Annotated in this window: 56 protein-coding genes, 1 tRNA gene and 1 riboswitch; of the genes, 34 read left to right on the forward strand and 23 right to left on the reverse strand. The window is 70.7% G+C overall.

The window, feature by feature from the left end; translation table 11 throughout:
* Positions 1-210: 210 nt before the first annotated feature.
* The 5 genes from ispD to ACFZCP_RS04260 all read left to right on the forward strand — a co-directional run bounded on the left by ispD (position 211) and on the right by ACFZCP_RS04260 (position 5,738).
* A complete protein-coding gene (gene ispD / locus ACFZCP_RS04240) occupies positions 211-963 on the forward strand; it encodes a 2-C-methyl-D-erythritol 4-phosphate cytidylyltransferase (RefSeq protein ID WP_391423897.1) in 753 nt (250 codons plus the stop codon).
* A complete protein-coding gene (gene ispF, locus ACFZCP_RS04245; RefSeq protein ID WP_362681607.1) occupies positions 953-1,477 on the forward strand; it encodes a 2-C-methyl-D-erythritol 2,4-cyclodiphosphate synthase in 525 nt (174 codons plus the stop codon). The genes ispD and ispF overlap by 11 nt, the downstream gene beginning before the upstream one ends.
* Positions 1,478-1,541: 64 nt before the next feature.
* Positions 1,542-2,945, forward strand: a complete 1,404-nt coding sequence (gene cysS / locus ACFZCP_RS04250; protein ID WP_391423899.1) for a cysteine--tRNA ligase — start codon at positions 1,542-1,544, stop codon at positions 2,943-2,945.
* An 87-nt stretch (positions 2,946-3,032) separates the two neighbouring features.
* Positions 3,033-3,974 carry a 23S rRNA (guanosine(2251)-2'-O)-methyltransferase RlmB gene (gene rlmB, locus ACFZCP_RS04255; protein ID WP_362681600.1) on the forward strand — a complete coding sequence of 314 codons (942 nt, stop codon included), beginning with the start codon at positions 3,033-3,035 and terminating at the stop codon, positions 3,972-3,974.
* A gap of 123 nt (positions 3,975-4,097) precedes the next feature.
* A complete protein-coding gene (locus tag ACFZCP_RS04260; RefSeq protein ID WP_391423902.1) occupies positions 4,098-5,738 on the forward strand; it encodes a DoxX family membrane protein in 1,641 nt (546 codons plus the stop codon).
* Between the two features lie 196 nt (positions 5,739-5,934).
* Here ACFZCP_RS04260 and ACFZCP_RS04265 read toward each other — a convergent pair whose 3' ends face one another.
* The 3 genes from ACFZCP_RS04265 to ACFZCP_RS04275 form a co-directional block, all read right to left on the reverse strand.
* Entirely contained in the window at positions 5,935-6,666 is a 732-nt protein-coding gene (locus ACFZCP_RS04265) for a nucleotidyltransferase family protein (RefSeq protein WP_362681594.1), read from the reverse strand.
* 84 nt (positions 6,667-6,750) lie between these two features.
* Positions 6,751-7,212 carry a hypothetical protein gene (locus ACFZCP_RS04270; protein ID WP_391423904.1) on the reverse strand — a complete coding sequence of 154 codons (462 nt, stop codon included), beginning with the start codon at positions 7,210-7,212 and terminating at the stop codon, positions 6,751-6,753.
* A gap of 207 nt (positions 7,213-7,419) precedes the next feature.
* Positions 7,420-8,556 carry a sn-glycerol-3-phosphate ABC transporter ATP-binding protein UgpC gene (locus ACFZCP_RS04275; protein ID WP_362681588.1) on the reverse strand — a complete coding sequence of 379 codons (1,137 nt, stop codon included), beginning with the start codon at positions 8,554-8,556 and terminating at the stop codon, positions 7,420-7,422.
* Between the two features lie 313 nt (positions 8,557-8,869).
* Between ACFZCP_RS04275 and ACFZCP_RS04280 the strand changes: the two genes are divergently transcribed.
* Positions 8,870-8,944, forward strand: a tRNA-Thr gene (locus ACFZCP_RS04280).
* Positions 8,945-9,004: 60 nt separating this feature from the next.
* Here the strand turns inward: ACFZCP_RS04280 and ACFZCP_RS04285 are convergent.
* Complete coding sequence (locus ACFZCP_RS04285; protein WP_391423906.1) at positions 9,005-10,645, reverse strand: FAD-dependent monooxygenase; 1,641 nt, start codon at positions 10,643-10,645, stop codon at positions 9,005-9,007.
* Between the two features lie 201 nt (positions 10,646-10,846).
* Between ACFZCP_RS04285 and ACFZCP_RS04290 the strand changes: the two genes are divergently transcribed.
* From ACFZCP_RS04290 to ACFZCP_RS04320, 7 genes are all read left to right on the forward strand, one after another.
* Positions 10,847-11,932, forward strand: a complete 1,086-nt coding sequence (locus ACFZCP_RS04290; protein WP_391423908.1) for a SchA/CurD-like domain-containing protein — start codon at positions 10,847-10,849, stop codon at positions 11,930-11,932.
* Between the two features lie 87 nt (positions 11,933-12,019).
* Positions 12,020-12,460, forward strand: a complete 441-nt coding sequence (locus tag ACFZCP_RS04295; RefSeq protein WP_362682021.1) for a cupin domain-containing protein — start codon at positions 12,020-12,022, stop codon at positions 12,458-12,460.
* Positions 12,457-13,725, forward strand: coding sequence for a beta-ketoacyl-ACP synthase II (locus ACFZCP_RS04300; protein ID WP_391423911.1), 1,269 nt, complete (start codon positions 12,457-12,459; stop codon positions 13,723-13,725). Before ACFZCP_RS04295 ends, ACFZCP_RS04300 begins: the two co-directional genes overlap by 4 nt.
* The gene (locus ACFZCP_RS04305) at positions 13,722-14,969 is read left to right on the forward strand and encodes a beta-ketoacyl synthase N-terminal-like domain-containing protein (RefSeq protein WP_391423912.1); all 1,248 of its coding nucleotides are present in this window, start codon (positions 13,722-13,724) and stop codon (positions 14,967-14,969) included. Before ACFZCP_RS04300 ends, ACFZCP_RS04305 begins: the two co-directional genes overlap by 4 nt.
* 19 nt (positions 14,970-14,988) lie before the next feature.
* Positions 14,989-15,246 (forward strand): phosphopantetheine-binding protein, encoded by a 258-nt coding sequence (locus tag ACFZCP_RS04310; protein ID WP_391423914.1) that lies wholly within the window; start codon positions 14,989-14,991, stop codon positions 15,244-15,246.
* 1 nt (position 15,247) lies between these two features.
* The gene (locus ACFZCP_RS04315; protein WP_362681570.1) at positions 15,248-15,727 is read left to right on the forward strand and encodes an SRPBCC family protein; all 480 of its coding nucleotides are present in this window, start codon (positions 15,248-15,250) and stop codon (positions 15,725-15,727) included.
* 22 nt (positions 15,728-15,749) lie between these two features.
* Positions 15,750-16,073 carry a TcmI family type II polyketide cyclase gene (locus ACFZCP_RS04320; RefSeq protein WP_362681567.1) on the forward strand — a complete coding sequence of 108 codons (324 nt, stop codon included), beginning with the start codon at positions 15,750-15,752 and terminating at the stop codon, positions 16,071-16,073.
* An 88-nt stretch (positions 16,074-16,161) separates the two neighbouring features.
* Here ACFZCP_RS04320 and ACFZCP_RS04325 read toward each other — a convergent pair whose 3' ends face one another.
* Both ACFZCP_RS04325 and ACFZCP_RS04330 read right to left on the reverse strand, forming a co-directional pair.
* The gene (locus ACFZCP_RS04325) at positions 16,162-17,190 is read right to left on the reverse strand and encodes a methyltransferase (protein WP_391423916.1); all 1,029 of its coding nucleotides are present in this window, start codon (positions 17,188-17,190) and stop codon (positions 16,162-16,164) included.
* Positions 17,191-17,249: 59 nt separating this feature from the next.
* Entirely contained in the window at positions 17,250-18,323 is a 1,074-nt protein-coding gene (locus ACFZCP_RS04330; RefSeq protein ID WP_391423918.1) for a right-handed parallel beta-helix repeat-containing protein, read from the reverse strand.
* Between the two features lie 168 nt (positions 18,324-18,491).
* Between ACFZCP_RS04330 and ACFZCP_RS04335 the strand changes: the two genes are divergently transcribed.
* Positions 18,492-19,169 carry a rhomboid-like protein gene (locus tag ACFZCP_RS04335; protein WP_391423920.1) on the forward strand — a complete coding sequence of 226 codons (678 nt, stop codon included), beginning with the start codon at positions 18,492-18,494 and terminating at the stop codon, positions 19,167-19,169.
* Positions 19,166-20,572 carry an FAD-dependent oxidoreductase gene (locus ACFZCP_RS04340; protein ID WP_391423921.1) on the forward strand — a complete coding sequence of 469 codons (1,407 nt, stop codon included), beginning with the start codon at positions 19,166-19,168 and terminating at the stop codon, positions 20,570-20,572. Before ACFZCP_RS04335 ends, ACFZCP_RS04340 begins: the two co-directional genes overlap by 4 nt.
* 139 nt (positions 20,573-20,711) lie before the next feature.
* Here ACFZCP_RS04340 and ACFZCP_RS04345 read toward each other — a convergent pair whose 3' ends face one another.
* Entirely contained in the window at positions 20,712-21,686 is a 975-nt protein-coding gene (locus ACFZCP_RS04345) for a zinc-binding dehydrogenase (protein WP_391423922.1), read from the reverse strand.
* 151 nt (positions 21,687-21,837) lie between these two features.
* On the opposite strand from ACFZCP_RS04345, the gene ACFZCP_RS04350 reads away from it, so the two are divergent.
* Complete coding sequence (locus ACFZCP_RS04350) at positions 21,838-22,536, forward strand: pentapeptide repeat-containing protein (protein WP_391423924.1); 699 nt, start codon at positions 21,838-21,840, stop codon at positions 22,534-22,536.
* A 36-nt stretch (positions 22,537-22,572) separates the two neighbouring features.
* Here ACFZCP_RS04350 and ACFZCP_RS04355 read toward each other — a convergent pair whose 3' ends face one another.
* Both ACFZCP_RS04355 and ACFZCP_RS04360 read right to left on the reverse strand, forming a co-directional pair.
* Complete coding sequence (locus ACFZCP_RS04355) at positions 22,573-23,505, reverse strand: hypothetical protein (RefSeq protein WP_391423926.1); 933 nt, start codon at positions 23,503-23,505, stop codon at positions 22,573-22,575.
* Positions 23,506-23,538: 33 nt separating this feature from the next.
* Positions 23,539-23,946, reverse strand: coding sequence for an ATP-binding protein (locus ACFZCP_RS04360; protein ID WP_391423929.1), 408 nt, complete (start codon positions 23,944-23,946; stop codon positions 23,539-23,541).
* Between the two features lie 200 nt (positions 23,947-24,146).
* Here ACFZCP_RS04360 and ACFZCP_RS04365 point away from each other — a divergent pair, with 200 nt between their 5' ends.
* The 4 genes from ACFZCP_RS04365 to ACFZCP_RS04380 all read left to right on the forward strand — a co-directional run bounded on the left by ACFZCP_RS04365 (position 24,147) and on the right by ACFZCP_RS04380 (position 27,597).
* Positions 24,147-24,992 carry a Scr1 family TA system antitoxin-like transcriptional regulator gene (locus ACFZCP_RS04365; RefSeq protein ID WP_391423931.1) on the forward strand — a complete coding sequence of 282 codons (846 nt, stop codon included), beginning with the start codon at positions 24,147-24,149 and terminating at the stop codon, positions 24,990-24,992.
* Between the two features lie 7 nt (positions 24,993-24,999).
* Positions 25,000-25,203: a DUF397 domain-containing protein gene (locus ACFZCP_RS04370; protein ID WP_391423933.1), complete on the forward strand. Its 204-nt coding sequence runs from the start codon at positions 25,000-25,002 to the stop codon at positions 25,201-25,203.
* Between the two features lie 60 nt (positions 25,204-25,263).
* Positions 25,264-25,734 (forward strand): hypothetical protein, encoded by a 471-nt coding sequence (locus tag ACFZCP_RS04375; RefSeq protein ID WP_391423934.1) that lies wholly within the window; start codon positions 25,264-25,266, stop codon positions 25,732-25,734.
* Positions 25,735-26,040: 306 nt separating this feature from the next.
* A complete protein-coding gene (locus ACFZCP_RS04380) occupies positions 26,041-27,597 on the forward strand; it encodes a M4 family metallopeptidase (RefSeq protein ID WP_391424688.1) in 1,557 nt (518 codons plus the stop codon).
* Between the two features lie 62 nt (positions 27,598-27,659).
* On the opposite strand, the gene ACFZCP_RS04385 is transcribed toward ACFZCP_RS04380, so the two are convergent.
* A complete protein-coding gene (locus ACFZCP_RS04385) occupies positions 27,660-28,160 on the reverse strand; it encodes a hypothetical protein (protein ID WP_391423936.1) in 501 nt (166 codons plus the stop codon).
* A 163-nt stretch (positions 28,161-28,323) separates the two neighbouring features.
* Between ACFZCP_RS04385 and ACFZCP_RS04390 the strand changes: the two genes are divergently transcribed.
* Both ACFZCP_RS04390 and ACFZCP_RS04395 read left to right on the forward strand, forming a co-directional pair.
* Positions 28,324-29,718: a M1 family aminopeptidase gene (locus ACFZCP_RS04390; RefSeq protein ID WP_391423938.1), complete on the forward strand. Its 1,395-nt coding sequence runs from the start codon at positions 28,324-28,326 to the stop codon at positions 29,716-29,718.
* A gap of 220 nt (positions 29,719-29,938) precedes the next feature.
* Entirely contained in the window at positions 29,939-30,394 is a 456-nt protein-coding gene (locus ACFZCP_RS04395; RefSeq protein WP_391423940.1) for a hypothetical protein, read from the forward strand.
* Positions 30,395-30,464: 70 nt separating this feature from the next.
* Here ACFZCP_RS04395 and ACFZCP_RS04400 read toward each other — a convergent pair whose 3' ends face one another.
* Positions 30,465-31,307 (reverse strand): hypothetical protein, encoded by an 843-nt coding sequence (locus ACFZCP_RS04400; RefSeq protein ID WP_391423942.1) that lies wholly within the window; start codon positions 31,305-31,307, stop codon positions 30,465-30,467.
* Between the two features lie 466 nt (positions 31,308-31,773).
* Positions 31,774-32,349, reverse strand: a complete 576-nt coding sequence (locus ACFZCP_RS04405; protein ID WP_391423944.1) for a TerD family protein — start codon at positions 32,347-32,349, stop codon at positions 31,774-31,776.
* Positions 32,350-32,561: 212 nt separating this feature from the next.
* Here ACFZCP_RS04405 and arfB point away from each other — a divergent pair, with 212 nt between their 5' ends.
* A complete protein-coding gene (gene arfB / locus ACFZCP_RS04410; protein WP_362681531.1) occupies positions 32,562-33,023 on the forward strand; it encodes an alternative ribosome rescue aminoacyl-tRNA hydrolase ArfB in 462 nt (153 codons plus the stop codon).
* Positions 33,024-33,254: 231 nt separating this feature from the next.
* Positions 33,255-34,154 (forward strand): sigma-70 family RNA polymerase sigma factor, encoded by a 900-nt coding sequence (locus ACFZCP_RS04415; protein ID WP_391424690.1) that lies wholly within the window; start codon positions 33,255-33,257, stop codon positions 34,152-34,154.
* Positions 34,155-34,235: 81 nt separating this feature from the next.
* Here the strand turns inward: ACFZCP_RS04415 and ACFZCP_RS04420 are convergent, their stop codons facing one another.
* Together ACFZCP_RS04420 and ACFZCP_RS04425 are read right to left on the reverse strand one after the other, a co-directional pair.
* Positions 34,236-34,694, reverse strand: a complete 459-nt coding sequence (locus ACFZCP_RS04420) for a GNAT family N-acetyltransferase (RefSeq protein WP_391423947.1) — start codon at positions 34,692-34,694, stop codon at positions 34,236-34,238.
* Positions 34,695-34,756: 62 nt separating this feature from the next.
* Positions 34,757-35,275, reverse strand: a complete 519-nt coding sequence (locus ACFZCP_RS04425) for a flavin reductase (protein WP_391423949.1) — start codon at positions 35,273-35,275, stop codon at positions 34,757-34,759.
* A gap of 466 nt (positions 35,276-35,741) precedes the next feature.
* Here ACFZCP_RS04425 and cdgB point away from each other — a divergent pair, with 466 nt between their 5' ends.
* Together cdgB and ACFZCP_RS04435 are read left to right on the forward strand one after the other, a co-directional pair.
* Positions 35,742-37,397, forward strand: a complete 1,656-nt coding sequence (gene cdgB, locus ACFZCP_RS04430) for a diguanylate cyclase CdgB (protein WP_362681522.1) — start codon at positions 35,742-35,744, stop codon at positions 37,395-37,397.
* A 118-nt stretch (positions 37,398-37,515) separates the two neighbouring features.
* The gene (locus ACFZCP_RS04435) at positions 37,516-38,481 is read left to right on the forward strand and encodes a carbohydrate-binding protein (RefSeq protein WP_391423951.1); all 966 of its coding nucleotides are present in this window, start codon (positions 37,516-37,518) and stop codon (positions 38,479-38,481) included.
* Between the two features lie 162 nt (positions 38,482-38,643).
* Here ACFZCP_RS04435 and ACFZCP_RS04440 read toward each other — a convergent pair whose 3' ends face one another.
* The 3 genes from ACFZCP_RS04440 to ACFZCP_RS04450 all read right to left on the reverse strand — a co-directional run bounded on the left by ACFZCP_RS04440 (position 38,644) and on the right by ACFZCP_RS04450 (position 41,908).
* Positions 38,644-39,615: a hexose kinase gene (locus ACFZCP_RS04440; protein WP_391423953.1), complete on the reverse strand. Its 972-nt coding sequence runs from the start codon at positions 39,613-39,615 to the stop codon at positions 38,644-38,646.
* 119 nt (positions 39,616-39,734) lie between these two features.
* Positions 39,735-40,898: an N-acetylglucosamine-6-phosphate deacetylase gene (gene nagA, locus ACFZCP_RS04445; RefSeq protein ID WP_391424692.1), complete on the reverse strand. Its 1,164-nt coding sequence runs from the start codon at positions 40,896-40,898 to the stop codon at positions 39,735-39,737.
* Positions 40,899-40,966: 68 nt separating this feature from the next.
* Positions 40,967-41,908 carry an ROK family protein gene (locus ACFZCP_RS04450; protein WP_391423954.1) on the reverse strand — a complete coding sequence of 314 codons (942 nt, stop codon included), beginning with the start codon at positions 41,906-41,908 and terminating at the stop codon, positions 40,967-40,969.
* A gap of 139 nt (positions 41,909-42,047) precedes the next feature.
* Here ACFZCP_RS04450 and ACFZCP_RS04455 point away from each other — a divergent pair, with 139 nt between their 5' ends.
* The 3 genes from ACFZCP_RS04455 (at position 42,048) to otsB (ending at position 44,634) form a co-directional block, all read left to right on the forward strand.
* Positions 42,048-43,298 carry an extracellular solute-binding protein gene (locus ACFZCP_RS04455; RefSeq protein ID WP_391423956.1) on the forward strand — a complete coding sequence of 417 codons (1,251 nt, stop codon included), beginning with the start codon at positions 42,048-42,050 and terminating at the stop codon, positions 43,296-43,298.
* A 105-nt stretch (positions 43,299-43,403) separates the two neighbouring features.
* Complete coding sequence (locus ACFZCP_RS04460) at positions 43,404-43,628, forward strand: DUF3263 domain-containing protein (protein WP_391423957.1); 225 nt, start codon at positions 43,404-43,406, stop codon at positions 43,626-43,628.
* Positions 43,629-43,800: 172 nt separating this feature from the next.
* On the forward strand, positions 43,801-44,634 hold the full coding sequence (gene otsB / locus ACFZCP_RS04465) for a trehalose-phosphatase (protein WP_391423959.1): 834 nt from the start codon (positions 43,801-43,803) through the stop codon (positions 44,632-44,634).
* An 88-nt stretch (positions 44,635-44,722) separates the two neighbouring features.
* On the opposite strand, the gene ACFZCP_RS04470 is transcribed toward otsB, so the two are convergent.
* Together ACFZCP_RS04470 and ACFZCP_RS04475 are read right to left on the reverse strand one after the other, a co-directional pair.
* Positions 44,723-46,156 carry a trehalose-6-phosphate synthase gene (locus ACFZCP_RS04470; protein WP_391423960.1) on the reverse strand — a complete coding sequence of 478 codons (1,434 nt, stop codon included), beginning with the start codon at positions 46,154-46,156 and terminating at the stop codon, positions 44,723-44,725.
* Between the two features lie 86 nt (positions 46,157-46,242).
* Entirely contained in the window at positions 46,243-47,214 is a 972-nt protein-coding gene (locus ACFZCP_RS04475; RefSeq protein ID WP_391423962.1) for a glucosyl-3-phosphoglycerate synthase, read from the reverse strand.
* A gap of 129 nt (positions 47,215-47,343) precedes the next feature.
* Positions 47,344-47,485: riboswitch (SAM riboswitch) on the forward strand.
* A gap of 17 nt (positions 47,486-47,502) precedes the next feature.
* Here ACFZCP_RS04475 and thrC point away from each other — a divergent pair.
* From thrC to groL, 4 genes are all read left to right on the forward strand, one after another.
* Positions 47,503-48,786: a threonine synthase gene (thrC, locus tag ACFZCP_RS04480; protein WP_391423964.1), complete on the forward strand. Its 1,284-nt coding sequence runs from the start codon at positions 47,503-47,505 to the stop codon at positions 48,784-48,786.
* On the forward strand, positions 48,783-49,058 hold the full coding sequence (locus ACFZCP_RS04485) for a MoaD/ThiS family protein (protein ID WP_391423966.1): 276 nt from the start codon (positions 48,783-48,785) through the stop codon (positions 49,056-49,058). The genes thrC and ACFZCP_RS04485 overlap by 4 nt, the downstream gene beginning before the upstream one ends.
* Positions 49,059-49,502: 444 nt before the next feature.
* Positions 49,503-49,706, forward strand: coding sequence for a cold-shock protein (locus ACFZCP_RS04490; RefSeq protein ID WP_004929928.1), 204 nt, complete (start codon positions 49,503-49,505; stop codon positions 49,704-49,706).
* Positions 49,707-50,056: 350 nt separating this feature from the next.
* On the forward strand, positions 50,057-51,679 hold the full coding sequence (groL, locus tag ACFZCP_RS04495) for a chaperonin GroEL (protein WP_362681489.1): 1,623 nt from the start codon (positions 50,057-50,059) through the stop codon (positions 51,677-51,679).
* 92 nt (positions 51,680-51,771) lie between these two features.
* On the opposite strand, the gene ACFZCP_RS04500 is transcribed toward groL, so the two are convergent.
* The 4 genes from ACFZCP_RS04500 to ACFZCP_RS04515 form a co-directional block, all read right to left on the reverse strand.
* A complete protein-coding gene (locus ACFZCP_RS04500) occupies positions 51,772-52,443 on the reverse strand; it encodes a Uma2 family endonuclease (RefSeq protein ID WP_391423970.1) in 672 nt (223 codons plus the stop codon).
* 59 nt (positions 52,444-52,502) lie between these two features.
* Complete coding sequence (locus ACFZCP_RS04505) at positions 52,503-53,387, reverse strand: hypothetical protein (protein WP_391423971.1); 885 nt, start codon at positions 53,385-53,387, stop codon at positions 52,503-52,505.
* 207 nt (positions 53,388-53,594) lie between these two features.
* Positions 53,595-53,804 carry a DUF397 domain-containing protein gene (locus tag ACFZCP_RS04510; RefSeq protein WP_391423974.1) on the reverse strand — a complete coding sequence of 70 codons (210 nt, stop codon included), beginning with the start codon at positions 53,802-53,804 and terminating at the stop codon, positions 53,595-53,597.
* Entirely contained in the window at positions 53,788-54,627 is an 840-nt protein-coding gene (locus tag ACFZCP_RS04515; RefSeq protein ID WP_362681474.1) for a helix-turn-helix transcriptional regulator, read from the reverse strand. The genes ACFZCP_RS04510 and ACFZCP_RS04515 overlap by 17 nt, the downstream gene beginning before the upstream one ends.
* Positions 54,628-54,743: 116 nt before the next feature.
* On the opposite strand from ACFZCP_RS04515, the gene ACFZCP_RS04520 reads away from it, so the two are divergent.
* On the forward strand, positions 54,744-54,974 hold the full coding sequence (locus ACFZCP_RS04520; RefSeq protein WP_391423976.1) for a hypothetical protein: 231 nt from the start codon (positions 54,744-54,746) through the stop codon (positions 54,972-54,974).
* Positions 54,975-55,074 lie beyond the last annotated feature (100 nt).

Below are 55,074 nucleotides of genomic sequence, written 5' to 3' on the forward strand. Positions count from 1 at the left end.
TCTGCCGGATGTCCGGTCGCCGTGCGGCCGGCCCGACGGGCCGCCGTACCGCTTGCCGTTCAGCTCGGAGGAAGTCCCCCGATACTTGGTGTGCCGGGCCCGGGCAGATGGCTCGACCATGGTCACGGAAGGGTCCGGTCAAGGCGTCGCGCCCGGCACTCCTCCAGGCCATACCCACGTAGGTCGAGCACACAAACCTGACAGGAACCGATGTCTGACGATTCGCGCCTCTCACCCGCGCAGATCCCCGTCGCCGCCGTGATTCCCGCCGCCGGCCGGGGCGTACGCCTCGGCCCGGGCGCCCCCAAGGCGCTCCGCGCGCTGAACGGCACGCCCATGCTGATCCACGCGGTCCGCGCCCTCGCTGCCTCCCGCCATGTCTCCTTGGTGATCGTCGTGGCCCCGCCGGACGGCGCCGCCGAGGTCAAGTCCCTGCTCGACGCGCACGCCCTGCCCGAGCGCACCGACTTCCTGGTCGTCCCCGGCGGGGACAGCCGCCAGGAGTCCGTCCGGCTGGGCCTGGACGCGCTGCCGCCCGAGTACGGCGTCGTCCTCGTCCACGACGCGGCCCGCCCGCTGGTCCCCGTCGACACGGTCGACGCGGTCATCGAGGCCGTCCGCGAGGGCGCCCCCGCCGTCGTCCCCGCGCTGCCGCTCGCCGACACCGTCAAGGAGGTCGAGCCCGCGGCCGCACCCGGCGAGCCCGAGCCGGTCGTGGCCACGCCCGAGCGGGCCCGGCTGCGCGCCGTGCAGACGCCCCAGGGCTTCGACCGCGAGACCCTGGTCCGCGCCCACGAGACCGTCACCGAGGACGTCACCGACGACGCGAGCATGGTCGAGCAGCTCGGCCTGGGCGTCGTCACCGTCCCCGGCCACGAGGAGGCCTTCAAGGTCACCCGCCCCCTCGACCTGGTCCTCGCCGAGGCGGTCCTCGCCCGCAGGAGGCTCAACGATGGCTTCTGAGGCATCCGGACCCGGGCAGCCGCAGGGCGGCGTCCCCCTGCTGCCCCAGGTCGGCATCGGCACTGACATCCACGCCTTCGAGGAGGGCCGCGAGCTGTGGTGCGCGGGCCTGAAGTGGGAGGGCGAGGGCCCCGGTCTGGCCGGGCACTCCGACGCCGACGTCGTCGCCCACGCGGCCTGCAACGCGCTCTTCTCCGCCGCCGGGCTCGGTGACCTCGGCCGGCACTTCGGCACCGGACGCCCCGAGTGGTCCGGTGCCTCCGGGGTCACCCTGCTCACCGAGGCGGCCCGGATCGTCCGCGAGGCCGGGTTCACCATCGGCAACATCGCCGTCCAGGTCGTCGGCCCCCGCCCGAAGATCGGCAGACGCCGGGACGAGGCCCAGAAGATCCTCACCGACGCGGCCGGCGCACCGGTGTCCGTCTCCGGCGCCACCACCGACGGACTCGGGTTCCCCGGCAGGGGTGAAGGGCTGATGGCCGTCGCCACCGCCCTGGTGGCCCGGACGGCCTGACGACGGGGCCGGGATGTGGCCGGACCGGTGCAACCCACTGCCCCCGGCCCACTACCCTGGAGTGGTGACCATTCGCCTGTACGACACCAGTGCCCGGCAGATCCGTGACTTCGCCCCGCTCAAGCCGGGTTGTGTCTCGATCTACCTGTGTGGCGCCACCGTGCAGGCAGCACCGCACATCGGGCACATCCGTTCCGGCCTCAACTTCGACATCATGCGCCGCTGGTTCGAGTACCGCGGCTACGAGGTGACGTTCGTCCGGAACGTCACCGACATCGACGACAAGATCATCGCCAAGGCCGCCGACCAGGGCCGCCCCTGGTGGGCGATCGGCTACGAGAACGAGCGCGCCTTCAACGACGGCTACACCGCGCTCGGCTGCCTGCCGCCCACGTACGAGCCGAGGGCGACCGGGCACGTCCCCGAGATGATCGAGATGATGCGCGCGCTCATCGAGCGCGGGCACGCCTACGCCGCCGACGGCAACGTCTACTTCGACGTGCGCTCCTACCCGGAGTACCTCCAGCTCTCCAACCAGGAGCTGGACAACCTCCGCCAGCCCGAAGGCGAGGGCGAGACCGGCAAGCGGGACCCGCGCGACTTCGCGCTGTGGAAGGCCGTGAAGCCGGGCGAGCCCAGCTGGGAGACGCCGTGGGGCCGCGGCCGTCCCGGCTGGCACCTGGAGTGCTCGGCCATGGCGCACAAGTACCTGGGCGCCGCCTTCGACATCCACGGCGGCGGCCTCGACCTGATCTTCCCGCACCACGAGAACGAGATCGCCCAGGCCAAGGCGTTCGGCGACCACTTCGCCGAGTACTGGGTGCACAACGCCTGGGTCACCATGAGCGGCGAGAAGATGTCGAAGTCGCTCGGCAACAGCGTCCTCGTGTCCGAGATGGTCAAGGTGTGGCGCCCCATCGTGCTGCGCTACTACCTCGGCACCCCGCACTACCGCTCGATGATCGAGTACAGCGAGGAGGCGTTGCGCGAGGCCGAGTCGGCGTTCGCCCGGATCGAGGGCTTCGTGCAGCGCGTGGTGGAGAAGGCCGGGGGAGCCGTCGAGCCGGCGGCCGAGGTGCCGCCCGCCTTCGCCGAGGCGATGGACGACGACCTGGGCGTCCCGCAGGCGCTCGCCGTCGTGCACACCACCGTCCGGCAGGGCAACAGCGCCCTGGCCGCCGACGACAAGGAGGCCGCCGTCGCCCGGCTCGCCGAGGTGCGGGCCATGCTCGGCGTTCTCGGTCTCGACCCGCTCGACGAGTTCTGGGCCGGCACCGGCGCCGACCGCGGCGAGGACCTGCACGGCGTGGTCGACAGCCTCGTACGCCTCGTCCTCGACCAGCGCGAGTCGGCCCGGAGCCGTAAGGACTGGGCCACCGCCGACGCCATCCGCGACCAGCTGGGCCAGGCCGGGCTGGTCATCGAGGACAGCCCGCAGGGACCGCGCTGGACCCTCGGTCCGCGCTAGCCCCGCTTGATCGATTGTGCCGCCCGGCCCTCCGGGCGGCACACTGCATAAGACGTACGTACGAAAGCTCACGAGGACAGGTAGGTCATGGCCGCGAACAACCGCCGCATGTCCGGCAAGAAGGGCGCGCAGGTCGGCAGTGGCGGCCAGCGACGCAAGGGCTTGGAGGGCAAGGGGCCGACCCCGCCCGCCGAGATGCGCAAGGGACACAAGAAGAACCGCGTCGCGAACGCCAAGGCCAAGCAGGCCGTGCGCCGCCCGGTGCCCAGGGGCCGGGCCGGCAAGTCGCCCTCCGAGCTGGTCGTGGGCCGCAACCCGGTGGTCGAGGCGCTGCGCGAGGGCGTGCCCGCGAGCACCCTCTACGTCCAGCAGTTCATCGACAACGACGAGCGTGTGCGCGAGGCCCTCCAGCTCGCCGCCGAGCGCGGCGGCATCAACCTCATGGAGGCACCGCGCCCCGAGCTGGACCGCATGACGAACGGCCTGAACCACCAGGGCCTGGTCCTGCAGGTCCCGCCGTACGAGTACGCGCACCCGGAGGACCTCACCGGCGCCGCCTACGACGAGGGCGCGGACCCGCTGATCGTCGCGCTCGACGGCGTCACCGACCCGCGCAACCTCGGCGCGGTCGTCCGCTCCGTCTCCGCCTTCGGCGGCCACGGCGTGGTCGTCCCCGAGCGCCGCTCGGCCGGCATGACCGCCGGCGCCTGGAAGACGTCCGCCGGCGCCGCCGCCCGCACCCCGGTCGCCCGCGCCACCAACCTGACCCGGGCCCTGGAGGCGTACAAGAAGGCCGGCCTCACGATCGTCGGCCTGGCCGCCGACGGCGAGGCCGAGCTCGGTGAGCTGGAGGCCCTGCAGGGCCCCGTCGTCATCGTGGTCGGCAGCGAGGGCAAGGGTCTGTCCCGACTGGTCGGCGAGACCTGCGACGTGCGGGTGCGCATCCCGATGCCGGGCGGCGCGGAATCGCTGAACGCAGGCGTGGCAGCCGGCATCGTCCTGTACGAGGCGGCGCGCCGACGGGCCTGAACACGCGTCCGTAACCTCACCCGTACGGGGTAATTCTGGCGCTCTGGGCTGCTTTGACGGGGTCCGGACACATCCGCCCGGTCAAAGCAGTGTCCAAACCCCACGTCGCTCGGTTAGGTACGTGTGGACACCAGAACACCCCGCACACCCACGGGGGACCGCTCGTCGGGATACGACGACGCTCCCGCGCTGAGCATGGTGAAGGTGCCGAGCGATCCGGCGCAGGTCATCGTCAATCACGCCAGCTTCCGCGTGCAGCTGGGCGCGACGGCGAAGCGCAGCCGGTCCCCGCGGATCGCCCGCCACCTGAGCGCCACCCAGGACACCGCCCGCTTCCCGGTCGTGGGCACGGCGGCCCGGTCCGGCGCCGCCGCGCCCGGCCGCCGCCGCCCCGTCGTGTGGAGCGGCAAGTCCGCCCCCGACGACACCGGCGCCCACCGCCTTCTGCAGGCCGTACGGGGCAGCAGCGTCCGTCACGCCGACGAGCCCGCCGAGGTCGGCGCCACCCAGGTCATCCCACGCGTCGAGCCCGGATACGGCGGCGGCTACGACAACCTCGACCAGACCGTCGAGACCCCCGTCGTCGGCCACCAGCGAACCCCCTGCGACGACGGCACCCGGCTCCTGCCGCACATGCGCTCGGACACCGACACCTACGGCGAACCGGCCTACGCGGGCGACGAGTTCGAACCGTACGACGACTACGAGGATCTCGACGACGACGATCTCGACGAGGAGCCCCGCGAGCGCCTGGCGACCCGGCACGGCGACGACCCGGCCCGGCACGCCTACTACCCGGGCCGCCGCCTCAACCTCGGCGTGGTGCTCCTCCCCCTCCGCGTCTTCCTCGGCTTCATCTCCATCTACGCCGGCATGGGCAAGCTGTGCGACCCCGTCTACTTCGACGGCGGCAAGCGTGGCTCCATGGTCAAGTGGCTCAACACCCTGCACCCCTGGGAAGTCGCCGAGCCGCTGCGCCAGTTCGCCCTGCACCACCCGGTCGGCTCCGGCCTGGTCATCGCCTTCCTCCAGGTCGTCGTCGGCGTCCTGACCGTCCTCGGCTGCTGGCAGCGCGTCGCCGCGGTCGTCGGTGCCCTGCTGTCCGCCGCCCTCATCGTCACGGTCAGCTGGCAGACGGTCCCCGCCTACGACGCCCCCGACATCATCTACCTGGCCGCCTGGTCCCCGCTGATCATCGCCGGCGCCCCCGTCTACTCCGTCGACGGCCGCCTCGCCGCCGGTGCCTGGCGCACCCTCGGCCCCCGCTCCGACATCTGGGAACTGCGCAGCTACGTGCTGCGTCGCGGCGCTCTCATCACGGCCATCACCGTCGGCCTCACGCTGCTCGTCGGCTCCCTGCTGGGCGGCGCCGTCCGCGACTCCAGCCGGGTGGTCGTCCCCGGCCCCGGCGAGGCCCCCCGCAACAACCAGCCGGGCTCGCCGCTGCCCCACCAGCCCGGCAGGCGCCACAGCAGCACCCCGTCGGCCTCCAGCTCGCCCACGGGCGGCGCCACCGCCGGTGCGAGCCCCTCCCGGGCGGCCACGACCCCGGGGGCGAGCCGCAGCGCCGGGACCGCCACCACCACGACGCCCAGCCAGACCCAGGGCACCGTGGGCCAGGTCCCGCCCCGCCAGTCCGCCCCGACGAGCGGTGGCGCCCCCAGTACGACGGCGGGGCCGACCAGCTCCGCCGGCGGCAGCACCTCGTCCGGTGGCTCCACCTCCACGGGCCAGCCGGGTCTGGTGGGCGGCTTGCTGGGCTGACCGAGCAGGACCACAAAGGGCCCCGTACCGGAAGGTACGGGGCCCTTTGACGCGCTCGCAGGGGGTGACCGGCTCGGGGGCGCGGGGATCGTATCGCCCACGCGGCTCCACCGCGTGGGCGCGACAGGCCGCCGCCCACGCGCGGTCACCGTACGACCCCCGCAGAGCTGTCCCGCAGAACCGTCCCGCAGAGCTGTCAGCGGCCCAGCGCCGCCAGCTCCTTGGCCGCCTCGGTCAGGTCCTTCGCCGTGTCGATGGCCCGCCAGTAGGCCCCCTGCGGAATGGGGAACCCGGCCAGCTGCCGTTCCCGCGCCAGCCGGGGGAACGTGGTCCGCTCGTGGTCCCCGCGCTCGGGCAGCAGGGAGGCGAACCCGGGCGAGAACACGTACACGCCGGCGTTGATCTCGAACGTGGACGGCGGCGCCTCGATGAAGTCGGTGATGTGCCCGAACCCGTCGGTCTTCACCGCGCCCCAGGGAATCCGGGGCCGGGCCAGCGCCAGGGTGGCGACGGCGTCCCGCTCGGTGTGGAAGTCGGCCATGTCCCGCAGGGAGAAGCGGGTCCAGATGTCGCCGTTGGTGGCGTACCAGGGCCGGTCGGGGTGGGGGAGATGGGTGGCGGCGTACCTGAGACCGCCACCGCGGCCGAGGGGCTCCGTCTCCACGACGGTGGTCACGGAGACGGGCAGGTCGGCCGAGTCCAGCCACTTCTGCAGGACCTCGGCGAGATGGCCACAGGAGACCACCACGTCCGTCACGCCCTCTTCGGCGAGCCATGCCAACTGGTGGCCGATGATCGGAGTGCCCGTGCCGGGGATCTCGACCATCGGCTTGGGCCGGTCGTCGGTGTAGGGACGCAGCCGTGAGCCCTGGCCACCGGCCAGGACAACGGCTTGAGTGGGGCGCAACGCGGCGCTCGGATGGGTCATGCTCCGAACTGTACGTGGCGCCCCGGCCGGGATTCCGACCGCAACCGGCTCCTTAAGGAGCCGTTACCCACTTCCCAACCGCGCTTAGCTGTGCGCGGCCAGTACGCCCGACGCGAAGGCCGTGTCGCAGACCGGACGGGCGTAGGACTGGGCGCGCGAGGCGCCGTAGATGCGCACCGCGGCCTGGCCCAGGGCACGGGCGATGGAGGAGCAGTGCTTCGCCAGCGACGGGCGCCCGTTGATCGCCTGCTGGAGGTGGGTGAGGACCACGCCCGGGTTCCGGTCCTGCAGCTCGCTCATCAACTGGTCGCGGAGCACGTCCTGCGGGGCGCGGGAGGCCGCCTTGGAGGACACCTCCGCGGAGGAGACGTCCGAGGCGGTGAGCACCGAGTTGGAGGGGCTCCCCGTCCAGTTGACCCGGGTGACCGCGAGGGTTCCGGAGAGCACCAGGACGACGGGCAGGACGAGGGCGAGAGTGCGGCCGATACGGCGGGCAGGGCCGCCCCGATGGCCGCGTCGTGTCTGAGGGTTGGTGGAGTGCTTCACGCGAGTGAGGGTAGCGCCCGGTGATGATTTGGCGACATTTAGTCACCCGTACGGGCGATGAAGGTCCGCATCTTTCTGGGTAGAGGGTTGACGCGCACCGCCCGAAATGATCGCTGTGCCGGGGTATGCGTAGACAGCGAAAGGGCCCCGCGGCGGTCCGCGGGGCCCATTTCGTCAACCTCGGCGCATGCGCGCAGGTCAGGTCGGTCAGTCGGAGAGCCGCTCGCCCGTGGAGGTCGAGAACACGTGGGTCTCGCCCGGCCGCGGGACGACGTGCAGGGTGGAGCCCTTCTCCGGCACCTGGCGGCCATTGACGCGGACGACCAGGTCCTTCGTCTCGCCGCCGACCTCGGCGCTGCCGTAGACGTAGCCGTCGGCGCCCAGCTCCTCGACCACGTTCACGGAGACGGCGAGACCGGCCGGGGCGTCCTCGCTGTCCTTGGACAGGGAGGCGGCGGCGCCCCCGCCCAGCTCGACCACGTCGAAGTGCTCGGGCCGGACACCGACGGTCACGGTGCGGTCACCCTTGTCGGCGGCGGCCGACAGGGCCTCCCGGTTGACCGGGACGACGCTGTTGCCGAACTTCACGCCGCCGTCGGTGATCGGGACCTCGACCAGGTTCATGGCCGGGGAGCCGATGAAGCCGGCGACGAAGAGGTTCGCGGGCTTGTCGTACATGTTCCGCGGCGAGTCGACCTGCTGGAGCAGGCCGTCCTTGAGCACGGCCACACGGTCGCCCATCGTCATGGCCTCGACCTGGTCGTGGGTGACGTAGACGGTGGTGATGCCGAGGCGGCGCTGCAGCGAGGCGATCTGGGTACGGGTGCTCACCCGGAGCTTGGCGTCCAGGTTGGACAGCGGCTCGTCCATGAGGAAGACCTGGGGCTCGCGCACGATGGCACGGCCCATCGCGACACGCTGGCGCTGACCGCCGGAGAGGGCCTTCGGCTTGCGGTCCAGGTACTCGGTGAGGTCGAGGATCTTCGCGGCCTCCTCGACCTTCTGCCGGATCTCCGCCTTGTTGACGCCGGCGATCTTGAGCGCGAAGCCCATGTTGTCGGCGACCGTCATGTGCGGGTAGAGCGCGTAGTTCTGGAACACCATGGCGATGTCCCGGTCCTTGGGCGGCAGGTGCGTGACGTCGCGGTCACCGATACGGATGGCGCCGGCGTTGACGTCCTCCAGGCCCGCGAGCATCCGCAGCGAGGTGGACTTTCCGCAGCCCGACGGGCCGACCAGGACGAGGAACTCGCCGTCCTCGATCGCGATCTCGAGCGCGTCGACGGCGGGCTTGGTGGAACCCGGGTAGATCCGGGTCGCCTTGTCGAACGTGACAGTGGCCATGGTGAATGGGCCCCCTTCTACCGGCAGGAACGTGCCGGACGATCCGTTGTAGGAAGGTGGTTGGTGTAGTCCACACCAGTGAACTGGGTCAGGACGGTACCTGGCGTTCACCTCGTATGTCAGTACCCGGAGCCCTGTGAAGTTCGCGGAAATTTTCGACCGGGGGCAGGACGCCGCCGGACCGCGGCGCCCGCGTGCTCGGATGGTCACGTACGGTTTTGGATCGGGTGGGCCGCGGAACTTCGTGGCTCGGGGAAACGAGCTCTGTGTACAGTGGAGCCGCCCTTCGCGCGCGGGTTCGTGGCGTGCGAATGCCTCCTTAGCTCAGTCCGGCCAGAGCAACGCACTTGTAATGCGTAGGTCGTCGGTTCGAATCCGACAGGGGGCTCCGAAAGGACGAAGGCCACCCGTGTCCCACAACCCGGGTGGCCTTCGTCGTCTGCACAGGTCAGGGTGTTCCGAGCAGGCTCTTGAGCACCTGTCGCAGCGTTCCCTCCGGGTCCGGGACCGCCCCGGTCGCCCGCCAGGCCACGTAGCCGTCCGGGCGTACCAGGACCGCCCCGTCGGCGGTGGTGCCGTGCAGCCGGGCCCAGTCGTCGCCCTCGGTGTCGTACGTCAGGTCCGCGTCGGCGCCGGGGCCGATGCGGTACGCGGCGAGCCGTACGCCGTCCGTGCCGGCGATGCGGCGGGCCGCCTCGTACCAGCCCGCGTCGTCCGGGGCGTCGGTGAGCAGGACGAAGGAGCGTTCGTACAGGTCGAGGGTGGAGATGCGCTGTCCGGCGCGGCGCAGCAGCAGGTGCGGGGCGCGGGTGCCGGGGCGGCCGGACAGTTCGAGGCTGTCGGGGACGACGGGCTCGTCGGGGCGGGCGCCGAGGACGGCGCCGTCGGGGTAGCGGTAGCCGAGGACGACGTTGAGGATGCCGCCGCGCCTGCCGGCGCCGACGCCGGGGGCGGGGGCGAAGCCGGGGTGGCTGTGTTCGACGGAGCGGGCGGAGGCGCGGGCACTGGTGGCGAGGGCGACCGGGCGGCGTTCGGCCTCGTAGCTCGACAGGAGGCCGGGGCCTGCCCAGCCGTCGAGGACGGCGGCGAGTTTCCAGGCCAGGTTGTGGGCGTCCTGGATGCCGGTGTTGGAGCCGAAGGCGCCGGTGGGGGACATCTCGTGGGCTGAGTCGCCGGCGAGGAAGACCCTGCCGAGGGCGTACCGGTCGGCGACCCGTTCGGCGGCACGCCAGGACGCCTTTCCGGTGATTTCCACGTCGAGGCCGGGGACGCCCACGGCCCGGCCGATGTGGCTCTGGAGGCGTTCGTCGGTGAATTCCTCCAGCGTCTCGCCGTCCTCGGGGTGCCAGGGGGCGTGGAAGACCCAGCGTTCCTTGTTGTCGACGGGGAGCAGGGCGCCGTCGGCGTCCGGGTGGGTGAGGTAGCAGCAGATGAAGTGGCGGTCGCCGACGACGTCGGCGAGGGCGGCGGAGCGGAAGGTGACGCTGACGTTGGCGAAGAGGTCGCCGGGGCCCGTCTGGCCGATGCCGAGGGCGTTCCGGACGGGGCTGCGGGGGCCGTCGGCCGCGACGAGGTAGTCCGCGCGGACGGTGAACCGCTGCTCGGTGGTGCGGTCCAGGACGGTTGCCGTCACGCCGTCGGGGTCCTGTTCGAAGGACTCCATCTGGTGGAAGTAGCGCAGGTCGCCACCGAGTTCCCGGGCGTTGTCGAGGAGGACGGGTTCGAGGTCGTTCTGGCTGCACAGGCACCAGCTGGTGGGGCTGAAGCGGGCGAGTCCGCCGCCCGGGTCGATGTGCTTGAACAGCCATTCGCCGGCGTCACCCACGAGGGTGGGTGTCTGCAGGATGCCGTGGTTGTCGGCGAGGAGTGAGGCCGCGGCCTTGATGTCCGGCTCGATGCCGGCCACCCGGAACAGTTCCATCGTCCGTACGTTGTTGCCGCGTCCTCGGGGGTGGATCGAGGTCCCGGAGTGCCGTTCGACGAGCATGTGCCGCACACCGAGACGGCCCAGGAACACGGACATGGAAAGGCCCACCAGGGAGCCGCCCACGATGAGGACGGGGACCCGGATGTCGGCTTTCTGATGCATCGAAGCCTCCAGAGGCAGGGGTGCGCGTGTGGGGCGCCTGTGAGTTCTCTTGCCCGGTGGCGCCCGCTCCGCGTGCCCAATCACCCACGTGGTTCATACGAGTCGCGGGCTTGTGGGGACAGGCACAGGATCAAGGAACGCTGCCGTCGCGTTGCCGGCGGCCGGCGTCGCCTCTGCCCCCGCGAAGGAGATGTGTCCAGGATGACCACGACGTCTGAACGTCACTCAGAAGCGTCGGCCCGTGAGGGTTCGAAGCGTGTCTCCCAGTCCGTGTTCGACGGCTCCCGGCTCCGGGTCGTCCTGCTCGTCGACGTGTACGACGGCGCGCAGCAGCAGTTCCTGGAGGCGTACGAGCAGCTGTGCAACCAGGTTGCATCCGTTCCCGGTCATGTCAGCGACCAGCTGTGCCAGTCCATCGAGAATCCGTCCCAATGGCTCATCACGAGTGAGTGGGAGAGTGCCCCGCCGTTCCTCACCTGGGTGAACAGCGAGGAGCACGTGCGGATGGTGCAGCCGCTGCACAGCTGTGTCCGTGACACCCGGTCGCTGCGCTTCCACATCGTGCGGGAGACCGGTGTCGCCACCGCGCAGATGCCACCGGAGGAGCGGCGGCTGCAGGCCCACCCGCGCATCGGCGACGGGGTGATCCGGCACGCGCTGACCTTCACGGTCCAGCCGGGCAGCGAGGAGAAGGTCCGGAAGATCCTCTCGGACTACGCCTCGCCCGAGGCCCGGGTGGACGACACGACGCGGCTGTGCCGGACCTCGCTGTTCATGCACGGCAACCGTGTGGTGCGGGCCATCGAGGTGCGCGGCGACCTGATGGCGGCGCTGCGGCACGTGGCCCGGCAGCCGGAGGTGCGGGCCGTCGAGGAGGCCATCAACCCGTATCTGGAGCAGGAGCGGGACCTCAACGACCAGGAGTCGGCGCGGGTCTTCTTCACCCGGGCGGCGCTGCCGGCCGTGCACCACGTGAGCGCGGGCGAGGAGCCGGAGGGCAGACGGCAGGCCCTGTGCTATCCGGCCCGGCCGGGCTGTGGGATGCGGCTGGCCGAGCTGCTGTCCGAGGCGGACACGGTGGCCGCGGACGACCCGGCGAGCCCGGTTCTGCGCAGCACGGTCTTCGAGCGCGACGACATCGTGATGCGGCTGGTCGACGTGCGTGGCGACCGGGACGTGGAGGCGCTGCCGGCGGGCTCGCGTGCGGCCGCGGAGGTGCGGGAGCTGCTCGACGAGGAGGCCGCCCGCATGGCCCTGATCACCGACCGACGTTCGCCGGGTGCCTGATCCGGCGGCCGGGTTTCCCAACCGCCGAGCGTCAGCGCGGCAGAGTCAACGGAGGAAACGTTGTCCATCAAACACCGTCCGAAAATCGTGGACCTCAGTGAGGTCGAGCCCAACGTCCGGCGAGGTGGCGACCTGCGCGCCATGCTCACCCCGGCCACGGTCGGCTCCACCAGCGGCTTCATGGGCGTGGCCATCGTGCAGCCCGGTGACCGCATCGGTGAGCACTACCACCCCTACTCCGAGGAGTTCGTCTACGTCGTCTGCGGGCAGCTGGAGGTGGACCTGGACGGCGAACCGCATGCCCTCAGTCCCGAGCAGGGTCTGATGATCCCGGCCCACATGCGGCACCGTTTCCGCAACGTGGGCAAGGTGGAGGCGCGGATCGTCTTCCACCTGGGTCCGCTGGCGCCGCGGCCTCAGCTGGGCCATGTGGACACCGAGGAGACCGAGGTGATCGGCGCGGCGGCGGTGGTCACCGAGCCGGCGCCCGCGGGTGCCGCCCACGACCGAGGTCAGGTTCTGTCATGACCCGGCGCGTGGCGGTCACTGGCATAGGCATCGTTGCTCCGGGCGGCATCGGCGTACCGGCATTCTGGGATCTGCTCGCCGATGGCCGGACCGCGACGCGGGGCATAACCTTCTTCGATCCCACGGGGCTCCGGTCGCGGATCGCCGCCGAGTGCGATTTCGACCCGGCGGCGCACGGCCTGGACGCGGACCAGGTCGCCCGGGCGGACCGGTACATCCAGTTCGCCCTGGTCGCCGGGGACGAGGCGGTCCGTGACTCGGGCCTGGACCTGGCCGGGGAGGATCCCTGGCGGGTCGGGGTCTCCTTGGGTACCGCGGTCGGCGGTACCACCCGCCTGGAGCACGACTACGTCCTGGTGAGCCAGCACGGGCAGCGCTGGGACGTCGACCACCGGGAGGCGCAGCCGCATCTGCACCGGGCGTTCTCGCCCAGTACGGTCGCCTCCGCGGTGGCGGAACGATTCGGCGCACAGGGTCCGGTGCAGACCGTCTCCACGGGCTGCACCTCGGGCCTGGACGCCGTCGGATACGCCTTCCACACGGTGGAGGAGGGCCGTGCCGACATCTGCATAGCCGGCGCGTCGGACTCGCCGATCTCCCCGATCACCATGGCGTGCTTCGACGCGATCAAGGCCACCTCCCCGAACAACGACGACCCCGCACACGCCTCCCGGCCCTTCGACAATCACCGTGACGGGTTCGTCATGGGCGAGGGCGGCGCGGTGCTCGTCCTGGAGGAGCTGGAACACGCGCGGGCCCGTGGCGCCCACGTGTACTGCGAACTGGGCGGCTATGCCACCTTCGGCAACGCCTACCACATGACCGGCCTGACCAGTGAGGGCCTGGAGATGGCCCGGGCGATCGACACGGCACTCGACCACGCCCGGATCGACCCGACGGCCATCGACTACGTCAACGCACACGGCTCCGGCACCCGGCAGAACGACCGCCACGAGACGGCGGCCGTGAAGCGGGCGCTCGGCCAGCACGCCTACGACACCCCCATGAGCTCCATCAAGTCGATGGTGGGGCACTCCCTCGGGGCGATCGGGGCGATCGAGGTGGTCGCGTGCGTGCTGGCCCTGGCCAAGCAGGTCGTACCGCCGACCGCGAACTACGACACCCCCGACCCCGAGTGCGACCTGGACTACGTCCCGCGCGTCGCCCGCGAACGGAAGCTGACCAGCGTCCTGTCCGTGGGCAGCGGGTTCGGGGGTTTCCAGTCCGCGGTGGTCCTGACCCGGACGAGGGAGAGGACACGATGAGCGAACCGCATGACCGGCGCGCGGCCGTCACCGGCATCGGGGTGGTCGCGCCCAACGGAACCAGCACCGACACCTTCTGGAAGGCCACCCAGGAAGGCCTCAGCGTCCTCGACCGGGTCACCCGCGAGGGCTGTGAGCACCTTCCGCTGAGGGTGGCCGGAGAGGTCCGCGCCTTCGAGCCGGCGGCAACCATCGAGGAACGGTTCCTGGTCCAGACCGACCGGTTCACCCACTTCGCGATGGCCGCGGCCGACTTCGCACTGGACGACGCCGGGCTCGGCCAGGCCGACGCCTCCGAGGCGCCGTACTCCATCGGTGTGGTCACCGCGGCCGGGTCCGGCGGCGGCGCGTTCGGCCAGCGCGAACTGCAGCAGCTGTGGGGCAAGGGCAGCCGGTTCGTCGGCCCGTACCAGTCCATCGCCTGGTTCTACGCGGCGAGCACCGGCCAGGTCTCCATCCGCCGCAAGTTCAAGGGCCCCTGTTCGGTCGTCGCCTCGGACGAGGCCGGGGGCCTGGACGCCCTCGCGCACGCGGCCCGGGCGGTGCGGCGCGGCACCGCTGTGATCGTGGCCGGCTCCACCGAGGCCCCGCTCGCGCCCTACTCGGTGGTCTGCCAGCTCGGCTACCAGGAGCTGAGCCGCGTGGAGGACCCGGCCCGCGCCTACCGTCCGTTCACCGAGGCCGCCTGCGGCTTCGTGCCCGCCGAGGGCGGCGCGATGCTCGTGGTGGAGGCGGAGCGGTCCGCCCGGGAGCGGGGCGCGGACATCCGTGCCTTCGTCGCCGGCCATGCGGCCACCTTCACCGGCGCCTCCCGCTGGACGGAGTCCCGGGACGGCCTGGCGCACGCCGTCCGGCTGGCGCTGGACGAGGCCGGCTGTGCGCCCGAGGAGGTCGACGTCGTCTTCGCCGACGCCCTCGGGGTGCCGGAGGCGGACCGGGCCGAGGCGCTGGCGATCGCCGACGCCCTGGGCGCGCACGCGGCCCGGGTGCCGGTCACGGCACCGAAGACCGGTATCGGGCGTGGTTACTGCGCGGCGCCCGTGCTGGACAGCGCGGCGGCCGTGCTCGCGATGGAGCACGGACTGATCCCGCCCACGCCGAACGTCTTCGACGTCTGCCACGACCTCGACCTCGTGACCGGGCGCGCCCGCGTCGCCGAGTTGCGTACGGCGCTGGTGCTCAGCCGCGGGCTCATGGGGTCGAACTCGGCGCTCGTGCTGCGGCACGGCGCTGTCAACGCCTAGCAGTACAGGAGGTAATCGCATGACCGCAAAGATCACTGTGGAAGAACTGGCCGCGCTGATGAAGAAGGCCGCCGGGATCACCGTCGCCCCGGAGGCGCTGCTGGAGCAGGGCGAGGCCGGCTTCGACGCCCTCGGCGTCGACTCGCTCGGCCTGCTCGGCATCGTGGGCGAGCTGGAGAACGCCCACGGCACCCCGATGCCCCCGGACGCGGAGCGCTGCAAGACGCCCCGGCAGTTCCTCGAGCTCGTCAACAGCACCCTGATGGCAGGAGCCTGACATGGCAGGACACACCCAGAACGAGATCACCATCGCCGCTCCGCTGGACCTGGTCTGGGACATGACCAACGACCTGGAGCGCTGGCCCGAGCTGTTCAGCGAGTACGCGTCCGTCGAGGTCCTCTCCCGGGAGGGGAGGAAGACGACGTTCCGGCTGACCATGCACCCGGACGAGAACGGCACCGTCTGGAGCTGGGTCTCCGAGCGCGAGCCCGACCGCGAGACCCTCACCGTCAAGGCGCGCCGTGTGGAGACCGGGCCCTTCGCCCACATGGACATCCACTGGCGGTACGAGGAGGTGCCCGCCGGCACCCGGATGGTCTGGACGCAGGACTTCGCGATGAAGCCGGACGCCCCGGTCGACGACGACTGGATGACCGACAACATCAACCGCAACTCCAAGGTCCAGATGGCTCTCATCCGGGACAAGATCGAGAAGGCCGCCACCGGGCACCGGCCCGCGCCGGCGCTGGCCGACTGAGCCGGACGAAGGAGCACCTCCCATGCACCAGGCCCTGATCGTCGCCCGGATGGCCCCGGGCTCCGCCCCCGACATCGCCAAGGTGTTCGCGGAGTCCGACCGCGGAGAGCTGCCCCACCTCGTCGGGGTCACCCGGCGCAGCCTCTTCCAGTTCGGCGATGTGTACATGCACCTCGTCGAGTCCGAGCGCGAGCCCGGACCCGCCATCGCCAAGGTGACGAACCACCCCGAGTTCCGGGACATCAGCGAGCGCCTGTCGGCGTACGTCAGCGCGTACGACCCGGAGACCTGGAGGTCCCCCAAGGACGCGATGGCACATCGCTTCTACGTCTGGGAGCGCGACTGAGCCGTACGGCGACCCCCGGACGGCCACCGGCCGCCGGGCCCGCAGTGTCGCGGGCCCGGCGGCCGGTGCGTCGTGTCCGGGTGCCCCGTCACCCGGGCACGTGGCAGTCGAACGCGTGCAGATACGGGTTGACCGGCCGGATGTCGTCCACCAGCAGGCCCGCCGAGGTCAGCCGGCTCACCATGGAGTCGGTGGTGTGCTTGGCCCCGCCGACGTTGAGGAGCAGCAGCAGGTCCATGGCGGTGCTGAAGCGCATCGAGGGGGTGTCGTCCACCAGGTTCTCGATGACGACGACCCGGGTGCCGGGGCCGCCCGCTTCCACGACGTTGCGCAGCGTGCGTGCCGTGCTCTCGTCGTCCCACTCCAGGATGTTCTTGATGATGTAGACGTCGGCCTGGACCGGGATCGCCTCCCGGACGTCGCCGGGCACGATCCGCGCGCGGTCGCCGAGGTCGCCGTCCTCGCGCAGCCGGGGCAGCGCGTTGTCGACCACCCGGGGCAGGTCGAGCAGACTGCCCCGCATCATCGGGTACTTGTCCAGCAGGCAGGCCACCACGTGGCCCTGGCCACCGCCGATGTCCGCGACCGACTTCGCCCCGGACAGGTCCAGCAGGGCCGCGACGTCCCGCGCCGACTGCTCGCTGGAGCGGGTCATCGCCTGGTTGAAGACGTCCGCGGACTGCGGGGCGTCCTCGTTGAGGTAGGTGAAGAACTCCTTGCCGTAGAGGTCCTCCACCACGTTCCTGCCGCTGCGCACCGCCTCGTCGAGCCGGGGCCAGGCGTCCCAGGTCCACGCTTCGGTGGTCCACAGGGTGATGGCGCGCAGGCTGTTCGGGTCGTCCTCGCGCAGCAGCCGGGACATGTCGGTGTGCGCGAACGTGCCGTCCTGCTGCTCGGCGAAGACGCCGTAGCAGGACAGGGCGCGCAGCAGCCTGCGCAGCGGCTTGGGTTCGGCCTTCACCGCGGCCGCGAGGTCCTCGACGGCCATCGGGGCGGTGCCGAGGGCGTCGGCGACGCCCAGCCGGGCGGCGGCCCGGACGGCGGCGGCACAGGCCGCCCCGAACGCGAGTTCGCGCAGCCGCATGGGTGGCGGTGGGGCTGTTTCAGCGGACGTCATCTGCCGCCCTCTCTTCTCTTTCGGCCTGCGTCGGTCCAGCAGGGGCAGTGGTCGGGCGGTCAGCACAGCCCTGCCGGCTGGGAGGCCCGGCAGGAGTTGCGTACGAAGGCGTTGTTCTTGCCGGTGTCCGTGTTCACGAGGTCGGCGGGGGAGTTGTTCTCCACCGCGTTCTCGTCGATACGGTTGGCGTCGCTGGTCACGCCCACGAAGCTCTTGAAGAGCACGATGCCGCCGGACAGCGGGGACGTGCCCGTGTTGCGGGCGACCAGGTTCCCGGTCACCCGGGTCTTCTCGGTCCCCGTCAGGACGATCCCGGAGCCCTGCAGCGCGGGCAGCCGCTCGGTCTTCGGGCAGGACTTGTTGTTCTCGGTGACCCGGTTCGCGGTCACCGTGATGTCGCCGGCCTTGGGCCGGTTCTCGTCGCCGACGACGAACACCCCGGCGCAGTTGCCGGTGACGTAGTTCGCCTGGACGGTGAGGTTGCGCAGCCTGCGCACGGTGATGCCGATCCGGTTGTTCTCCACGCGGTTGTGCTCGACCAGCGTCTGCCCGGAGTCGTAGGCGCCCGCCTCCTCCTTGATGGTGTTGGCGAGGAAGATGCCGGCGTCGCCGTTGTCGTGGGCGCGGTTGCCCTGGACGACCCCGCGCACGGAGCCCTCCAGGGCGATGCCCCACACGCCGTTCTTGTAGGCGTTCACCCTGCGTACGGTCATGGTGTCCGTCGCCGTGCCGAACACGCCGGTGCGGCTGAAGCCGGTCACGGTCAGGTCCTCGACGGTGACGTTCGCGATGTTCCTGGTCCTGGTGCCCACCACACAGATGCCGTTGCCGCCCTCGGAGCAGCTGTCGGTGGCCTTCGTCGCAGCCTTCGGCGCGGCCGGCTCGATCACCGTCCCGGCGCCCACGCCCCGCAGCGTCACACCGGGAGTGCTGATCTTGACGCTCTCGTGGTAGGTACCGGCGAGCACCACAACGGTGTCCCCGGTCCGTGCGGCGTCCACCGCCTTCTGGATCGATTCACCCGGGCTGACCACCAGGGGCCTGTGGGCGGCCGCCGCGGGGGCGGCCGCGCCCAGGCCCGCGCCGACGAGGGCGGTGGTGCACGCGAGGTATGCGATGTGACATCTGTTCATATCGCATACGCTATGACCGATTAATCCCTTCGTCGGTCGGATAGGCCGTCCGGCGGCGTGTCAGGGACCGCGCGGCACCCGGCCGGTCCCGCCGGGCCCTTGAATTTCTCGTGAGAAGCGGACGGCCCACCGGGCACCCCGATCACTTTGCCGACCATACTGACGTCTGTGGATCGGGTCATCGGTTGGCGGCGTGGGCCCGGGGCGGTGGCGGACTACGTCCGCAGCGCCCCGGGAACGTACGTCTGGCTGCTGATCCTGTTCGTCACCACCGTCGCCCTGCACCACATGACGCCGGACTTCGAGCAGGACTTCCTGCGCCAGCGCTCCACCAACATCCACGAACTGTCGCGGAACCCCCTCAGGGTGCTGATCACCAGCGCGATGTGGATCGACGGCGGGCACTGGGTGCCCTACGCGGTCCTGTACACGGTCTTCCACGCGCAGGCCGAACGCTGGCTGGGCACCCTGCGCTGGCTCGCGGTGTGCGTGGCCGCGCACGTGCTCGCCACACTGGTCAGCGAGCTGGCCCTGCTCATGGCGATCCGCAACGGGCACGCCCCGCACTCGGCGGTCAACACCCTGGACATCGGGGTGAGTTACGCGCTGGCGGGCGTGGTGGCGGTGCTCGTCTACCGGATCGCGCCGCCCTGGCGCTACCCGTACCTGGCGGCCCTGCTCGCGTTCTACACGGTCCCGATCGCCACCGGCCGCACCTTCACCGACTTCGGGCACTTCCTGTCCGTACTGATCGGGCTGGGGTGTTATCCGCTGGTCAGAGGCCGCGGAAAAGCATGGAATCCGAAGGAGACACTGACCGCGCTGTGGGTTAACGTCCGCGCATGAGCAGCTCGGCAAGCAGTGTCGTCAACGGCGGCATCTCCTTCTGGTACGCGGACGACGGCCTTCCGGTGGAACGGGAGCCGCTGCCCGGGGACGCGACCGCCGACGTGGTGATCGTCGGCGGCGGGTACACGGGGCTGTGGACCGCGTACTACCTGAAGAAGGCCGCTCCCTTCCTGCGCATCACGGTCCTGGAACAGAAGTTCTGCGGCTACGGAGCCTCCGGACGCAACGGCGGCTGGCTCTACAACGGCATCGCGGGCCGCGACCGGTACGCGCGGCTGCACGGCCACGAGGCCGCCGTGCGCCTGCAGAAGGCGATGAACGACACCGTCGCCGAGGTCGTCGCGGTCACCGAGGCGGAGGGCATCGACGCCGATGTGCACCGGGGCGGGGTCCTGGAGGTGGCGACCACACCCGCGCAGCTCGCCCGGCTCAGGGCGTTCCACGAGCACGAGCTGTCCTACGGCGAGACGGACCGCGAGCTGTACGGCGCCCGGCAGACCGCCGAGCGGATCAGGGTGGCCGGCGCGGTCGGCTCGACCTGGACCCCGCACGGCGCCCGCCTGCACCCGGTGAAGCTGGTCAAGGGCCTCGCGGCGGCCGTGGAGGCGCTCGGGGTGACCGTCCACGAGTCGACACCGGTCACCGAGATCCGCCCCAAGCACGCGGTGACGCCCTACGGCACGGTCCGCGCCCCGTACATCCTGCGCTGCACGGAGGGCTTCACCGCCTCCCTGAAGGGCCAGAAGCGGACCTGGCTGCCGATGAACTCCTCGATGATCGCCACCGAGCCGCTCACCGACGAGCAGTGGGCGGCCGTCGGCTGGGACGGCCGCGAGGCACTGGGCGACATGGCGCACGCCTACATGTACGCGCAGCGCACGGCCGACGGGCGGATCGCGCTCGGCGGGCGCGGGGTGCCGTACCGCTTCGGCTCGCGCACCGACAACGACGGCCGCACCCAGGACGAGACGATCGCGGCCCTGCGTGAGATCCTGACCCGCTTCTTCCCCGCCCTCGCGGGGCTGCGCGTCGAGCACGCCTGGTCCGGGGTCCTCGGCGTGCCGCGCGACTGGTGCGCCACGGTCACCCTCGACCGGGCCACGGGCCTCGGCTGGGCGGGCGGCTACGTCGGCTCGGGCGTCGCCACCGCCAACCTGGCCGCCCGCACCCTGCGCGACCTCGTCCGGCAGGACTCGGGCCAGGGCGGCCGCACCGAGCTGACCGGGCTGCCGTGGGTCGACCACAAGGTCCGCAAGTGGGAGCCGGAGCCTTTCCGCTGGCTGGGCGTGCAGGGCATGTACGCCACCTACCGCGCGGCGGACCAGCGCGAGCGGCTCCACCCCGGCATGCAGTCCTCACGCCTGGCCCGGGCCGCGGACCGGGTGGCGGGGCGCCACTGAGGCACGGCAGGGCGCACCTTCAGCCCCCTGGGTTCTCCCGAGTGCGATGCCGCACCCGTGTGCGACGAGCACCTCAACTTCCATGATTCCAGGGGGATCCCCCTCGCATCCGCGTCCCCGGGCTCGCCGCTCTTGTCCCTCATGGCTCCAGCACCACCTTCCCGGTCGTGGCGCGCGTCTGGAGTGCGTGGTGTGCGGCGTCCGCTTGCGAGAGGGGGAAGCGGGTGACGGCGGGGCGCAGACGGCCCTGCCCGGCCTCGGCGAGGGCGCGCAGTTCGAGCGCGCGCAGCCCTCCTGCCCGCTGGAGCATGGCCGGGCCGAGGACCGACTCGGAGACGCCCTCGACGTGATGGCCCTGCTGTTCCTCCCCGATGCCCTCGGCCGACCAGCCGAAGACGAGGTGCCGCCCGCCGGGCCCGAGCAGGGCGACGGCCTCCCGGGCCGCCCGGCCGCCGACGCCGTCGTAGACGAGGGTGGCGGGCCGTCCGCCGAGATGGGCGCGGACCCTGGCCGGCCAGGCGGTGTCGGTGTAGTCCACGGCGAGGTCGGCGCCGTTCGTGCGCACGCGGGCGGTCTTTCGTGGCCCGCCCGCCAGACCGATCACCAGGGCGCCGGCGTTCTTCGCGTACTGCACGAGCAGCGTGCCGATGCCGCCCGCGGCGGCGGGCACGACGACCACGTCGTCCGGCCCCGGCTCGGCGCACTGCACGATCCCCAGCGCCGTACGCCCCGTGCCGATCATGGCGACGGCCTCGGCGAAGTCCAGGCTCTCCGGTATCTCGTGCAGGCGTTCGGCGCCGGTGACGGCGAGCTCGGCGTAGCCTCCGGGCGCGAAGCCCAGGTGGGCGACGACCCGCCTGCCGAGCCAGGTCCCGTCCACGCCGTCGCCGAGGGTGTCCACCACCCCGGCGACCTCGCGGCCGGGGACGGTGGGCAGGGCGGGCAGCTCGGGCAGCGGGCCGCGCCGTCCTTCGCGCAGGGCCGTGTCGAGGAGGTGCACGCCGGCCGCGGCGACCGCGATCCGCACCTCGCCGGGGCCCGGGACCGGATCCCCGGTCTCCTCGTAGGTCAGGTTCTCGGCCGGCCCGAAGGCGTACAGGCGAACGGCATGCATGGGACCCCCAGTGATCACGTCTGCGTCCTCGGAGGCCCACTCTTCGACCTCAAGCGTGCTTGAGGTCAAGGGGGGACGGCCCCGGGGTCAGGGGGATTCCGGTTTCCGCAGCTCAGGGGGATTGTCGGTGGCGGGGTGCAGCATGGGAGGCATGGCGAGGAGAGCGACGGGCAAGAGCAGCGGGGCCGGCACGGGCGGGGCCGGGCCGAAGGGGGCACGGCGGCCGGAGCTGCGGCTTCCGCCCCTGGAGCCCTGGACGGACGGCGCGTTGCAGCCGGACGGCGACTACGACGGGCTGGAGTTCCGGGAGGCCGACCTGGCCGGGCAGGACGGCGTGGGTGCCCGCTTCATGGACTGCGCGCTGACGGGCTGCGCGGTGGACGGGACGGCACTGGGCCGGGCCCGGGTGCTGGACTCGGTCCTCACCGGTCTGCGGGGCGTCGGGACGAACCTCGCCGAGTCCACCTTCCGCGACGTCGAGGTGGTCGACCCCCGCCTGGGCGGCACCCAGTTGCACGGCGCCGTCCTGGAGCGGGTGGTGTTCCGGGGCGGCAAGATCGACTACCTCAATCTCCGCGAGGCTCACCTCAAGGACGTCGTCTTCGAGTCCTGCGTCCTGGTCGAACCGGACTTCGCCGGTGCCCGGCTGGAGCGGGTGGAGTTCGTCGACTGCGCCCTGAAAGAGGCCGACTTCGGCGGCGCGACCCTGAAGGACGTGGACCTGCGCGGGGCCACCCCGCTGGAGATCGTGCGCGGGCTGGACCGGCTCTCGGGCGCGGTGATCAGCACGGGGCAACTGCTGGACCTGGCGCCCGTGCTGGCGTCGGAACTGGGCATCAGGGTGATGTGACGTTCCCCGCCGTCGGCTCGGAGCGGCAGCTCCGCCTCACTCCCCGGCGAACAGGTCTTCCGCGTCCGCGGCGTGTACCGCGCGCTGGGCCCATACCTCCAGCCGACCGAGATCGGTGCACGCCTCGACCCGCTCACGGACGGCGTCCGTCACCGAGAGACCGCGCCATTCGAGGATGCGGAGGATCATCTCGCGCCGATCCTCGATGCGGCCTTCCTCGCGGCCCTGTTCCAGGCCCTGTTCCAGGCCCTGTTCCAGGCCTTGCTCCCGTCCTTCCTCGCGCACCTGTTCTGCCAGCGGGTGCCGCCAGAAGTACTGGATCGCCGTCATCAAATCCCTCCACATCTGCTTCGCCTGGGGGTCGGCCAGGCATGAGTCGACGAACTGGACGAAGACCGCGGCGCTGTCGGGGTCGATGGTCCGCAGGGCGGATGCCAGCGATTCCAGTATGGCGGCGGATCCCGGGCCACGCCCGTGTGTCATCGCCGAGAGCACCGCAAGGGGGACGTCCCGTTCCGCCTGCCGCTCGTCCGCGATAACCGGCACGTTGTCCGGACCGAGCACGAGCGGACGTACCGTCAGGGAGTACCAGCCGGGGAAGCCGAGCTGGATGGGTTGGGAGGCCCAGCGTGCCGTGGTGCTGCTCTGGGTGATGACGATGAGCACGGGCTCGCAGCGGTACTTCTCGTAGAGGTAGGAGAGGTAGTAGGGCCAGCTGCCCCGCTTGCGGTCGTCCGCCTTTCCCTGTGATTCGACCACGAGGAGGTACGTGCCCTCGTCCGTCTCCGCCCGCAGCAGCGTGTCCACCCGCCGCTCGACCGGTTCGATCTCGGTGAGGTCCACGTTCAGTGCGGCGATCTCCCGTGGTTCGGGGAACGGGACGTGCAGCACGCTCTGTAACGCTCGTGTCAGCAGCGCCGGGTCCTTCTGGAAGATCCGGTGCAGCGCCTCGTGCGACGAGCCGACCATCAGCTCTCCTTTCCGTACGACGTGATCAACGAGCTAGGCCGCAGCAAGTTCGCACCACACGTACTTGCCCCGGTTCCCGAACCTGGCGGAGGGCTGCCAGCCCCAGTACTCCGCGCAGGCCACGACCAGGCCCAGCCCTCGTCCCGCCTCCTCCGGCTCGCCCGCCTGTTCCAACGGCCTTGGTGGCTCCGGCGGCTCGGGGTCCGTGTCCCACGCTCCGATCCACACCACCCCCTCCGCCGTACGGCGAACCCTCAGTGCGGCGGGCCCCTTGGTGTGCCGTACGGCGTTGGAGACCAGCTCCGCCGCCAGCAGCTCCGCGGTGTCCGCGAGCCCGATCAGGTCGTGCAGGGTCAGGATCAGGCGCAGGGTGCGGCGGCAGACGGTGACTGCTCTGAGGTCGTTGGGGATGTAGAGGGTGTAGTCCCAGGTTTCGGGCATGCGTCAGCTCCGCTGAAGTAGTGGGGATTCTTGCGACCGGTGGCATTGCCGCAGCCGTCATGGCAGGACGGAACGGTGCGCTTCCGCTGCGTGCTCGTCGCATCACTGACGGTAGACCTAGATTTTTAAGTTTCACAAGCCGACTGCGTAACCTGACCCCGAATGAGTCGCGTACACAGGCGTGTTGGGAGGAGAAGGTCATGGCATTGAGGAGCGAGCCGACGGCACGGCAGATGCGGTTGGCGCTCGAGTTGCGCAGGCTCCGTGACGCCGCAGGCCTCCCGGCCCGCGAGGCAGCAGCGATGCTTGGCGTGAGTTCGGCGCAGATCAGTCAGATCGAGACCGGTCTCACGGGCGTGAGCGAGAAGCGGCTGCGCCGTCTCGCCGCCAACTATTCATGCTCGGACGGTGAGCTGATCGATGCCCTCGCGGCCATGGCGACCGATCGAACGCGAGGCTGGTGGGAGGAGTATCGGGAACGACTGCCCACGCCGTTCCTGGACCTCGCCGAGTTGGAACACCACTCCACGTACCGGCGCGATGTGGAATTCCTGTTCATTCCCGGCCTGCTTCAGACGCCCGAGTACGCCCGCGCTGCGTTCTCCTCAAGAATTCCCGAACTCCCAGAGGAGGAGCTTGAGCTGCGTGTCCGGCATCGCATGCAGCGCAAGGCGGTCCTTGTGGGGCCCGCTCCCTACGAGGCGGTGATCCACGAGGCGGCGCTACACATCAGGCTCAGCGACCGAGCCGACGCACGGGCCCAGCTCCTCCGCGTCCTGGAACTTTCGGAGGCGGATCACATCACTGTGCGTGTCATCCCCTTCGACCTGGACGGCTTCGGCGGGGCCTGGAGCCCTGTGATGCTGGCGGGTGGTGCAGTGCCCAAGCTGGACACGGCCGTTCGCGACGCACCTCACGGGACTGGCTTCATCGACTCCGAGGCTCAACTCGGCGTCTTTCGAACGCTCTTCCGTAGGGTAGAAGCTGTATCACTCGACCCCACTCGTTCGCGTGACTTCATCAATAGAGTGGCCAAGGAGCTGTGAGATCCCCGTGACCACCCCCGACAACTGGCGGAAGTCGTCCTACTCGGGCGGCGGCGACGGCAACAACTGCGTGGAGATCGCCAACCACCCCACCCGCATATCCATCCGCGACTCGAAGGCCCCGGCCAGGGCACCCCTCGCCTTCCTGCCCGCAGCCTTCGCCCCCTTCATCGACGCGCTGAAGGCCCCCGGCGGGATGCCGGGCGAGTGATCCTCGAACCACCCCTGGACCTCGCACGGCTGCTGAACGAGCGAGAGGGCTGAGGCCGCGGTGGAATGGACGACGCTGGCCGGTACGGGACTCGGCGCCGCGGTCGGGGTCGGTTCCACGCTGCTCGCCGACCGGGTCCGCTGGCGGCGCGAGACGAGCGAGCGGACTCGGCGCGAGCGCCGGGACGCCTATGTCGTCTGCCTGACCAAGTACCGGCTGGCGTACGAGGACATGCACCGGGCCGCCACTGTCCACCGGGATGGCCCGCCGACGGAGCGGGACGTGGCCGTGCGGGAGGCCTTTCGCGCGTCGGGCTGCGACGAGGTCCGGGAGGCCGTGCTGATCTGCGCGCCGGAGGAGATGGCGGCCCTCGTCGAGGACGTCTACGCCTCCCTGCGGGAGCTGTTGGAGGTGTTCGCCGCAGGTGATCCCCCGCTGGACACCGCCGAGTTCCAGGAACACCGGCTCCGGCACGCGAAGGCCGTGTGGGCGGCGCGGGCCGCGATGCGGGCGGAGCTGGCGCGCGGGTGACGCCGCGGGGCTCAAATCCGCTTGTTCACATGAGGGTTGAGTGCACCTTCAGCGTCCGTATACCGGATTGCAGGACACGTCTTCCGGATACGAACACGTAAAATATTGTCGGCACCCTGTCAAACAGCCGTTGTCGATGTCACTCTCACTCCGCCGCCGCAACTCTGTGCATCCCCTGTGTCCCGCCTGTGTCTCCAACCCCACGGAGACCGGCCTGAAGGAGATCGAGTGAGACAGCAGCCCCACGCTCCCCGCACCTCCCGCAAGACCGCCGTCCGCGCCGCCGCCCTGGTCGGCTCGGCCGCGATGGTCGTGCTCGCACTGCAGAACGGCGCGGCCACCGCCGCCCCCACGCGCACCCCCGGCGCCGCGGCCCTTCCGCTCAGTGCAACAGCCCGCGCAGCGGCCCTCGCGTCGGCCCAGCACAACGCCGGTGCGGCAGCGCGCGAAATCGGCCTCGGCGCCAAGGAGAAGCTGGTCGTGCGGGACGTGGTCAAGGACCGGAACGGCACCGTCCACACCCGTTACGAGCGCACGTACGCCGGTCTGCCCGTCCTCGGCGGGGACCTGGTCACCCATGTGGCGAAGAACGGCTCGCTCAAGGGGGTCGACAAGGCGACCAAGGCCCGGATATCCGTGCCGACCGTCGCCGCGGCCGTCTCCCCCGCGAGCGCGAAGAAGACCGCTCTCAAGGCCGCCGACTCCGCCGAGGCCACCGCCGCCACCTCCCGCAAGGTCGTCTGGGCGGCCGGCACCAAGCCGGTCCTCGCGTACGAGTCGGTCGTCAAGGGCGTCCGGCACGACGGCACTCCAAGTGAGCTGCACGTCATCACCGACGCGCAGACCGGCAAGAAGATCTACTCCTACGAGGCGATCGACACCGGCACGGGCACCAGCCGGTACAGCGGCACGGTCACCCTCGGCACCACCGCGTCCGCCTCCGGCGGGTACGACCTGATCGACGGCGGCCGCGGCGGCCACAAGACGTACGACCTGAACGGCGGGACCAACGGCACCGGCACCCTCTTCCACGACGCCGACGACGTCTGGGGCGACGGCACCGTGAACAACCGCCAGACCGCCGGTGTCGACGCCGCCTACGGCGCCGCCGTGACCTGGGACTTCTACAAGTCCGCGTTCAACCGCACGGGCATCGCGGGCGACGGCAAGGCGGCCTACTCCCGCGTCCACTACGGCAACGCGTACGTGAACGCCTTCTGGGACGACAGCTGCTTCTGTATGACGTACGGCGACGGCGCGAACAACGCCGACCCGCTGACCTCGCTCGACGTGGCCGGCCACGAGATGAGCCACGGCCTGACCGCGGCCACGGCGAAGCTCAACTACAGCCGTGAGTCCGGCGGCCTGAACGAGGCCACCTCCGACATCTTCGGCACGTCGGTGGAGTTCTTCGCCAACAACTCCTCGGACGTCGGTGACTACCTCATCGGCGAGAAGATCGACATCAACGGCGACGGCACCCCGCTGCGCTACATGGACAAGCCCAGCAAGGACGGCGGCTCCGCCGACTACTGGTCGAAGTCGGTCGGCCGTCTCGACGTGCACTACTCGTCCGGCGTCGCCAACCACTTCTTCTACCTGCTGAGCGAGGGCAGCGGCCCGAAGTCGATCAACGGGGTCTCCTACAACTCCCCGACCTACGACGGCTCCACGGTCACCGGCATCGGCCGGGCCAAGGCCGACCAGATCTGGTACAAGGCTCTGACCACGTACTTCACCTCGACGACCAACTACGCTGGCGCTCGCACCGGCACCCTGCAGGCCGCGGCCGACCTGTACGGCTCGGGCAGCGCGGAGTACAACGCGGTGGCGGCGGCCTGGAAGGCGGTCAACGTCAAGTAGCCGCGCCTGCGGCTCTGCGGTGGCCGGGCGCCCGTCACGGGTGGGCCGGCCACCCGGTGCGATCAGGGCACCCGCGGAAAGCGGGCCTGAAGCGTCCAGATCGCCGGGTTCTCCGCCAGGTCATCGTGCAGGTCGGTCAGGTCGGCGAGCAGGTCGTGCAGGAAGTCGCGGGCCTCGCGGCGCAGTTCGGTGTGGGAGAAGGTGAGCGGGGGCTCCTCGCCGGGCATCCAGTCGGCCTCGACGTCCACCCAGCCGAAGCGGCGCTCGAAGAGCATCCGGTCGGTGGACTCGGTGAAGTCCAGCTCGGCCTGCTGCGGCCGGGAGGCGCGGGAGCCCAGGGGATCCCGGTCCAGCTGCTCCGCGATGTCGCACAGCGCCCATGCGAAGTCCAGCACCGGCACCCATCCCCAGGCTGTGGACAGTTCCCGGTCCGTCCGGGTGTCCGCGAGGTAGACGTCCCCGCAGAACAGGTCGTGCCGCAGCGCGTGGACGTCCGCACGGCGGTAGTCGGTCTGCGGCGGGTCCGGGAAGCGGTTGGAGAGGGCGTAGCCGATGTCGAGCACGCAGAAGATGGTGTCACGCCGACCGCCCCGGCCCTGCCACGGTCCGGCCCGTCACGGTGCATCCCGCTGCTGTGCGGCCCTGCCACGGTCCGGCCTGCCACGGCCCCGCCCCAGCTGGTTCCGGCCCTGCCGCGGTGCGGCGCGCACGCCTAAGATCACTGACATGTCCAGATCCGCGCGCCTTGTCCCGTCCGCCGCCGCCCTGTTCGCCCTCGCCCTCACCGGCACCGCGTGCGACGGCGGCGTCCACGGCACCCCGGGCAGCTCCGGCGTGCGCGACCCGTACTTCCCGAAGGCGGGCAACGGTGGCTATGACGTAGGCCACTACGCCCTCACCCTCGACTACACCCCCGGCACCCACCGTCTCACCGGCAAGGCGGTCATCACGGCCCGCGCCACCAAGGACCTGACCGCCTTCGACCTCGACCTCGCCGGGCTGGACGTCGAATCGGTCGACGTGGAGGGCAGGCGCGCCCTGTGGAACCGCACCGGCCAGGAGCTCACCGTCCGCCCCCACGACGACCTCCGCGACGGCGAGACCTTCACCACCACCGTGCGCTACTCGGGCACCCCGAAGACCCTCACCGACCCCGACGGCTCCGAGGAGGGCTGGCTGCGCACCGCCGACGGCGCGCTGGGCCTCGGCGAGCCGGTCGGTTCCATGGCCTGGTTCCCCGGCAACCACCACCCCTTCGACAAGGCGGCCTACGACATCACGGTCACCGTCCCGAAGGGCCTCCAGGCCGTCTCCAACGGCGAGCTGACGAGCCGGGTCACCAAGGGCGACCGCACCACCTACGCCTGGCACACCGCCCAGCCCATGGCGAGCTACCTCGCCACGGTCGCCATCGGCCACTACGACCTCACCACCACCAAGGGCCCCCACGGCCTGCCGGTCATCACCGCCGTCGACCCCACCCAGGCCAGGGCGAGCGCGAAGGTGCTCGCGAAGATCCCCGACATCATCGACTGGGAGGAGACCAACTTCGGGCCGTACCCGTTCTCCTCCACCGGCGCGATCGTCGACCGCCCGGGCGACGCCGGCTACGCCCTGGAGACCCAGAACCGGCCCGTCTTCCCCGCCGACCAGCTCGACACCAGCACGCTCGTGCACGAGCTCGCCCACCAGTGGTACGGCGACTCGGTCACCCCGAAGTCCTGGCGGGACATGTGGCTCAACGAGGGCTTCGCGACGTACGCGGAGTGGCTGTACAAGGAGGACTTCGGCGGCAAGAGCGCCCAGGAGACCTTCGACGAGGTGTACGAGGACGACGACGAGGCCGTGTGGGCCTTCCCGCCGGCGAAACCTTCCAGCGCCGCGCACATCTCCGACAGCCCCGTCTACGAACGCGGCGCGATGGTCCTGCAGAAGATCCGCCAGAAGGTCGGCGACGACACCTTCTACGACATCATCCAGGGCTGGGCCGCCTCCCGCCGGCACGGCAACGCGAGCACCTCCGACTTCACCGCGTACGTCGAGAAAAAGGCCCCGGGCAAGGACTTCGAAAAGATCTGGAAGGACTGGCTGTACGGCGACGGCAGGCCGGCCCACCCGTGACCGGAGAAGTGACCGACGGGAAATTCGGATTGCTTCCTTCCGGATAAGGGTGGCACGCCGGGGACTCCGCTGGTGAGGACATGACATCGGCGGGTGTTAGTGTCGGCCAGCTTGATGATCTTGAAAACTCATCATGGATCGACGAGGCGCTCCGGCATGCCCGAAAACCCGGCATGCCCGCACCTCGGTACAAACGGAGGGGATCTTTGTGAAGAGGAAAATGGCCAAGGCGCTCCTGGTCGCCACGGCAGTGCCCGCCCTGCTCGTCTCCACGTCCGCTGCGGCGTCCGCGGACGGCTGGGTGACGTGGAAGAACCAGAAGTCCGGCCTTTACCTCACCGCCGACAGCAGTGGCGGCGTCAAGGGCGACTGGGCCATGCCCGGGGTGAACGAGACCGGGTACCAGTGGTACGACACCTCGAACAGCGACGGCAGCTACAACGAGTCCAACGGTTGGGGCATGTGCCTCGTCGGCTACTACCGGCAGGTGTACACCGAGGGCTGCAACAGCCGGCGTGACCAGACGAACTGGTGGCAGCGGTGGTACGAGATCTCGACGTCGTCGGGCTGGAAGCTGAAGAACCGCCAGACCGGCTGGATCCTGGACGACGAGGGCCACGGCGGCATCTACGCCAACTCCGGCGACTACAACAACTCCAACCAGCGCTGGAAGTAAAGTCCGCGCCCAGGGCCCGCCGTTCCTTCGGCGGGCCCTGTTCCCGTGGTACTGAATCGGCGACGGCTTCTCAGACGCCGGCCCTGATGATTTCCTCGGCCGATTCCACCTTCTGCCGCTGGGTACGCCTCGCGTCCTGCAACTGCTTCGCCCGCTGCCCGATGATCTCCCGCTCGTAGGCGGCGGTAACCAGTGCGACGGTCTGCAGGTACTGCGCCTTCCGCTTGCACTCGACGTCCGTGACGGCGGCCGCGATCTCGGCGGGGGAGGGCGGGGGCAGGGTCGCCCCCTTGGGGACGGGAAGGCCCTTGCCGAGGAGGTTACGGTCGTGCGCGGGGGCCAGCGGATTGTCGTAGTCGTAGCCGGACTTCTTCATGCAGGCACTCCACTTGGAGACGGCGCCCACGACCCGGCTGTCCTGGAAGGTGGCGTCCAGCGTCTGCGACCTCAGCTGCTGGACGAGCCCGAACAGGGTCAATGGGTTCTTGCCGCCGAGTTCCCTGCGTGCCTTCCCCTCGCAGCCGAGCCGGCCGGTCTTCGGGTCGTCGAAATAGGCCCGCTTGACCGCCGGGGTGATTCCGTCGGGCGCCGGTCCACCGCCCGTGGGTTTCTTCTCGGGGAACGGTTCCCGGTATCCGTAGACCTTGACGGCTTTCATGTCCATCACGCCGTAGATCACATAAGGCGCCGTCGGCTCGGGGCCTCCGGCCGGCATGAGCGCCTTCGGGAGCGCCAGTTTCCCGGCGCGCATGCACCGTTGGGCGAGGACGTTCTCGGCGCGGACGATCGTGTTCTCGTCCTTCACCGAGACATAGGCGTCCAGCGGCAGGGTCATCGAACCGTCGGGCCGGACGACCGCACCGCCGCCCTTGAAATCGACCGGCTTGGACGGATCGCCGTCCGACGCCGTCACGAGCGGCGGAATCGAGGGCTCCGTCCCCGAAAAGCCGGGAGGGGCGGGCCTTTTCGCCGCATCGCCGTTCTCCGCCCCCGAGGAGTTGCTGCATCCCCCGGCCGCAACGACGGCCATCAGCACTGCACCGGCCACCCACAGTGGCCTGGATTCACGTATCGTTCTCATCTTCCCGAAATCGATCCGACGTCATCGGACAGGGCCGGGGGAGACGGGTGACGGACTCACGGCACGGCCCTCACGGTGGCCGTTGCGGTCACCGTTGTCCGTCCGCGAGGACGCGATATCCAGTTCGGTCCGCACGCCCGGCCCAAGAGCCGGATCGCCCCCCGAGCAGACCCATGAGTGCCGATTCTGTCAGAGATCGTTCACCGGCCGGACGTCGGATGATCAAGGTCTCTCACGCGTCGGAGCCCCCGGCCGCACGGCCGGGGGCTCCGAGGCATCACTGCCGGGGCAGGTGTGCTCAGACGTTCACGCCGAAGTCCTGGGCGATGCCGACCAGGCCCGACGCGTAGCCCTGGCCCACGGCGCGGAACTTCCACTCCGCGCCGTTGCGGTACAGCTCGCCGAAGACCATGGCCGTCTCGGTGGCGGCGTCCTCGGAGAGGTCGTAGCGGGCGATCTCGGCGCCGCCGGCCTGGTTGACGATGCGGATGTAGGCGTTGCGGACCTGGCCGAAGTTCTGACCGCGGTTCTCGGCGTCGTAGATGGAGACCGGGAAGACGATCTTGTCGACGTCGGCGGGAAGGGCGGCGAGGTTGACGTTGATCGCCTCGTCGTCGCCGGCGCCCTCGCCCGTGCGGTTGTCGCCCGTGTGGACGATCGTGTTGTCCGGGGTCTGCTTGTTGTTGAAGAAGACGAAGTGGGCGTCGGAGTAGACCTTGCCCTGCGCGTTGACCGCGATGGCGGACGCGTCGAGGTCGAAGTCCGTGCCGGTGGTGGTGCGGACGTCCCAGCCGAGGCCCACGGTGACGGCGGTCAGGCCCGGAGCCTCCTTGGTGAGCGAGACGTTGCCACCCTTGGACAGGCTTACAGCCATGATGTGGGAGTCCTTCCTTTAGGTTTCTGTGCCGACGAAGCTACCGTCACCCGGAAGAACGTCGAGGGGGGTCCCCATGGTTCCGGATCCCTTTACCTCTTTTACCGACCCCTCTCCCTGCCCCCTCTCCCTGCCCCCTCTCCCTGCCCCTCTCCGTACCGACGCCGAAAACGGGGTGACGTGAGGCGGGTCGGGCCGGGAACATGGGACACATGTCCGGTCCTTCCCTGGGGTCCGGGGGCCCGGCCCCCGGAAAACATCTGATCCGTGGCTCCGTCTCGCTTCCCGAGGCCGAGCTGATGTGGCGTTTCTCCAGGTCGTCCGGGCCGGGAGGCCAGCATGTGAACACCAGCGACTCCCAGGCGGAGCTGCGCTTCGACCTCGCCGCCACCGAGGCGCTGCCTCCGGTGTGGAAGGAGCGGGCGCTGCAACGGCTGGCCGGAAAGCTGGTCGACGGCGTCATCGTCGTACGGTCGTCCGAGCACCGCTCCCAGTGGCGCAACCGCGAGGCCGCCGCCGTACGCCTCGCCGCCCTCCTCGCGGAGGCCACCGCACCCCCGCCCAAGCCCCGCAGGCCGACCCGGATCCCCCGCGGGATCAACGAGCGCCGCCTGCGGGAGAAGAAGCAGCGCTCGGACACGAAGCGGGGCCGCTCCGGCCACGACTGGGCGTAGCCCGCCGGGCCCGGCGGTCACACTCCCGCCGCCCGATCCGTCATCCCGACGACGAGTACGCAACGGGACGTGACGGAAGGGCTGGGCCCGCTGATGAGCGACACCGAGGGCGACCGCGACAGGAACGCCGGCCAGGGCGAGCGGGACGTCGACCGCGGCGAGCGGGGCATGGGCCGCAGCAAGCACGGCATGGACCAAGGCGACCGAAGGACCGGCGACGGCGCACGGGACATGGGCCAGGGCGAGCGTGGCTTCGGCCAGGGCGAGCGCCGGGGCGGCAGTGGCCACTGCGGCGACACGGACTTTCTCGCCGAGCGGTTCGAGGCGCACCGGAGCCGTCTGCGGGCCGTCGCGCACCGCATGCTCGGGTCGGCCGCCGAGGCCGACGACGCCGTGCAGGAGGCCTGGTTCCGGCTCAGCCGCACCGATGCCCGGCAGGTGGAGAACCTCGGGGGCTGGCTGACGACCGTCGTCGGCCGGGTCTGCCTGGACATGCTCCGCTCCCGCCGCTCCCGTGGCGAGCAGCCGCTGGACAGCTGGAACCCGGCGCCGTCCCACGAGCCGGACCCCGCCCAGGACGCCCTGCTCGCGGACGCGGTCGGGGTCGCGCTCCTCGTCGTCCTCGACACCCTCACCCCGGCCGAGCGGCTCGCGTTCGTCCTGCACGACCTGTTCGCCGTGCCGTTCGAGGACATCGCCGGCGTCCTCGGCCGCAGCCCGGCCGCGGCTCGCCAGCTCGCCAGCCGGGCCCGCCGCCGGGTGCAGGGTGCGAAGGCCCCGGACACCGATCCGGCCCGGCAGCGCCGGATCGTCGACGCCTTCCTGGCCGCCGCGCGGGACGGTGACTTCGACGGGCTGCTGGCGGTACTCGACCCGGACGTGGTGGCCCGCAGCGAGGCCGGTGTGACCAGCGGCGCCTCGGCGGTCGCCGCGGGCGCGACGAACTACGCCGGCCTGGCCCGGGTCGCGCACCCGGCCCTGGTCGACGGTGCCGTCGGCCTGGTGGTCCTGGCCGCCGACGGCCGTCCCGAGCGCGCGCTGGCCTTCGCCTTCGTCCGCGACCGCATCGCCGTCATCGAGATCGTGACGGACCCGGCGCGGGTGTCCCGGCTGGGCATCGAGCGGGTATAGCGCGCCCGGCGGTCGGGCCGAGGGGCACGGCGATGCCCGACCCGGACGGAAGGCCGGTCGGAGAGCCGGGCGTGGGGCCGGTCACAGGTCCAGCAAACCCACCGTCTGGCCGCCGCTCGTCTCCCCGTTCGTGCGAAAGCCCAGGCGCCGGTAGAACTCCTCGGGGCCGTCCGCGCCCGGGTGCCAGGTGACGTAGAGCTCCTTGGTGCCCCGGCGGCGGAGCTCCGCCGCCACCGCGTCGACGGCGAAGCGGCCGTAACCCCTGCCCTGCTCCCCGGCGTCGATGTTCAGGCGCCACAGGCCGGAGCGGATCACGCTGCCGTCGAGGCGCCAGTCGATGTCGAGGAAGGCCATCAGGAAGCCGACCGGCCGGTCGTCGTCCATGATCAGACGAGGCCAGGCGACGCCGGCGGGGTGGACGTACGCCTCGGCGAGGGAATGCGAGACCGGCTCGACCGCGTGTTCCTGGTCGGGGCGGACGCGAAGGGCGAGGGCGGCTTCGAGATTGTGCGGGGTTATTTCTTCCAGACGGAGTGTCATCCGCGCACATTAAGCACCCTGTTCCCGGACCGGCCACGGAATTACGGACCCCGGCCGGCCGACTAGCCCAACTGCCGGTAACGGCCCCGGAAATACAGCAGAGGTCCGCCGTCCGCGCTCGGTACCCGGGCGGTCAGCACCCGGCCGATGACGAGGGTGTGGTCTCCCGCCGTCACCCGCTGCTCGGTGCGGCACTCCAGGGTGGCCAGCGCGCCGCCCATCAGAGGGGCGCCGGTGACCTCTCCGCGGACGTAGGGGAGGTCCTCGAAGAGCAGGCGGTCGCTGATGCGGCCCTTCATGGCGAAGCGTCCGGCGATGTGCCGCTGGCTCTCGGTGAGGACCGAGACCGCCCACAGCGGCTGTTCGTCGAGCAGGTCGTCCATGCGGGAGCCCTCGCGCAGGCTGACCAGCACCAGCGGCGGGTCCAGCGACACGGACAGGAAGGCGGTGGCGGTCATGCCGACGTCCTCGACACCCGGTGCGCCAGGGTCGTCCGGGTCCAGCGATGGTTCCTGCGCGGTGACCAGGACCACACCTGCGGCCAGCCGGGACATCGCGGCACGGAACTCGTCGTTGCTCACCCCCACAGCATGCCCGGAAGCGGCGGGGGTGGTGGGTGAGGGAGTCTTCAGCACGCCGGAAACGCTAATCTCCGCACGGCGCGCACCGCATCGGGCCTGAGCCCGAGCCGGGTCCTAGGTCCGCGGGACCAGGCGCGGGCCGGGCCGGGACCGGACAGGGGCTGCCCGGGACCGGCCGTGGGATCGTGGGCGGTTCGCGCACCACGTGGCCCGTAAAGCGGGTGTTCAGCAAACGCACAGGGAAAACGCAGAAACTCCACTCAATTGTTCATGTTCGTCTGTGACTTGAGTCACAAGGGGCAGGAATTGTTGACCCTGTGTACCGAGTGGGCAGCGCGCTGTGATTCAGTGGCTGGAAGCTGTAAGAGCACCGTAGGCGTACCACCGACAGCACCACCTGGCACCGCGTAAAGCAACGCCGAAGACAACCCTTGATTCGCTGCGAGGTCTCGGGGGGAGGGCGAGCATGGAGACCGAGTCGGAGCCGTATGTCCGTCTTGCGTCCCTGCGACAGCTGCACCAGGTCATGGCCGACATGAACACGGCACGCAGCCTGGCGGACACACTGCAGACCGTGGCCGACGGCGTCGTGAACGCCCTCGGGTACGAGATGGCCTGCGTCAACCTCGTACGCCCCGACGGCGATCTCGTCGTCGCCGCCTTCTCCGGCAACTCGGCCGCCGAGGCCCTGATCACCGGCCGGGTCGGCTCCCGCGACTCCTGGCTGCGCCGGCTGAACATGGGCGAGCAGTGGGGCGACCTGGTCTTCATACCGCACACCGAGGGCTGGGTGCTGGACGACGACGACGTCCCGCAGTGGTACACCGACGGGCCCGCGCCGCGCTTCGAGGACGAGTGGCACCCCTCCGACCGGCTCTTCGCGCCGATGTACACGCCGGGCGTGCAGGGCGGCTCCTCCGGCGAGCTGCTCGGCGTCATATCGGTCGACCGGCCGCGCAACGGCCGCCGCCCCGGCGCCTGGGGCCGCGAGGCCCTGCAGATGTACGCCTTCCAGGCCGCCATCGCGATCAGCAACGCGCGTCTACGTGCGAACATGCAGCGCGCCCTGGTCCGTCTCGAACGCGAGCAGCAGGCGCTGCGGGCCAGCGAGGAAAGCTTCAGGCAGGCCTTCGAGTACGCCCCCTCGGGCATGGCGATCGCCGAGATGGGCGGCGACCAGCACGGCCGGATCCTGCGCACCAACGACGCCCTGTGCCGCCTGCTGGGCCGCCCCGCCTCCGCGATGCGCCGCTACTCCTTCTCCGACCTCGTGCACCCCGAGGACATCGGCACGCTGCTGCGGACCTCCGCCGAGGGCGGGCGCGCGGAACTCCGCCTCGGCCGCCGCGACGGCAGCTACGTCTGGGTCAGCCTGCGCAACTCGGTCGTCGCCGACGCCGCCGACGGACCCCGCTTCCTGCTCACCCACGTCGAGGAGATCGAGGAGCGCAAGCGCCGCGAGCTGCAGCTCGCCCACCGCGCCTCCCACGACTCCCTGACCGGCCTGCCGAACTCCGCCGAGCTGCGCTCGCGCCTGTCGGCCCGCCTGTGCCGGCGCCAGGCCCAGCCCGGCGAGCTGGAGTCCCTGGACGCGGCCTACGGGCACCCCGCCTTCGACGCCCCCACCGCCCACGGCTTCGACTTCGCGCCGGAAGCGGAGGCGTACGACGGCTTCGACCACCACGTGCACACCGTCGCCCCCGAGGACGGTCACGACGACGGCGCCAAGGGGCTCGCGGTCCTCTTCTGCGACCTGGACGGCTTCAAGTCGATCAACGACCGGTTCGGCCACAACGCCGGCGACACGGTCCTGATCGAGGTCGCCCGGCGGCTGTCCCGGGGCGTACGCGACGGCGACACCGTCGCCCGGCTCGGCGGCGACGAGTTCGTGATCCTCGCCGACGGCCTCGGCAAGGCAGACGCCCAGGACCTGGCCGTACGCCTGCGCAACGAGATCATCCAGCCGATCCGCGCCGAGGGCCGGGCGGTCCGGGTGGGCGCCAGTTTCGGCATCGGCTGGGCACACTGCGGCATGACCGCGGACGAAGTGTTGAAGTCAGCCGACGAGCGGATGTACGTAGAGAAACGATCTCGTCCCAAACAACATCGACGCGCCGGGTGACCCGCAGGTCAGCGAGTTGATGCGGTCTGAGTCACCCGTTTGGACCAGCCAGAGCGGGTAGGCTCGCCATTCCAATCCTGTATCGCATCCGCCCGCACCTGTTGAGGAGTACCTAGGGATGACGCCCGGCGACAACGGCGCGAGCACGCCCGAGGACGACGACCCGTTCGGCTATCTGTACGCCGACGGGCAGGCCAGAGGAGCCCAGCCGCCGTCCGGTGGTTACGGCTACCCGAACTCGGTCAGCAGGAGCAGCAGGGTGCGCGCGGTCGGCGAGCGCCAGTACGGCCAGCAGCAGGCCCCTTACGGTCAGCAGCAGGCCGCGTACGGCCAGTCGCAGCCCACCGTCCCGCAGCAGCAGGGCGCCTACGGCCAGCCGAACGCCCACTACCAGGCCCCCGAGACCCTCCCCGGCGGCGCCCCGACCGGCCGCCGGCCCATGGCGCCCGCCGGCGGCCGCGGCCCGAACACCAAGGGCCTGCTGATCGGCGCGATCGCGGTGGTGGCCGCGGTCGTCATAGGCATCGGCGTGGCGGTGCTCAACGGGGACGACGGCAAGAAGACCGGCAACCAGGCGGGCAGCACCCCGACCCAGTCCCAGAGCAGCGGGCCGAGCCCGTCGGGGAGCAGCTCGGCGGCGTCGGGGGAGCTGCCGAAGGTCGACGCGGCGGACGGCTCCGTACAACTGGCGGGCGGGGCGACGAAGGCCTCGGACGTCAAGGGCGCGAAAGCGGCCGGGGGCACCTACGTGAGTGTGAACCAGGTCGGCTCCTCGGTCACCTGGACCGCGAACGTCCCCGAGGCCGGTGCTTACACCCTCTTCGCGAATTACAGCGTCCCTGGCCAGGACCAGTCGATGACGGTCACCGTCAACGGCAAGACGTTCGGCAGCAAGTTCGGGCTGGACAACTACGCGCGCGCTGCCGACGGCGACTTCACCAAGGGCTGGACCACCAGCTACGTGTGGCCCGATCTGAACGAGGGCTCCAACACGATCTCCATCTCCTGCCAGTCCGGTGACAAGTGCAACGTCCTGCTGGACCAGCTCTGGCTGAAGAAGGGCCACGTGAAGCGGGACAGCTAGGCCGCGCTGACTCCACCCTTGACGCGGAGCCATGCGGTTGAAGTGGGCCGCCGGAAGAATGTGTTCCGGCGGCCTCTGGTTTGTGCCTAGCCCATGCGGCCGACATCGACGCACATGGCGGCCACCACTGCAGCCACGCAAAGCGGCATGAGTCGCAACAGCCTACCTACGACGGGCCGAGTCCTGAGGGTGGCTTTGCGCCAAGCCGGGCTGCGTTGACCACCCGGTCACCACCACGCGCCCGAGCAGCTCCTCGTACGACTCCCTGTCGAACTCGCCTGCGGCGGCGGCCCGTACCGTCGCCGTCGACAGGGCCACCGCCCGTGACAGGCGGTCCTGCCAAGGGAGTTGCTCCACCAGCCCCGACAGCAGGCCCGCCACCGCCGAGTCGCCCGCGCCGGTCGGGTTGCCGTGGACTCGGGACGGTGGGGTGGCGCGCCAGCGGCCCTCGGGGGTGGCGGCCAGGAGGCCCTCCGGGCCGAGGGAGGCGACGACCGTGGCGGCGCCCCGGCGGCGGGCGTCCTGGGTAGCGCGTAGGGGCTCGTGGGAGCCGGTGAGTTCGGCCAGTTCGTCGGCGTTGGGCTTGATGATGTCGGGGCGGGCGGCGACTCCACGGCGCAGGGGTTCGCCGCTGGTGTCCAGGAGGACGGGCACGCCGCGGGTGCGTGCGGCTCGTACGAGGCCCGCGTACGCGCCGACCGGAACGCCCGGCGGCAGGCTGCCGGACAGGGCCACCGCCGAGGCGGAGGGCAGCAGTTCCTCGTACCGGTCCAGGAAGTTGCCCCACTCGGTGGGGGTGATCTGCGGGCCCGGCTCGTTCAACTGGGTCGTGTCGCCGGTCAGTTCGTCGACGACTGCGATCGTGCGCCGGCTCGCCCCGGTGACCGGTACCAGCGCGTCCGTCACGCCGGGTGTGTCCGCCAGCCGGTCCCGTATCGCGTGGCCGGTCGCGCCGCCCGCGAACCCGGTGGCCGTCACCTCGTGACCGAGGGCGGCCAGCACGCGGGCCACGTTCACGCCCTTGCCGCCCGCGCGCTCGATGACCTCCGAGACGCGGTGCGACGTGTGCGGCCGCAGGGACCGGACGCGATAGGTGATGTCGAGAGCGGTGTTCAGTGTGACCGTGAGGATCACCCGGGACGACCTCCCTCGAAGTCTGTACGTCATCGGTGACCGGGGCCCCGATCATGCCAAAGAGACGGCGGTCGGCCCAGTGCGGGGACCGGCCGCCGTCCGGCGAAGGGAGGTACGGATCAGGGCAGTTGGGGCGCAACCACCCATTCACCCTGGCGCATCACGCCCTTGAGGTCGAAGTTCTCGTCCAGCAGGACCAGGTCGGCGTCCTTGCCGGGCTCCAGGGAACCGATGCGGCCGAAGAGGCCGAGCAGACGGGCCGGGTTGGCCGAGAGGGCCGCGACCGCGTCCTCGACCGCCAGCCTGTCGACGGTCACCGCCCGCTTGAACGCGCGGTCCAGGGTGAGCGTGGAGCCCGCGATCGAGCCGCCCTCCACCAGCCGGGCGACGCCCTCGCTGACCTCGACCTCCAGCGGTCCGAGCATGTAGCGGCCGTCGCCGATGCCGGCCGCGTCCATCGCGTCGGTGATGAACGCGACCCGGGAGGCGCCCGCGTGATGGAAGGCCAGTTCCAGGGCCGCGGGGTGGAGGTGGGTGCCGTCGTTGATCAGCTCGACCGTCACCCGCTCGTCCTCCAGCAGGGCGGCGATCGGGCCGGGGGAGCGGTGGCCGAGGGTGGGCATCGCGTTGAAGAGGTGGGTGGCGACCGTGGCGCCCGCGTCGATGGCCTCGACGGTCTGCTCGTAGGTGGCGTCCGTGTGGCCGATGGCGGCGATCACGCCGTGCTCCGCGAGCAGCCGTACGGAGTCGATGCCGCCCGGCAGCTCGGTGGCGAGGGTGACCATCTTCGCCTTGCCGCGGGCCGCGTCGATCAGCTTGCGCACCTCGGCCGGCTCCGGGTCGCGCAGCAACTCCTCGGAGTGCGCACCCTTGCGGCACGGGGAGATGAACGGCCCCTCGAAGTGGATCCCGGCGATGTCGCCCTGCTCGGCCAGCTCGCTCAGCAGCCCGGCCTGCCGCACCAGCAGGTCCATCTCGTCGGTGACGGTGGAGGCGACCAGCGTGGTGGTGCCGTGCAGCCGGTGGGTGCGGACGGCCTTCAGGATGTCGTCCGCGGTGCCGGAGAAGGAGGCTCCGCCGCCGCCGTGGTTGTGGATGTCGACGAAGCCCGGGACCACCCAGTGGCCCGTTACATCGATGACCTGGGCGTTTGCGGGGGCTGTGCCGGTGATGCGGGTGCCGTCGACGATCACCTGGCCCTCTTTGACCGTTCCGGTGGGGAGGACCACGTCGGCGCCGGACAGCACGAGGGGGGTTGCGGCCGTCGCGGGCTGAGGGTGCATCGTGCCCGGTCGCGCCCACGCGGCGGAGCCGCATGTCGAGGCGTCCCGCGCCCCTGGGTCGGCTGCCATCAGGGGGTTACCTCCGTACGGTCGGTGTGGTTGAGGAGATCCCGGGCGAGGAGCCCCGCGCCCAGGCAGCCGGCGGTGTCGCCCAGGGCCGCCGGGACGATGGACGGCAGTTTCTGGAAGGTGACCCGCTGCCGGACGGCGTCCCGCAGCGGCTGGAACAACACTTCCCCCGCCTCGGCCAGGCCGCCACCGATGATCAGCGTGCGCGGGTCCAGCAGGGTGAGCGCGGTGACGAGCCCGTCGGCGAGCGCGTCCACCGCCTCCTGCCAGATCCGGACGGCGTCCGGGTCGCCGGACGCGACGGCCTTCGCGCAGTCGGCCGCGTCCGCCTCGGGGTCCTTGCAGGCCGCCGCCCAGGCCTCGCTGACCGCGGACGCGGAGGCGTACCGCTCCAGACAGCCGCGCTGCCCGCACGGGCAGGGAGTGCCCGAGGGGCGTACGACGACATGGCCGATCTCGCCCGCGAACCCGTGCGCGCCCCCTTCCACCCGCCCGTCCAGGCCGATGGCGCCGGCGATACCGGTGCCGAGCGGCACGAACAGGAACCGGTCGGTGCCCTTGCCCGCCCCGATCCGCCCTTCGGCGAGTCCGCCGGTGCGCACGTCGTGGCCGAGTGCCACGGGTACGCCGAGCCGCTCGGCGAGCAGGTCGCGCAGGGGGACGTCCCGCCAGCCGAGGTTGGCCGCGTAGACGGCGATGCCGCGCTCCTCGTCGACGATGCCGGGGACCGCGAGACCGGCCGCGGCGGCCGCCTCGCCGTAGTGCTCCACGCCGTACGCGCGCAGCTCGGCGGCGAAGCCGAGGATGGTCTCGATCACCGCGTCGGGCCCGCGCTCGCGGTCGGTCGCGCGGCGGGCGCGGTGCAGCAGGGCGCCGTCGTCGCCGACGAGGGCGGCCTTCATCCCGGTACCGCCCACGTCCAGGGCGATGACATGTCTCACGGGGGACAGTGTGGCCCCCGGACCCACGAGAGGTCTAGTCCACTCACGTGGTGTAGACCTTATGGGTCCATATATTGAACGGTCAGACAGCAGGGTTGGGGCTTTGACAGTGCGTCGGCGTACGGCAGGAACGATCGCGGTGGTGTCCGCACTGGGCATGACGGCGGTCCTGGGCGGCTGCGGGAGCACGGGGTCCTCCGACGTGACCCTGAAGCTGGTCGCGGCCGACTACGGCGACTCCGCCGCGAACAGCACACAGAAGTACTGGGACAAGCTGGCCAAGGCCTACGAGGCCAAGCACTCCGGCGTGAAGGTCGAGGTCAGCGTCTACTCCTGGAACGACGTCGACCGCAAGGTCAAGGAGATGGTCGACGCCGGCCACGCCCCCGACCTGGCCCAGATCGGCGCCTACGCCGACTACGCGGCCGCGGGCAAGCTCTACCAGGCCTCCGACCTGCTCTCCATCCGCACCCAGGCCGACTTCCTCTCCTCGCTCGTCGACGCGGGCGAGTGGAAGCACGTCCAGTACGGCATTCCGTTCGGCGCCTCCACCCGGGTGCTCTTCTACAACAAGACGCTGTTCGCCAGGGCCGGCATCACCCCGCCCACCACCTGGAGCGAACTGGCCGCCGACGCGAAGGCGCTCAAGGACAAGGGCGTGAAGTACCCCGTCGCGCTGCCGCTCGGTCCCGAGGAGGCGCAGGCCGAGACCATGCAGTGGCTGCTGAGCGGCGGCAACGGCTACACCGACGACATCGGCACCTACACCATCGACTCGGCGCAGAACGTCCAGACCTTCACCTGGCTCAAGGACGAGCTGGTCGACAAGGGCCTGACCGGTCCCGTCGCACCCGGCAAGCTCAACCGCGCGGACGCCTTCGCCGCCTTCGCCGACGGCCAGGTCGGCATGCTCAACGGGCATCCCACGCTGATCCAGCAGGCCGGGAAGAAGGGCGTGCAGTTCGGCATGGTCCCGATGCCCGGCCGCACCGGCAAGGCCAAGGCCTCCATGGGCGTCGCCGACTGGATGATGGGGTTCAAGCAGAACGGGCACGCGCAGCAGATCGGCGACTTCCTCGACTTCGTCTACGAGCAGAAGAACGTCCTCGCCTTCTCCCGCGAGTACGGGCTGCTGCCGGTCACCGGTTCCGCGTCCAACGTCATGAGCGCCTCGGACGCGGCTCCGGACAAGGATCTGCACGCCTTCCTCGACCAGCTGCCGACCTCCGAGCTGTACCCGGTCGGCAAGACCTCCTGGGCGGCGGTCAGCGCGGCCGTGAAGAAGGACATCGGCCAGGCGGTCGCCCCCGACGGCAGCCCCGCCGGCGTCCTCGCCCGCCTCCAGGCGTCCGCGGCGACGGCCGACAGCGGCGCGTCCTCCACCGGCTGACCCGAAACGCCCCGACCGCCGAAACGCCCCGACCGCTGAAACGGGCGGGGTGGGCCAGCCGCCGGAGCGCGCCGGTTGTCGGTGCCCGGCGTTACGGTTGCGCACATGGAACTGGGCAGCCGTGAACAGGCCATCCTCGCGCTGGAGCGGCGGGCCTTCCCCGGACCCGGCGCGAAGGAGCGTGCGATACGCGAGGAGCTGGGCCTGGCGCCGGTGCGCTACTACCAGCTCCTGAACGCGCTCCTGGACGACGCAAGGGCACTGGCCCTGGACCCGGTGACCGTGAACCGCCTGCGCCGTGTCCGCGAGACCCGCCGCTCCGACCGCTGAGGGGGGCGGCCGAGTCGGCGGGGGCGAGCGTCGGGCCGGGGTCGGCCGGGGTGTCTGGGCCTGGTGTGGGAGCCGAGCGAGTCGGGTGGGTGGGTGGGAAAGCGGGGTTCAGGGGCGGAGCCCCTGGCCGAGCCCAGGAGTGACCGCGGCCCACGCTGGATAGTGTCGCTGTATGACCCCTCTGCCGAATCCGGCGACCCAGGCCGGACGGGACGGACTCCAGGCGCTGCTCACCGAGCCGTGCACCGCAGTGATCGGCCTCGACTTCGACGGCACGCTGGCCCCGATCGTCGCCGACCCCGAGCAGGCCCGCGCCCACCCGGACGCCGTCCCCGCGCTCGCCGCCCTCGCCCCCAAGGTCGCCTCCGTCGCCGTGATCACCGGCAGGCCCGCCGCCGTCGCGGTCCGCAACGGCGGCTTCGCGGGCGTCCCCGGCCTGGAGCACCTCGTCGTCCTCGGCCACTACGGCGCCGAGCGCTGGGATGCCGCGACCGGCACGGTCACCGCACCTGAGCCGCACCCCGGGGTGGCCGCGGTCCGCGCCGAGCTGCCGGGGCTCCTGGACCGCGTCGGCGCCTGGCACGGCGCATGGATCGAGGAGAAGGGCAGGGCGATCGCCGTCCACACCCGCCGTGCGGACGACCCGCAGGCCGCCTTCGAGGCCCTGCGCGAACCTCTCGCCGACCTGGCCACCCGGCACGGCCTGATCGTCGAGCCCGGCCGGCTGGTCCTCGAACTGCGCCCGCCCGGCATGGACAAGGGCGTCGCCTTCCTCGACCACGTCCGCACCACCGGCGCCGGGTCCGTCCTCTACGCCGGCGACGACCTCGGCGACCTCCCCGCCTACGCGGCCGTGGACAAGCTCCGCTCCGACGGCACCCCCGGCCTCCTGGTCTGCAGCGGCAGCACGGAGGTCACGGAGCTGGCGGAACGCGCGGACGTGGTGACGCAGGGCCCCGAGGGAGTCGTGGCCCTGCTCCGGACCCTGGCTGCACACATGCCCTGATCACTGGGCGTTGCACCCAGTACCGGACACGGCCCCGGCACCGCGTACGCACCGCGCACGCACCGCTTACCGTGCGCGGCTCGTCGGCTCAGGGCTGGGTGTCGAGTGCCCCCAGCTGATCCAGGAACCACTGTGCGGGTGGCAGTGCGGTAGCGGCCGCGGCCAGCCTCTTCGACCGTTCGGCCCGCTCGCCCGCCGCCATGTTCAGCGCAGCGTGCAACGCATCGGCCGTGCCCCCGATGTCGTACGGGTTCACCACGATCGCGTCCTCGCCCAGCTCCTCGTACGCCCCGGCCTCCCGCGACAGCACCAGCGCGCAGCCCTCGTCCGAGACGACCGGCACTTCCTTGGCGACCAGGTTCATGCCGTCCCGGATCGGGTTGACCAGCGCCACGTCCGCGAGCCGGTACGCGGCCAGGGAGCGCGCGAAGTCGTCCTTGACGTGCAGCACGACCGGCGTCCACCCCGGCGTGCCGTAGCGCGCGTTGATCTCCTCGGCCACCCGCTGCACCTCGGCCGTGTACGCGCGGTAGACGGCGAGGTCCTGCCGGGACGGGTAGGCGAAGGCGAGGTGGACGACCCGCTCGCGCCACTCGGGGTGGTCCTCCAGCAGCTGCCGGTAGGCCAGCAGGCCCCGCACGATGTTCTTGGACAGCTCGGTGCGGTCCACCCGGACGACGGTCCGGCGCCCCTCGCCGATCTCCTCCCGCAGCGCGGCCATCCGTTCGGTCACGTCCGTGCGGTGCGCGCGCTCCCGCAGGAAGTCCGCGTCGGCGCCGAGCCCGTGCACCCCGATGCGGGTCCCGGAGGGGATGCCCGGCCCCAGGACCGCGTGACAGCAGTCGGTGAAGGCGTCCGCCCACCGCCGGGTCAGGAACGCCGCCCGGTCCGCGCCCAGGATGCCGGTCAGCAGCTCGGCCGCGATGTCGTCGGGCAGGAGGCGGAAGTAGTCCGGCGGGGCCCAGGGGGTGTGCGAGAAGTGACCGATGCGCAGGTCGGGGCGGAGCCGGCGGAGCATCCGGGGGGCGAGTGCCAGGTGGTAGTCCTGGATCAGTACCGCCGCGCCGTCCGCGGCCTCCTCGGCCAGCGCCTCGGCGAAGGCCCGGTTGTAGGCCTCGTACGACGCCCACTGCCGCCGGAACTCCGTGTCGAAGACGGGCTCCAGCGGGGTCTGGTACAGCATGTGGTGGACGAACCACAGCACCGAGTTGGCGATGCCGTTGTACGCGTCGGCGAACACCGCCGCGTCGATGTCGAGCATGCGCACCCGCTGTCCGCCGGTCTCCTCGGCCGGCAGCAGTGCGCCGTCCGCACGGTGCACCGCCGCGCGGTCGCCGTCGCCCAGCGCGGCGCACACCCATACCGCGTTGGTGTCCGGCCCGATGGCCGACAGACCCGAGACCAGTCCGCCGCCGCCCCGTTTGGCGCGCAGCGAGCCGGCTCCGTCGTCGGGGAGGATCTCGTACGAAACCGGGCCGCGGTTGGACGCGACCAGCACCTCAGCACCATGGGTGGAAGCCATACGCCTCAACCTAGCCCGGCCCCGAAACGCTCAAACGTACGGTCTGCCCCGGAAGGGGGCTGTATACAGCCGTTCTCGTGCGCCCCTCAGGCGACACGGCGGGCCGCGTACTCCGCGATCTCGGCCATCGGCGGCCGCTCCTCGGTGTCCACCGGATAGGTGCGTGGCTCGAAACCGTCCTCGCCCCGCTCGAACTGGGTGAGGGCGGGCCGCACGAGGTGGCCGCGGGCCAGCCGCAGCTGGGCCGTGCGGTAGATCGCCGCGGCCATCCGGCCCAGGGCCTGTCCGTCCTGGTGGCGGTGGAGGCGCACACCGACGTCGACCTGCGCGAGGGCGTCCAGGCCGGCCAGGTGCAGCGCGTCCACGAGCATGCCCAGCTCCACGCCGTAGCCCACCGGGAACGGCAGCTGTTCCAGCAGGGAGCGGCGGGCCGCGTACTCGCCGCCGAGCGGCTGGACGAATCCGGCCAGCTGCGGCCAGTGCATGTTCAGCAGCGGGCGGGCCATCAGCTCGGTCACCCGGCCGCCCTGCTCCGCCGTCCTGCCGGTGGCGGGCGCGTCCGGCCCGGTGCCGAGCGGGCGGTCGTACATGGCCTTGACCAGGTCGACGTCCGGCTCGGTGAGCAGCGGGCCGACTATCCCCGAGACGAAGTCGGAGGAGAACTCCCTCAGGTCGGCGTCGATGAAGCAGACGATGTCCCCGCCGGTCACCAGCAGGGAGCGCCACAGCACCTCACCCTTTCCGGGGACGGCCGGAATGCGGGGGAGGATGTCGTCGCGGTGGACGACCCGGGCGCCCGCGGCGGCGGCGACCTCGGAGGTGCGGTCGGTGGACCCGGAGTCGACGACGACGATCTCGTCGACCAGGGGGGCCTGCCGCATGAGGTCGTGGCGGATGACGGTGACGATGTCGCCGACCGTCTCCTCCTCGTTGAGCGCGGGCAGCACGACGGAGACCGACTGGCCGGTGCGCTGCTTGGCCGCCAGGATCTGATGGAGCGGGCGGTCGGTCACGGACCAGGAGCGGGTGGCCAGCCAGCGCTCGACTTCTTCCAGCACAGTCAGCGGCTCCTCACGTTGTCTCGCGGTTCGGACGACTATCTCAACTGTCCTGGCCTTCGGTTACAGTCTTGAGCAACGCCGATGACCATCGCATGTCGGAGGTCGCGCGCGTTGACAACCGAATACCGCTCATCCAGAGGGGCAGAGGGAAACGGCCCGATGAAGCCCCGGCAACCCTCCAGTCGGTTCTCGTTCTCCAGCGAGGCTCCCGGCTAGGGAAGGTGCCAAATCCGTCTCACGGCGAGATGCGTCGTGAGGAAGATGAGGAGAAAGGGCCTCGCCTCCATGGCTGTGCAGACTGTTGCAAGCACCTCCACGTCCACCGTAGACCTCGGTCCCGCCGCTGCGCTGAGCTGCCGCGAATGCGGTCACCGCGTACCGCTCGGTCCGCTGTTCGCCTGCGAGGAGTGTTTCGGCCCGCTGGAGATCGCCTACGACTTCTCCGCCTACGACACCGAAGAGCTGCGCAGGCGGATCGAGGCCGGACCGGCGAACATCTGGCGGTACGCCCCGCTGCTGCCCGTCCCTGCGGACGTGGCGGACAAGCCCAACATCAACCCGGGCTGGACCAAGCTCGTCAAGGCCGACAATCTCGCGCGTGAGCTGGGCGTCACCGGCGGTCTGTACGTCAAGGACGACTCCGGGAACCCGACGCACTCCTTCAAGGACCGGGTGGTGGCCCAGGCGCTGGAGGCCGCGCGTGCCTTCGGCTTCACCACGCTCTCCTGCTCCTCCACGGGCAACCTGGCCGGTGCCGTCGGCGCCGCGGCCGCCCGGGCCGGCTTCCGCTCCTGCGTGTTCATCCCGCACGACCTGGAGCAGGGCAAGATCGTCATGGCCGCGGTCTACGGCGGCGAACTGGTCGGCATCGAGGGCAACTACGACGACGTGAACCGGTTCTGCTCCGAGCTGATCGGCGACTCGGCCGGCGAGGGCTGGGGCTTCGTCAACGTGAACCTGCGGCCCTACTACGCGGAGGGGTCGAAGACCCTGGCGTACGAGATCTGTGAGCAGCTCGGCTGGCGGCTCCCGGACCAGATCGTGGTCCCGATCGCCTCCGGCTCCCAGCTGACGAAGATCGACAAGGGCCTGCAGGAGCTGATCAAGCTCGGCCTGGTCGAGGACCGGCCGTACAGGATCTTCGGCGCGCAGGCCGAGGGCTGCTCGCCGGTCTCCGCGGCCTTCAAGGCCGGCCACGACGTGGTCCGCCCGCAGAAGCCGAACACCATCGCCAAGTCCCTCGCCATCGGCAACCCGGCCGACGGGCCGTACGTCCTGGACATCGCGCGCCGCACGGGCGGTGCGGTCGAGGACGTGACCGACGCGCAGGTCGTGGACGCGATCAAGCTGCTGGCCCGGACCGAGGGCATCTTCGCGGAGACGGCCGGCGGCGTGACCGTGGGCGTGACGAAGAAGCTGATCGACAACGGCGTCCTGGACCCGTCGCTCACCACGGTCGTCCTCAACACCGGCGACGGCCTCAAGACCCTCGACGCGGTGGCCGGCACGGGTCTCACCGCCACCATCCGCCCGACCCTGGACTCCTTCCGAGAGGCTGGCCTCGCATGAGCGTGACCGTTCGCATCCCCACCATCCTGCGCACCTACACCGGCGGGCAGGCCGAGGTCGCCGCCCAGGGCGCGAACCTCGCCGAGGTCATCGAGGACCTGGAGAAGAACCACACCGGTATCGCCGCCCGGGTCCTGGACGACCAGGGCAAGCTCCGCCGTTTCGTCAATGTGTACGTCAATGACGACGACGTGCGCTTTGAGCAGGGCCTTCAGACGGTGACCCCGGACGGTGCGGGTGTCTCCATCATTCCGGCGGTCGCGGGAGGCTGACCGAATGACTGATCATTACCTTCGGTAACCGCTGTTACTGATTGTTCATCGAATGGCCCCCTCCGTGAGAGAAACGGAGGGGGCCATTCAGTGTGATTGAGCGCGGTACAGTTGGGGAACGCGCTCCGGATCTGCGGGTCACGGGCCCCGGATTTCACACCGCACGCCCGACAAGAAGTAGCCAAAGTAAGCGGGCATTGTGCGGCTTTTGTTCCATTTTGTACGGCCCGAGTTGCCCTGAATTCAGCCGATTTTTTGGCAGATTCCGGACCGGGCTCGTCCAGAATTCTCGTCCGATTGACCTGTTGCAGACGGCAGTTGGACAGATACATTCAGCCGCGGTCGACGCGTTCCGGCGCACGCCCCCGACCAATGGGGGGTGAGGTCTGACCCGGGTCCGCGAAGTGCGGATCTGTGCAAGGGCCAGTAATAGGGGAGTTAGGCATGGCTCAGGGCACCGTCAAGTGGTTCAACGCGGAGAAGGGGTACGGCTTCATCGCGGTCGACGGTGGTGCGGACGTCTTCGTCCACTACAGCGCCATTCAGATGGACGGCTACCGCACCCTGGAAGAGGGCCAGCGGGTGGAGTTCGAGATCTCGCAGGGCCAGAAAGGCCCGCAGGCCGACATGGTTCGCCTCAGCGCCTGAACGTTTTTGTGAGGAAGGGCCCGCACCGGCACAGGGTGCGGGCCCTTCTCTGCGTCCGGATCCGCCCGCACGTCCGTGTTCGCGGGCGGCTGACGTCCCTCGTGAACCGCCCACACCCCTGTTCGCGGGCGGCTGACGCCCCCTTCGCACCCTTCCAGGCGCTTGCACTCGACCATGCCGAGTGCTAATCATTGCGTTAGCACTCTGAAGGTGAGAGTGACAACGAAGGACCGGGTCGGTGAGGCCCGCAGGCCGGGTGGGGCAAGGAACCACAAGGCATGCGAGCCGTCCGTCGCGGGCGCGGGCGCGGTCCGAAGGAATCACCCCCAGTCCTGGAGGGACCACTTCACATGGCCAAGATCATCGCGTTCGACGAGGAGGCGCGGCGCGGCCTCGAGCGCGGCATGAACCAGCTCGCGGACGCCGTGAAGGTGACGCTCGGCCCCAAGGGCCGCAACGTCGTCCTCGAGAAGAAGTGGGGCGCCCCCACGATCACCAACGATGGTGTCTCCATCGCCAAGGAGATCGAGCTCGAGGACCCGTACGAGAAGATCGGCGCCGAGCTGGTCAAGGAAGTCGCCAAGAAGACGGACGACGTCGCCGGTGACGGTACGACCACCGCGACCGTGCTCGCCCAGGCGCTGGTCCGCGAGGGCCTGCGCAACGTCGCCGCCGGTGCCAACCCGATGGCTCTGAAGCGCGGTATCGAGAAGGCCGTCGAGGCCGTCTCCGCCGCCCTGCTGGAGCAGGCGAAGGACGTCGAGACCAAGGAGCAGATCGCCTCCACCGCGTCCATCTCCGCCGCCGACACCCAGATCGGCGAGCTCATCGCCGAGGCCATGGACAAGGTCGGCAAGGAAGGCGTCATCACCGTCGAGGAGAGCAACACCTTCGGCCTGGAGCTTGAGCTCACCGAGGGCATGCGCTTCGACAAGGGCTACATCTCCGCCTACTTCGCGACCGACATGGAGCGCATGGAGGCGTCGCTGGAGGACCCCTACATCCTCATCGCGAACTCCAAGATCGGCTCCGTCAAGGACCTGCTCCCGCTCCTGGAGAAGGTCATGCAGTCGGGCAAGCCGCTGCTGATCATCGCCGAGGACGTCGAGGGCGAGGCCCTGTCGACCCTGGTCGTCAACAAGATCCGTGGCACCTTCAAGTCCGTCGCCGTCAAGGCCCCGGGCTTCGGTGACCGCCGCAAGGCCATGCTCGGCGACATCGCCATCCTCACGGGCGGCGAGGTCATCTCCGAGGAGGTCGGCCTCAAGCTGGAGAACGCGACCCTGGACCTCCTGGGCCGCGCCCGCAAGGTCGTCATCACCAAGGACGAGACCACCATCGTCGACGGCTCCGGCTCCTCGGACCAGGTCGCCGGCCGCGTCAACCAGATCCGCGCCGAGATCGAGAACAGCGACTCGGACTACGACCGCGAGAAGCTGCAGGAGCGCCTGGCGAAGCTCGCCGGCGGTGTCGCGGTCATCAAGGCCGGTGCCGCCACCGAGGTGGAGCTCAAGGAGCGCAAGCACCGCATCGAGGACGCCGTTCGCAACGCGAAGGCGGCCGTCGAGGAGGGCATCGTCGCCGGTGGTGGCGTGGCCCTGCTCCAGGCCTCCTCGGTCTTCGAGAAGCTGGACCTGGACGGCGACGAGGCGACCGGCGCCAACGCCGTGAAGCTCGCGCTGGAGGCCCCGCTGAAGCAGATCGCCGTCAACGGTGGTCTTGAGGGCGGCGTCGTCGTGGAGAAGGTGCGCAACCTGGCCGTCGGCCACGGTCTGAACGCCGCCACCGGCGAGTACGTCGACATGATCGCCGAGGGCATCATCGACCCGGCGAAGGTGACCCGCTCTGCCCTGCAGAACGCCGCCTCCATCGCCGCGCTGTTCCTCACCACCGAGGCCGTCATCGCCGACAAGCCGGAGAAGGCCGCCGCGGCCGCTCCGGGCGGCATGCCGGGCGGTGACATGGACTTCTGATCGACCTGACGGTTGATCGCCTGTCCTGCAGTACCGAGGGCGGTACTTCCAGCTTCTGGCTGGGGGTGCCGCCCTCGGGCGTTTCGTGAGGCTCAGTCGGCGTAGTCCTTGAGTTCCTGGGTGTCGAGGATGACGTCGACGGGGGAGGGGAGCACGACGGTGGCTCCCCAGGGGTAGGACGGGGACCGCTGATAGCGGCCGTTCTTCGGCTCGCTGTACACGACGACGGTGCTGTTGTCGCGGTCGATGAGGAGATAGACGGGGATGCCGACCGCCGCATAGCCGACGGGCTTGTCGACGCGGTCACGCTGGTGCGTGTCCCTGTCGTGGGAGGTGATCTCCACGGCCATGAGGATGCCGTCGGAGCCCGACCACTCGCCGTGTCCCGTGAAGTGGCCCTTGGGAGCGACGGCTGCATCCGTGCGGGCGCGGCCCTTGCGATACGCCTCGGTCCTCACACCGGACTCGCCGTAGACACGGAGGTCAGGGCGGTGCTGCATGCATTGCTCCTGCAGCCAGACGAGGATCTCCCGGTGGTTGCCGTCCAGCATCGCCTTGACCTCTAGTTTTCCGCTGATGTACTCAAGCCGGACGGTCTCCGGCGCCCGGCGCTCCAGCTCCTCGAAGTCCTCGACGCTGAGCGGATCCTTGGTGCGGACCCGCCCGTCGACGCATTCGAGCCGCACGCCCTCCGGGGCCACGCGGGCGAGTTCCTCGAAGTCCTCGATGGGCATCTGCGGGCGTTCGGCGGTGCTGGGGGTCATGGCGTCGCCTCCTCCCCTCCATCGTGCCCCGGGGTGGTGTCGTCGGACCGTAGGAGCGGTCATGCGGGTGTCCTTTCGCGTCGTCGTACGGACATCGCAGCCCGGATCTCGCCCGCTCGGGTGCGGACCGCAGGGGCGGGCAGGGGCGTACGAGGGTGTGCGGGGGCGCGTTCGCCCCGGCAGCCGGCGCACACGCCTCCTGGCAGTGCCTCCGGCCGCCCCGGCACCCCGCACTCCGCACACTCCAGGACCCGGCGGGGCGGGCGTGGGGCGGGTGGTTCCGGCGGGAGTTTGTCGGTCAGCCGGCGGCGGAGCAGGGCCGCCGGGCTGTGGACGGGCGTGGGCAGGCCCGCGGTCAGTGCGGTCAGGAGCGTCTCCTCGGTGGCCCCGCGCGCGAACCACTCCTCCACCAGCGGGGCGAGCGCGGCGCAGTCGGCGGCGGAGAGGGACAGCACCGGGGTCGTACGACCCAGCGCGGCGAGGAGGATGTGGGCGCGGGAGCGGGTGGGACGGGCGCGTTCGTCTGGCGGCTGCTCCGGCTCCGGTACGTCGCCGCGTGTGAACGCCGCCCACCAGCTGTTGTCCCGCGCGGTACGGGACCACCACGATCGGGTGATCCAGCGCGAGCCGCCCGAGTCGGTCGCCAGCAGTTCCCGTCCTCGCCTCAAGTGCCCTGCCTGGTGGAGGTTGTTGAGGGCGGTACGTAAGGCGCACTGGCCGTACGGGAGCGTCTTCGCCAGCATTTTCACCGAGATGTCGGCGCCGTCGGGAAGGCGGTCGACGTACGCGGCGATGGCGGCTTCGCGGGGAGGTAAGTGTGCGAAGTCGTGGTTGGTGCGGCGGAGTTGATCAGGCGCCGAGCGCTTGCCGTAGCCCGGATTGGCCATCGGGTGCGGGGTCGCGTGCGCGGGCAGGAGGGCAGCACTAAGCTTGGCTTCAGCCATGGGATCGACTTGCCTTCGATCTCGTTGGTCAAGCCCCCGCAGGTGTTGGTAGCACCTGACGGGGGCTGTTCGTTATTCGGGCACGCTAGAGGATCGTCACCGTGCGTGGCAAGCTGAACGCGTCAAGTCAACTCGCCGGGTGGGAGGGTGGGTTGAGGCCCTCCACCCGTTCCTTGAAAAGAGGTCTCGGGGCTCGACGCCCGAGGCTCAAGCGCCGAGGCTCCCGAGGTTTTCGACGAACGCCGACCAGGCCTCCGCCCGGAATACGAGCTTCGGGCCGTGGGGGTTCTTCGAGTCCCGGACGGGTACGACGGCGGTGGGGCCTGCGGCGACTTCCAGGCAGTTGTTGCCACCCTGGCTGTAGCTCGACTTGATCCATACGGTCGAGCCCAGGTCGTACTCAGAGATGTGCCTCATGGGTGTAATCCTGCGCCAACGCCTCGATCAGAGCCAGGGACTTCTCCTGCGAGAGCGCGGTGGCCACAAGCAGGTCGAACATGAACCTCAGTTGGGCGACGGTGGCCGGGTCGTCCTCCACTCGCCCGGTGCGTACTCCCTCGTAGTAGACCAGTGGTGGGGCGTCCGCGAACTCCATCAACTTCAGGGCGCCCTGCATCGCCGCGTGCGCACCCGCGCTGAACGGCAGCACCTGCATGATGATCCGACTTCGGCGGGCCAGGTCGGCGATGTGGCGCAGAGCCTCCGCCATCACCGCCCCGCCTCCGGCCTCCCTACGCAACGCTGCCTCGTCAAGCACTGCCCACAACACAGGCTTTGTTGGGTGGTCGAGTAGACGGATCCGCTCCATCCGGCCTTCCGTCCACTCCTCGATGGTCTCCTCCGGTGCCGTCGGGTCGTATGCGCGGTTCACGGCCCGGGCGTACGCAGGTGTCTGCAGCAACCCGGGAATCAGGAGCGGTGTGTATTCCCTGATCGCCGTTGCCTGAGTCTCCGCCTCCGCCACCGCCTCGAAGGGCTCCTCGTACTTCGACTTGGCCGCCGCCCCGCAGTTCCGCTGGAAGAAGCCCCCTGTCTTCAGGACCTCGTCCAGCATCCGCGCATACTCCAGCTGCATCCGCCGAGTCCCCGCCTCCAACTGCCCGATGAACGACCCGCTCACGAACAGCCGTCGGCCCAGTTCCTCCTGGCTCAGCCCGGACTTCTCACGCGCGTGCCGCAGCTCTGCGCCCAGCAGGGCCCTGGGTGATGACGACGGGTCGAGGTCCTTCGGTCCTGCCATGCGCAACTCCCGGTCACACAGGTGGGGTTGTTGGGACGCCGTATATGGCCAGGTTAGCCACGGTGCGACCACGCTGTGTGGTGAACGCGAACACTCACCGTGGAGGTAGAGGCCCGATGGGGACGACGGAGAGCCACCGGCCGGCCCGGACGACCGAGGAGGCCGTGGAGCAGTTGCACGCGGCCCTCGATGACGTCGGCATCATCCTGCCGTCGCTGCGCGTCGACCCCTGGACGGGCTCGCACGGTGAGCCGTACGCCCTGGTCGACCTGGGGCGCTGCAACCTGGGCGTCGCCTCGCGACTGGCCGCCGCACTGCGCGGAGCGGCGCGCGGCGGTGACGCGTGAGCGGGGGTGGGCCCGCGGTCGGGTCGTACGCCGTCGACGTACGGAGCGGGCGCCTCGGTGAGGTGATGGGGCGCGTGGGCGGTTACGTGCAGTTGCGGCC

The organism is Streptomyces sp. NPDC007971 (genome assembly GCF_042958635.1).
Taxonomy (GTDB): domain Bacteria; phylum Actinomycetota; class Actinomycetes; order Streptomycetales; family Streptomycetaceae; genus Streptomyces.

Bases quoted from the DNA above. Each gene is read 5' to 3' on its own strand.
- ispD (WP_391423897.1), top strand. From the start codon at position 211: ATGTCTGACGATTCGCGCCTCTCACCCGCGCAGATCCCCGTCGCCGCC.
- ispF (WP_362681607.1), top strand. From the start codon at position 953: ATGGCTTCTGAGGCATCCGGACCCGGGCAGCCGCAGGGCGGCGTCCCC.
- rlmB (WP_362681600.1), top strand. From the start codon at position 3,033: ATGGCCGCGAACAACCGCCGCATGTCCGGCAAGAAGGGCGCGCAGGTC.
- ACFZCP_RS04265 (WP_362681594.1), bottom strand. From the start codon at position 6,666: ATGACCCATCCGAGCGCCGCGTTGCGCCCCACTCAAGCCGTTGTCCTG.
- ACFZCP_RS04275 (WP_362681588.1), bottom strand. From the start codon at position 8,556: ATGGCCACTGTCACGTTCGACAAGGCGACCCGGATCTACCCGGGTTCC.
- ACFZCP_RS04285 (WP_391423906.1), bottom strand. From the start codon at position 10,645: ATGCATCAGAAAGCCGACATCCGGGTCCCCGTCCTCATCGTGGGCGGC.
- ACFZCP_RS04290 (WP_391423908.1), top strand. From the start codon at position 10,847: ATGACCACGACGTCTGAACGTCACTCAGAAGCGTCGGCCCGTGAGGGT.
- ACFZCP_RS04300 (WP_391423911.1), top strand. From the start codon at position 12,457: ATGACCCGGCGCGTGGCGGTCACTGGCATAGGCATCGTTGCTCCGGGC.
- ACFZCP_RS04305 (WP_391423912.1), top strand. From the start codon at position 13,722: ATGAGCGAACCGCATGACCGGCGCGCGGCCGTCACCGGCATCGGGGTG.
- ACFZCP_RS04310 (WP_391423914.1), top strand. From the start codon at position 14,989: ATGACCGCAAAGATCACTGTGGAAGAACTGGCCGCGCTGATGAAGAAG.
- ACFZCP_RS04315 (WP_362681570.1), top strand. From the start codon at position 15,248: ATGGCAGGACACACCCAGAACGAGATCACCATCGCCGCTCCGCTGGAC.
- ACFZCP_RS04320 (WP_362681567.1), top strand. From the start codon at position 15,750: ATGCACCAGGCCCTGATCGTCGCCCGGATGGCCCCGGGCTCCGCCCCC.
- ACFZCP_RS04325 (WP_391423916.1), bottom strand. From the start codon at position 17,190: ATGACGTCCGCTGAAACAGCCCCACCGCCACCCATGCGGCTGCGCGAA.
- ACFZCP_RS04330 (WP_391423918.1), bottom strand. From the start codon at position 18,323: ATGAACAGATGTCACATCGCATACCTCGCGTGCACCACCGCCCTCGTC.
- ACFZCP_RS04340 (WP_391423921.1), top strand. From the start codon at position 19,166: ATGAGCAGCTCGGCAAGCAGTGTCGTCAACGGCGGCATCTCCTTCTGG.
- ACFZCP_RS04345 (WP_391423922.1), bottom strand. From the start codon at position 21,686: ATGCATGCCGTTCGCCTGTACGCCTTCGGGCCGGCCGAGAACCTGACC.
- ACFZCP_RS04350 (WP_391423924.1), top strand. From the start codon at position 21,838: ATGGCGAGGAGAGCGACGGGCAAGAGCAGCGGGGCCGGCACGGGCGGG.
- ACFZCP_RS04355 (WP_391423926.1), bottom strand. From the start codon at position 23,505: ATGGTCGGCTCGTCGCACGAGGCGCTGCACCGGATCTTCCAGAAGGAC.
- ACFZCP_RS04360 (WP_391423929.1), bottom strand. From the start codon at position 23,946: ATGCCCGAAACCTGGGACTACACCCTCTACATCCCCAACGACCTCAGA.
- ACFZCP_RS04365 (WP_391423931.1), top strand. From the start codon at position 24,147: ATGGCATTGAGGAGCGAGCCGACGGCACGGCAGATGCGGTTGGCGCTC.
- ACFZCP_RS04380 (WP_391424688.1), top strand. From the start codon at position 26,041: ATGGTCGTGCTCGCACTGCAGAACGGCGCGGCCACCGCCGCCCCCACG.
- ACFZCP_RS04390 (WP_391423938.1), top strand. From the start codon at position 28,324: ATGTCCAGATCCGCGCGCCTTGTCCCGTCCGCCGCCGCCCTGTTCGCC.
- ACFZCP_RS04395 (WP_391423940.1), top strand. From the start codon at position 29,939: ATGGCCAAGGCGCTCCTGGTCGCCACGGCAGTGCCCGCCCTGCTCGTC.
- ACFZCP_RS04405 (WP_391423944.1), bottom strand. From the start codon at position 32,349: ATGGCTGTAAGCCTGTCCAAGGGTGGCAACGTCTCGCTCACCAAGGAG.
- arfB (WP_362681531.1), top strand. From the start codon at position 32,562: ATGTCCGGTCCTTCCCTGGGGTCCGGGGGCCCGGCCCCCGGAAAACAT.
- ACFZCP_RS04415 (WP_391424690.1), top strand. From the start codon at position 33,255: ATGGGCCAGGGCGAGCGTGGCTTCGGCCAGGGCGAGCGCCGGGGCGGC.
- ACFZCP_RS04420 (WP_391423947.1), bottom strand. From the start codon at position 34,694: ATGACACTCCGTCTGGAAGAAATAACCCCGCACAATCTCGAAGCCGCC.
- cdgB (WP_362681522.1), top strand. From the start codon at position 35,742: ATGGAGACCGAGTCGGAGCCGTATGTCCGTCTTGCGTCCCTGCGACAG.
- ACFZCP_RS04435 (WP_391423951.1), top strand. From the start codon at position 37,516: ATGACGCCCGGCGACAACGGCGCGAGCACGCCCGAGGACGACGACCCG.
- nagA (WP_391424692.1), bottom strand. From the start codon at position 40,898: ATGCACCCTCAGCCCGCGACGGCCGCAACCCCCCTCGTGCTGTCCGGC.
- ACFZCP_RS04460 (WP_391423957.1), top strand. From the start codon at position 43,404: ATGGAACTGGGCAGCCGTGAACAGGCCATCCTCGCGCTGGAGCGGCGG.
- otsB (WP_391423959.1), top strand. From the start codon at position 43,801: ATGACCCCTCTGCCGAATCCGGCGACCCAGGCCGGACGGGACGGACTC.
- ACFZCP_RS04470 (WP_391423960.1), bottom strand. From the start codon at position 46,156: ATGGCTTCCACCCATGGTGCTGAGGTGCTGGTCGCGTCCAACCGCGGC.
- thrC (WP_391423964.1), top strand. From the start codon at position 47,503: ATGGCTGTGCAGACTGTTGCAAGCACCTCCACGTCCACCGTAGACCTC.
- ACFZCP_RS04485 (WP_391423966.1), top strand. From the start codon at position 48,783: ATGAGCGTGACCGTTCGCATCCCCACCATCCTGCGCACCTACACCGGC.
- ACFZCP_RS04490 (WP_004929928.1), top strand. From the start codon at position 49,503: ATGGCTCAGGGCACCGTCAAGTGGTTCAACGCGGAGAAGGGGTACGGC.
- groL (WP_362681489.1), top strand. From the start codon at position 50,057: ATGGCCAAGATCATCGCGTTCGACGAGGAGGCGCGGCGCGGCCTCGAG.
- ACFZCP_RS04500 (WP_391423970.1), bottom strand. From the start codon at position 52,443: ATGACCCCCAGCACCGCCGAACGCCCGCAGATGCCCATCGAGGACTTC.
- ACFZCP_RS04505 (WP_391423971.1), bottom strand. From the start codon at position 53,387: ATGGCTGAAGCCAAGCTTAGTGCTGCCCTCCTGCCCGCGCACGCGACC.
- ACFZCP_RS04510 (WP_391423974.1), bottom strand. From the start codon at position 53,804: ATGAGGCACATCTCTGAGTACGACCTGGGCTCGACCGTATGGATCAAG.
- ACFZCP_RS04515 (WP_362681474.1), bottom strand. From the start codon at position 54,627: ATGGCAGGACCGAAGGACCTCGACCCGTCGTCATCACCCAGGGCCCTG.
- ACFZCP_RS04520 (WP_391423976.1), top strand. From the start codon at position 54,744: ATGGGGACGACGGAGAGCCACCGGCCGGCCCGGACGACCGAGGAGGCC.